The organism is Candidatus Dependentiae bacterium, assembly GCA_018266175.1.
Lineage (GTDB): Bacteria > Babelota > Babeliae > Babelales > RVW-14 > JAFEAY01.
This window is the reverse complement of record JAFEAY010000027.1, coordinates 1-44,344: the sequence shown is the minus strand read 5'-3', so window position 1 is coordinate 44,344 and position 44,344 is coordinate 1. Positions and strand designations below refer to the sequence as shown.

Annotated in this window: 52 protein-coding genes and 1 tRNA gene; 4 read left to right on the top strand and 49 right to left on the bottom strand. The window is 43.6% G+C overall.

Going from position 1 to position 44,344, the window contains the following annotated elements:
• Positions 1-724: hypothetical protein (locus tag JST56_07285; GenBank protein ID MBS1988761.1), on the bottom strand; the 724-nt coding region annotated here is incomplete at its 3' end.
• Between the two features lie 114 nt (positions 725-838).
• On the opposite strand from JST56_07285, the gene JST56_07280 reads away from it, so the two are divergent.
• The gene (locus tag JST56_07280) at positions 839-1,111 is read left to right on the top strand and encodes a hypothetical protein (protein MBS1988760.1); all 273 of its coding nucleotides are present in this window, start codon (positions 839-841) and stop codon (positions 1,109-1,111) included.
• A gap of 200 nt (positions 1,112-1,311) precedes the next feature.
• Here the strand turns inward: JST56_07280 and JST56_07275 are convergent, their stop codons facing one another.
• The 36 genes from JST56_07275 to JST56_07100 all read right to left on the bottom strand — a co-directional run bounded on the left by JST56_07275 (position 1,312) and on the right by JST56_07100 (position 31,802).
• A complete protein-coding gene (locus JST56_07275) occupies positions 1,312-1,854 on the bottom strand; it encodes a hypothetical protein (protein MBS1988759.1) in 543 nt (180 codons plus the stop codon).
• Positions 1,855-1,944: 90 nt separating this feature from the next.
• Positions 1,945-4,041 carry a hypothetical protein gene (locus JST56_07270; protein ID MBS1988758.1) on the bottom strand — a complete coding sequence of 699 codons (2,097 nt, stop codon included), beginning with the start codon at positions 4,039-4,041 and terminating at the stop codon, positions 1,945-1,947.
• 65 nt (positions 4,042-4,106) lie between these two features.
• On the bottom strand, positions 4,107-6,950 hold the full coding sequence (locus tag JST56_07265; protein ID MBS1988757.1) for a hypothetical protein: 2,844 nt from the start codon (positions 6,948-6,950) through the stop codon (positions 4,107-4,109).
• Positions 6,937-7,704, bottom strand: a complete 768-nt coding sequence (locus tag JST56_07260) for a hypothetical protein (GenBank protein ID MBS1988756.1) — start codon at positions 7,702-7,704, stop codon at positions 6,937-6,939. Before JST56_07260 ends, JST56_07265 begins: the two co-directional genes overlap by 14 nt.
• A 45-nt stretch (positions 7,705-7,749) precedes the next feature.
• The gene (locus tag JST56_07255) at positions 7,750-8,244 is read right to left on the bottom strand and encodes a hypothetical protein (GenBank protein MBS1988755.1); all 495 of its coding nucleotides are present in this window, start codon (positions 8,242-8,244) and stop codon (positions 7,750-7,752) included.
• A 26-nt stretch (positions 8,245-8,270) separates the two neighbouring features.
• Positions 8,271-8,537 carry a hypothetical protein gene (locus JST56_07250; GenBank protein MBS1988754.1) on the bottom strand — a complete coding sequence of 89 codons (267 nt, stop codon included), beginning with the start codon at positions 8,535-8,537 and terminating at the stop codon, positions 8,271-8,273.
• A gap of 24 nt (positions 8,538-8,561) precedes the next feature.
• Complete coding sequence (locus tag JST56_07245; protein MBS1988753.1) at positions 8,562-9,524, bottom strand: hypothetical protein; 963 nt, start codon at positions 9,522-9,524, stop codon at positions 8,562-8,564.
• 32 nt (positions 9,525-9,556) lie between these two features.
• Positions 9,557-10,102, bottom strand: coding sequence for a hypothetical protein (locus JST56_07240; protein MBS1988752.1), 546 nt, complete (start codon positions 10,100-10,102; stop codon positions 9,557-9,559).
• A 14-nt stretch (positions 10,103-10,116) separates the two neighbouring features.
• Positions 10,117-10,590 (bottom strand): hypothetical protein, encoded by a 474-nt coding sequence (locus tag JST56_07235; protein MBS1988751.1) that lies wholly within the window; start codon positions 10,588-10,590, stop codon positions 10,117-10,119.
• Positions 10,591-10,670: 80 nt separating this feature from the next.
• Positions 10,671-10,958, bottom strand: a complete 288-nt coding sequence (locus tag JST56_07230; protein ID MBS1988750.1) for a hypothetical protein — start codon at positions 10,956-10,958, stop codon at positions 10,671-10,673.
• Between the two features lie 210 nt (positions 10,959-11,168).
• The gene (locus JST56_07225) at positions 11,169-11,378 is read right to left on the bottom strand and encodes a hypothetical protein (GenBank protein ID MBS1988749.1); all 210 of its coding nucleotides are present in this window, start codon (positions 11,376-11,378) and stop codon (positions 11,169-11,171) included.
• Between the two features lie 2 nt (positions 11,379-11,380).
• Entirely contained in the window at positions 11,381-12,823 is a 1,443-nt protein-coding gene (locus JST56_07220) for a phage major capsid protein (GenBank protein MBS1988748.1), read from the bottom strand.
• 7 nt (positions 12,824-12,830) lie between these two features.
• Entirely contained in the window at positions 12,831-13,664 is an 834-nt protein-coding gene (locus JST56_07215; GenBank protein MBS1988747.1) for a hypothetical protein, read from the bottom strand.
• A gap of 83 nt (positions 13,665-13,747) precedes the next feature.
• The gene (locus tag JST56_07210; GenBank protein ID MBS1988746.1) at positions 13,748-15,154 is read right to left on the bottom strand and encodes a phage portal protein; all 1,407 of its coding nucleotides are present in this window, start codon (positions 15,152-15,154) and stop codon (positions 13,748-13,750) included.
• 70 nt (positions 15,155-15,224) lie between these two features.
• Positions 15,225-16,586, bottom strand: coding sequence for a phage terminase large subunit (terL, locus tag JST56_07205; GenBank protein MBS1988745.1), 1,362 nt, complete (start codon positions 16,584-16,586; stop codon positions 15,225-15,227).
• Positions 16,555-17,046: a terminase small subunit gene (locus JST56_07200; GenBank protein MBS1988744.1), complete on the bottom strand. Its 492-nt coding sequence runs from the start codon at positions 17,044-17,046 to the stop codon at positions 16,555-16,557. Before JST56_07200 ends, terL begins: the two co-directional genes overlap by 32 nt.
• A 1-nt stretch (position 17,047) precedes the next feature.
• Positions 17,048-17,419, bottom strand: a complete 372-nt coding sequence (locus JST56_07195) for a hypothetical protein (protein ID MBS1988743.1) — start codon at positions 17,417-17,419, stop codon at positions 17,048-17,050.
• A 14-nt stretch (positions 17,420-17,433) separates the two neighbouring features.
• Positions 17,434-17,817, bottom strand: coding sequence for a hypothetical protein (locus JST56_07190; GenBank protein ID MBS1988742.1), 384 nt, complete (start codon positions 17,815-17,817; stop codon positions 17,434-17,436).
• A gap of 17 nt (positions 17,818-17,834) precedes the next feature.
• Complete coding sequence (locus JST56_07185) at positions 17,835-19,235, bottom strand: DEAD/DEAH box helicase (protein ID MBS1988741.1); 1,401 nt, start codon at positions 19,233-19,235, stop codon at positions 17,835-17,837.
• Positions 19,235-19,513, bottom strand: coding sequence for a VRR-NUC domain-containing protein (locus tag JST56_07180; GenBank protein ID MBS1988740.1), 279 nt, complete (start codon positions 19,511-19,513; stop codon positions 19,235-19,237). The genes JST56_07185 and JST56_07180 overlap by 1 nt, the downstream gene beginning before the upstream one ends.
• 282 nt (positions 19,514-19,795) lie before the next feature.
• Positions 19,796-22,222, bottom strand: a complete 2,427-nt coding sequence (locus JST56_07175; protein ID MBS1988739.1) for a hypothetical protein — start codon at positions 22,220-22,222, stop codon at positions 19,796-19,798.
• Between the two features lie 26 nt (positions 22,223-22,248).
• Positions 22,249-22,917 carry a phosphoadenosine phosphosulfate reductase family protein gene (locus JST56_07170; protein ID MBS1988738.1) on the bottom strand — a complete coding sequence of 223 codons (669 nt, stop codon included), beginning with the start codon at positions 22,915-22,917 and terminating at the stop codon, positions 22,249-22,251.
• A 137-nt stretch (positions 22,918-23,054) separates the two neighbouring features.
• Positions 23,055-25,007 carry a DNA polymerase gene (locus JST56_07165; GenBank protein ID MBS1988737.1) on the bottom strand — a complete coding sequence of 651 codons (1,953 nt, stop codon included), beginning with the start codon at positions 25,005-25,007 and terminating at the stop codon, positions 23,055-23,057.
• A complete protein-coding gene (locus tag JST56_07160; GenBank protein MBS1988736.1) occupies positions 25,008-25,193 on the bottom strand; it encodes a DUF3820 family protein in 186 nt (61 codons plus the stop codon).
• Positions 25,190-25,663 carry a hypothetical protein gene (locus JST56_07155; GenBank protein ID MBS1988735.1) on the bottom strand — a complete coding sequence of 158 codons (474 nt, stop codon included), beginning with the start codon at positions 25,661-25,663 and terminating at the stop codon, positions 25,190-25,192. The genes JST56_07160 and JST56_07155 overlap by 4 nt, the downstream gene beginning before the upstream one ends.
• A 15-nt stretch (positions 25,664-25,678) precedes the next feature.
• A tRNA-OTHER gene (locus tag JST56_07150) sits at positions 25,679-25,745 on the bottom strand.
• A 52-nt stretch (positions 25,746-25,797) separates the two neighbouring features.
• Entirely contained in the window at positions 25,798-26,355 is a 558-nt protein-coding gene (locus JST56_07145) for a DUF2815 family protein (GenBank protein MBS1988734.1), read from the bottom strand.
• Positions 26,356-26,382: 27 nt separating this feature from the next.
• Positions 26,383-27,546, bottom strand: coding sequence for a DUF2800 domain-containing protein (locus JST56_07140; protein ID MBS1988733.1), 1,164 nt, complete (start codon positions 27,544-27,546; stop codon positions 26,383-26,385).
• A gap of 1 nt (position 27,547) precedes the next feature.
• Positions 27,548-27,931 (bottom strand): hypothetical protein, encoded by a 384-nt coding sequence (locus JST56_07135; GenBank protein MBS1988732.1) that lies wholly within the window; start codon positions 27,929-27,931, stop codon positions 27,548-27,550.
• Between the two features lie 27 nt (positions 27,932-27,958).
• The gene (locus tag JST56_07130; GenBank protein MBS1988731.1) at positions 27,959-28,918 is read right to left on the bottom strand and encodes a group II intron reverse transcriptase domain-containing protein; all 960 of its coding nucleotides are present in this window, start codon (positions 28,916-28,918) and stop codon (positions 27,959-27,961) included.
• Between the two features lie 226 nt (positions 28,919-29,144).
• The gene (locus JST56_07125) at positions 29,145-29,603 is read right to left on the bottom strand and encodes a hypothetical protein (protein MBS1988730.1); all 459 of its coding nucleotides are present in this window, start codon (positions 29,601-29,603) and stop codon (positions 29,145-29,147) included.
• Positions 29,604-29,614: 11 nt separating this feature from the next.
• Positions 29,615-30,094: a hypothetical protein gene (locus tag JST56_07120; protein ID MBS1988729.1), complete on the bottom strand. Its 480-nt coding sequence runs from the start codon at positions 30,092-30,094 to the stop codon at positions 29,615-29,617.
• A gap of 25 nt (positions 30,095-30,119) precedes the next feature.
• Complete coding sequence (locus JST56_07115) at positions 30,120-30,506, bottom strand: hypothetical protein (GenBank protein MBS1988728.1); 387 nt, start codon at positions 30,504-30,506, stop codon at positions 30,120-30,122.
• Positions 30,507-30,629: 123 nt separating this feature from the next.
• A complete protein-coding gene (locus JST56_07110; protein MBS1988727.1) occupies positions 30,630-30,932 on the bottom strand; it encodes a hypothetical protein in 303 nt (100 codons plus the stop codon).
• A 13-nt stretch (positions 30,933-30,945) separates the two neighbouring features.
• Positions 30,946-31,203: a hypothetical protein gene (locus JST56_07105; protein ID MBS1988726.1), complete on the bottom strand. Its 258-nt coding sequence runs from the start codon at positions 31,201-31,203 to the stop codon at positions 30,946-30,948.
• 338 nt (positions 31,204-31,541) lie between these two features.
• Entirely contained in the window at positions 31,542-31,802 is a 261-nt protein-coding gene (locus JST56_07100; GenBank protein ID MBS1988725.1) for a hypothetical protein, read from the bottom strand.
• 170 nt (positions 31,803-31,972) lie between these two features.
• On the opposite strand from JST56_07100, the gene JST56_07095 reads away from it, so the two are divergent.
• Positions 31,973-32,368, top strand: a complete 396-nt coding sequence (locus tag JST56_07095) for a helix-turn-helix transcriptional regulator (protein ID MBS1988724.1) — start codon at positions 31,973-31,975, stop codon at positions 32,366-32,368.
• A gap of 237 nt (positions 32,369-32,605) precedes the next feature.
• On the opposite strand, the gene JST56_07090 is transcribed toward JST56_07095, so the two are convergent.
• The gene (locus JST56_07090) at positions 32,606-33,157 is read right to left on the bottom strand and encodes a hypothetical protein (protein MBS1988723.1); all 552 of its coding nucleotides are present in this window, start codon (positions 33,155-33,157) and stop codon (positions 32,606-32,608) included.
• Between the two features lie 430 nt (positions 33,158-33,587).
• Between JST56_07090 and JST56_07085 the strand changes: the two genes are divergently transcribed.
• Positions 33,588-33,836: a hypothetical protein gene (locus JST56_07085; GenBank protein MBS1988722.1), complete on the top strand. Its 249-nt coding sequence runs from the start codon at positions 33,588-33,590 to the stop codon at positions 33,834-33,836.
• Positions 33,837-33,908: 72 nt separating this feature from the next.
• Entirely contained in the window at positions 33,909-35,234 is a 1,326-nt protein-coding gene (locus JST56_07080; GenBank protein MBS1988721.1) for a phage integrase SAM-like domain-containing protein, read from the top strand.
• A 52-nt stretch (positions 35,235-35,286) separates the two neighbouring features.
• Here JST56_07080 and JST56_07075 read toward each other — a convergent pair whose 3' ends face one another.
• The 11 genes from JST56_07075 to JST56_07025 all read right to left on the bottom strand — a co-directional run bounded on the left by JST56_07075 (position 35,287) and on the right by JST56_07025 (position 44,331).
• Positions 35,287-35,898 (bottom strand): glycoside hydrolase family 19 protein, encoded by a 612-nt coding sequence (locus tag JST56_07075; GenBank protein ID MBS1988720.1) that lies wholly within the window; start codon positions 35,896-35,898, stop codon positions 35,287-35,289.
• A gap of 8 nt (positions 35,899-35,906) precedes the next feature.
• Positions 35,907-36,524, bottom strand: a complete 618-nt coding sequence (locus JST56_07070; protein ID MBS1988719.1) for a hypothetical protein — start codon at positions 36,522-36,524, stop codon at positions 35,907-35,909.
• A gap of 1 nt (position 36,525) precedes the next feature.
• Positions 36,526-36,879, bottom strand: a complete 354-nt coding sequence (locus JST56_07065; protein MBS1988718.1) for a hypothetical protein — start codon at positions 36,877-36,879, stop codon at positions 36,526-36,528.
• 6 nt (positions 36,880-36,885) lie between these two features.
• A complete protein-coding gene (locus JST56_07060; GenBank protein MBS1988717.1) occupies positions 36,886-37,143 on the bottom strand; it encodes a hypothetical protein in 258 nt (85 codons plus the stop codon).
• Positions 37,143-37,877 carry a hypothetical protein gene (locus JST56_07055; protein MBS1988716.1) on the bottom strand — a complete coding sequence of 245 codons (735 nt, stop codon included), beginning with the start codon at positions 37,875-37,877 and terminating at the stop codon, positions 37,143-37,145. Before JST56_07055 ends, JST56_07060 begins: the two co-directional genes overlap by 1 nt.
• Positions 37,878-37,883: 6 nt before the next feature.
• Positions 37,884-38,657, bottom strand: coding sequence for a site-specific DNA-methyltransferase (locus JST56_07050; GenBank protein MBS1988715.1), 774 nt, complete (start codon positions 38,655-38,657; stop codon positions 37,884-37,886).
• A gap of 2 nt (positions 38,658-38,659) precedes the next feature.
• Positions 38,660-40,702, bottom strand: a complete 2,043-nt coding sequence (locus tag JST56_07045; GenBank protein ID MBS1988714.1) for a hypothetical protein — start codon at positions 40,700-40,702, stop codon at positions 38,660-38,662.
• A 203-nt stretch (positions 40,703-40,905) separates the two neighbouring features.
• Positions 40,906-42,345, bottom strand: coding sequence for a hypothetical protein (locus JST56_07040; GenBank protein MBS1988713.1), 1,440 nt, complete (start codon positions 42,343-42,345; stop codon positions 40,906-40,908).
• A complete protein-coding gene (locus JST56_07035) occupies positions 42,342-42,620 on the bottom strand; it encodes a hypothetical protein (GenBank protein MBS1988712.1) in 279 nt (92 codons plus the stop codon). Before JST56_07035 ends, JST56_07040 begins: the two co-directional genes overlap by 4 nt.
• 59 nt (positions 42,621-42,679) lie before the next feature.
• Positions 42,680-43,018 carry a hypothetical protein gene (locus JST56_07030; GenBank protein MBS1988711.1) on the bottom strand — a complete coding sequence of 113 codons (339 nt, stop codon included), beginning with the start codon at positions 43,016-43,018 and terminating at the stop codon, positions 42,680-42,682.
• Positions 43,019-43,068: 50 nt separating this feature from the next.
• Entirely contained in the window at positions 43,069-44,331 is a 1,263-nt protein-coding gene (locus JST56_07025; GenBank protein ID MBS1988710.1) for a hypothetical protein, read from the bottom strand.
• Positions 44,332-44,344: the final 13 nt, after the last annotated feature.

Below are 44,344 nucleotides of genomic sequence, written 5' to 3'. Positions count from 1 at the left end.
CACCGTAATTACCGCCGATATTAAGCTTGAATACCCTGTAGGGATTACCGTATAGCCTGCGGACATTATCATCCTGGTCAGAGAATACAACATCATCGCTGGCAGGCTCCATAGTCATCCAGTTGCTATCAAAACGCAGGAAAAAGGACATGCCGAAACGCTCCCACATGATATTGAAAGCGTCATAAGAATTGCGGTAACGGATACGGACCGTTTTGGGATGGCTGGCACGCAGCCACATTACCTCACTGATATAGTCCTCATCGGCTACATCCTCCTCATTATCGGGATCCTGGTAGTGTACGTGTACGAAAAAGCAGTAATAGCCCTCAGGATGCGTGCCTGAAATGAACTTATGCAGGTACCCGTGCACATCCAGATCGTAGGTCTGGCCGTTATCTGCCGTATAGGGGAATTGATAAGAAGTGATCGGCGGGGCAAAATCTATATGGCTAAGAGTTGCAACCGTAGTAAGCTTGCCGGTATAGGGATCTACAGAACATAGGGTAACGGTTACTACGCCGTTGCTATAGAACCAAAAGTTCTGAGGATCTGTGAATTGCACCTTTTGACAATAGTACTGTTGCAGGTTGAAACGCTGCTGCTGTTGTATGAACGGAGCTTTATCGAACTGGTGATAATGAAAAGCAGTTGGCAGGGCCTTGTTGTAAGGCGCCATCCTGATATTGTTTATCGGGGGGAAATACGTGATCTTATCAGCCATCGGTTCAAAATTACCGTTGGGCTGACAGGGGATAAAAATGCTATAGACGCAATAAAGTGCAGGGGCCTAAAAGACCCCTGTGTGTTATATTTGCTTTGCCAAACAAAATATAATATGATAAAGTTCGTTGTTACCCGCAAGCTGGGCAAGGAAGGAGGTATTATTAACCAGGTTGATTCCTACATAGAAGGGCATATGCAAAAACATATTGACCTGTTGACTAAAAACGTTCAATCAACACAATGCGATTCGCACCCGGCTTTTGAAAATGAAGTAATTGTTGACATAACGCCGAAAATGAAATACATTATTCAGAAAGTGTGCTGTAAGGAGTTTGAAACAACCGTTTTGACACCTCTGATAGATCATTTAAACAAAGATCGCTGAACGCCTTATCATCATCGGCAGATATTTTACTCCCATCCGGCATAATAAACTCGAAATCCCGCAGTTTATTTATGCTGTCCTGGAAATTTGTTAGTGCTTCCCTGAACTCTGCCATGTTTACCGGCAAAATAATGTTACCGCCCATTAAACAAAATTACCGTTGGGCTGACAGGGGATAAAAATGCTATAGACGCACATCCTTATATCCTAAATCCCACTCCAACGAGAGCGTTATAATAGAAGTAATGAACGTTCAAACCTTTTACAGGCTGGGCATTAATATCTGTATAATTCAATCCGTCATGATTAAACACAGCCAAATTGTAGGATAGATCTGCCAAAACAGCGATATTTTTACTGAAGTATTTATCTATACCAACATGAATGCCGGCAGTAATACCTCCTTTAAAAGAATAGGAAACCGAAGTTAATACCTTGTTTTCAAACTGCAGCTTACCTTCTTTTATGTTCCCGTTAATATAACCGGCTGACAATCCTACCCTGACAATAGAAAAATGCCTGTATGCAATAGCCTGGAAGCTAGTAGCCGGATTACCGTAAGTATAACGGACGTTATTATATCTGATATTTATGGGTTGGATAGTTGAATTGAAGCCAATCTCCCATTTTTTGAAGCCGTACAACACATTTACAGCGCCAGCAAAATTAACGGGTGTAGAAGTTGATTTAGAATAAAAATGCCCATCATGTTTGGGGTTGCTATTCATACCGATACCAGCCATCAGATCAACGTTAAGCTTAGCGGTACAGGGAAGAGAAAACAAGCAGACGGCAACGAGGGGAAAAAGTTTCATATAATAATTTGGTGCAAGTTATATATTTTTCAATGTTGATAGATCGGTATCCGGTGTTAACAACAGTTTGAACTGGTAAATATCGTTCTGAGCCGGCTTTATACCGGCTGAAACAATGAAGCCTTTGTAGTACACGCCCTTATATTTCACCTTCACCACAGAGTAAGGGTTTGCCATTATGGCTGTAATGAGCGTAGTAGGGGGCTGGCAATCAAACTCAATATACCACGGCTTGAACAGCGGTAGGGATGGCCTATTAGGAAATGAGGCTACCGGTATATTGGCATCTTCATCTACAATAGGGCCAAAGAAAGCCGTTTTTACTTCATAATTTTTATCTGTGGTCTGGAAAGTGATCGTACCATCGACGGTATTAGGTAGCAAGCTATAGATGTAAGCAAGGTTGCGGATCATACAGCTCTTGGGAGACAGGCCAAAGTTATAAGCGGTATCTGCCGATATCAGGCCTTGTTTTATACCTTGCCTGCGAAGCAAATTGTATTTACCGTTGGTTTTAAAGGGGTCTATCTCCAGTGCAAAGATGTTGTTATCAAATTTACTATCCGTAGTAGGCTTCAGGTACCTGTTATAACGCATATATTCCACTCCATACATGTCGGCCCTGATAGAATTGACAAGTTTTAGCTCATTTGTAGGCCGACGAACGGGTAATTTATATTGCTGGCTGGTGTTGAACTCGTCCTTACCATTCAACAGATCATAAGTCTGTGGTTCCCATCCAATGGTTACAGTACTAACCAGCAGGTCAGCTGCCGCGTAGAGCTTGAAATTAGTAACGTCTTCAACAGTTACTGCGATATTGTCCTTGTTGAAGATGGTCTTTAACTTCTCTACTCGTAACATATTACCATCGGCCTGCACCCCACAACTCCAAGTATTCAACACAAAATCCCGTAACATGGCGTAAGATACCTTCATGACAGGATTGTCCAGGCCTCGGAGCGCATCCCCTGAGGTTAAAACTGTATGCCATGGGATATTGTTGATGTTTATATTGTAATCTTGCTGTGTAGCCCCTGCAGCAGTAAGAATATTGCTTTGCAGGGTATATTTGCCATTCGAGGCTTTCTCGATAACCTTCTTTAATACATGAAAGAAGCGAAGGCAATTCGTGTCGTTTGCCGGTACCCTGTCGAAATACTCAAAGGTGATAGAGCTATTGGCATCATAATTCCAGTTCACAACATTAATGGAAGGCACACCACTACCACCGAGATCATATACATTCGCTACTAGGTAAAACAGATCTCCTACACCAGGAGTAAAATTGAAGGATCCGGATACATGAAAATGCGTTCCAAAATATGTTACATTGTTCGTCTCATTGATAAACTCGTGAACAGTAGAGTTAACACCAGCTGCTGTCCGTTTTGCTAAATATACTTTAACACCTGTAGTGGAGAAGTCGGCCGTTCCAGCACTGCCATCAGATATCTGTAATCCAAAATCAAAATCGACTGTAACCTGCCGATCAGTTGAAGCCTGGTATATATGCTTACCTTGCCCAAATACTTGAGTAGTTGGGTTTGAGTATTTAAACCACCCCTGTGAACGCACATCCAACTGATTAAGCGACTCTACGATTATTAGTGTTGTATCTAATACATGGCCGAGACAAGGATTATTACTGGGATCTGTACCATTGGTTACACCCCAGGTAGCTTTATTTTGCAGTTCTGTTCCATCCATATTAACAACAATGGCGTCATTATCGGTAAGGGGGATCTCATATATTGTAGATTCTATCGACTTCAGGAACTCTGCAATACCATTGTCCATGAGGTTAACGGTAACGGTCCATTTACCCTCACGGGAATCCATATACTTTGTAAAATCAACTTCTGCTTCAGCAAATAATTGAAATCCCTGAGTATAGCTTTTACGTTTCAGGATCACCAGCTTGGCATAAGCCTCATATCCTTTGTCAATGACTAGACAACGCAATATTTGCCCCATACTTAAGCCGAACTCAGCAGGTAATGTGTACACCCGGACAAGACCAAACTCAGTAATCTTTCTTTCGATCTTAATTTCGGTAGTATTCCATGATACCGGAGATTCATGCGCATATATAGGATCATCCTGTACAAGCACGCGGTCTCCCTGAGTATAATAGTATTTCCCATTCTCGTCAACCAGTGCATATTTGAAGTTGTCCATTACAGTTTACTGTTTATGTAGTTAGACCATTGCCCGCCGACGATATGTAGTGATGGTACTGGCTTTCTTTCGATAGCCTTCGCTACATTTTTAAGGCCTGACATCATCTGATCGGTATGCTTCTGAAAGGAAATCTGAAGATCATCCGACTTATTTCTTGTCTTAAGGAGCGGGATCAGCATCGCGTCTGTATATCTATCCAGATGCTTCACGGTATCACCCTTCTCCAGATCTACAATCATCGGCCTATCTGCTATGAAGGATCCATTCTTTGTAGTCACAACCTCTGGTTTACCACCCTCACCAACCAAAGCCGGGCCGTCTGCGGGGTGACCACCAACAGGAGTTTCATTGGCATACGCCGGCAGCGGAGTTGCCACCACTTTCGCAAGCTGCAGCGCACCAATTGCACCATGTGCTATGGCGAGAGCCTCTCCATATATCGGGATCTTTAACGCAGAAACGACCGCTTCAGCTGTTTTCGCAATGATACTGGCTATAGATGCGGCTTTCTCAAATTGTGCCTCTCGTCGTTGTAATTCCCGCTTACGCGCTTCAATAGCCTCCTGTTGTTGAGCATAGTCAAGGTTTATCTGAGCGATCTTGCGGGTTTTCTCATCCTGACTGATCACTTCAGTATTGACCAGGTCGATCTTCTTTTGTTTTTCAGCGTCCAGAGACGCCAACAGATCATCCTGCGCCTGTATCTGTTGGTCATAAATCGATTTAGCGATCGCCGCTCCAGTATCAATGGCCTGATCTCCAGCTTTCTTCCATAATTCCTTTTCCTCTTCCAGATATTTCTTCTTTTTTTCCGCAACTTCTTTGTCAATTTCTTCCTGCTTTTTGGCGAAGTCTATTTGTATTTGCAGGCGGTTGCTTAATTCTTCCGTTTCATTCTCTGTTACGGTCTTAGCGCCTTCAACAACACCGGTATTATGGTCGTCCATGGTCGCTCCAACTTTCTTAAACGCCTCGTCATAAACTTTCACGAGCTTCTCTAACTCAGCTTTTTGCTGTGCTACATAGTCATCTTTCTCAATATCCGGCTTTGTGTCATTTTTAAATGCAGCCCGAAGGTCTCTCAGCTTCTGGAGATAATCCTGGTAGTCCTTTTGCCTTTTTTCCAACAGTTTTTTTGCATCATCTGCAGCCTTTTTCTCTTCATCCTTTTCCTCTTTTATATCCTGGTAATGTAGCATCACCTGAGCGTGCTGCGCATCAGAAAGAGACTTCGATGCTTGTTTTTGTATCTCTACAGCATCATTATAGGCTTTGGCCTGTTCTTCAGATGGTTTTTCCCCATCCTTGGATAATTTTTTCTTTATCGCCTCGTAATTTTCAAGGTTGGCATTTGCCTTATCAAGACTTTCCTTTTGTAACTCCACAACTGCTTTTGCATCTTCCTCTTTTTGTTTACGGATAGCCGACGACGTAGCACCTTCAGCTTCCATCTGAGCAATAATTTCATCACTCTGCTGTTTATAACCTTCAATGAGATCATCCTGGTATTGTTTTTGAAGTTTAAGTTGTTCATTTAACGCTTGTAGTTTTTCTGTCTCCTTATCTGTCTCTTCCCCCCACTTAGCCATTGCGGCGGCTGTAGAAGATATCAAAACAAGGATAGCGCCAAGCCCGGTACTTATTAATATGCCTCGTAAAGCAGTCATGGAGGCTGTTGTGGCCTGTGTAGCGTAATTCCACAGCCATTGAGCCGCAGCGACCGCTTTTGTCCGTATCTCATTAAGAAATAACATAGTGCTACTTTCTTTCTGAAGAGCATTAGCTATCTGTTGTACGCCTACTACCAACGTCATTACCGCCTGCAGCTTCTGCATGCTTTTTTGAAGATCCTCATTGTTCTGACCAAAAAGTTCTGCCGTTGCTGTGCCAATAGCAAAAGAGCCTGCCAGTAACTGCACAGTACCTACCAGTCCGTCTAACGTATGTGTATCAGATGATAAGTGTTTTACTTCGGCTCTTAAATCCCCCACTCTATCCTTTAACTCCGCTGTTTCTGCAAGTAATAACCTAAATGTCTCAGTATTCTCCAGCCCTGCTGCTTGCATAGCCATGAGCGCGTTTTGATTATTGCGGAGCTCTCCGGTAGCAGAAGCAAAACCTGCCGCCTGGTTCTCGACCAATTGAGTAAGAAGCGCCTCTTCTTTTTGCAATTGAATGATAGTGGTGGTATGCTGTTCGCCTGAATTATTATTTTGATCGATTGCTTGCCTTACACGTTGCAACTCCTGCTCTAAAATGGTAAGAGCCCCAGAATAATTACCTATATTGATCTTTTGCTGCTGGTATTTATCTACGTTCTCTTTTATGAAGGCATTATAGCGGTCAATCTCTGCATTAAGTTCATTCTGCCGGGCTTTGCCTTCTGTGGTTGCAAGATTTAAAGCATTACGTTCTGTGGTCATTTGCTTAACCCTGGCGCGTGCTTCGTCGATACTGTTGGACGCTGCTTTTTCCAGTTCTGCTTGTTGCTTTAACTGTGCATTCCGCTCTTGTTGCGATATTTTAAGAGTAGCAAGATTCTTAGCTGCTTCACTTTCTGAAGCATTTAGTTTAGCCTGAGTGATAACGAGCTGGTCTTGCAACTTTTGATACTCTTTAAGCGATACGGTAAGCTCATCCTGCTTTTGCTGATAGGTATCGATTTGCTTAACAGCAGTAGCTAGTGTGGTACCATCTGACGAACCTCCAAAACGGATATTACGGCTCTCTTTTGCAAGCTCTATGACTGTATCTCTGGCTACGCCGAGCAGGGCAACCACCTCTTTGAGGTCTTCCTTGGCCGGTTCCGGGATGAGTTTATCTACATCAAGCGTTGACATTTTCTTGTGGATTTGTGGCTTTCGCCAGTTTATTATATTCTTTACACGCCATACCGAACTCATAAACGGTAAGTTCAGCGGCTGCTTTCCTTGGTGGCATACCCGTGCAGAGCCCTAAATGCTTCTGCAGCGCCATCAGTGACTTATAAAACACTTCTTTTGTGGGCGTCTGCGATTCTTCACCGGTTTGCTGCAGATAGCTTTCTACATCAAGGCTTTCTGAGCCTAATTCGCCACGCACCTTAATAATATCTTCCTGGTATGTCTCCTCAGTAAAGGGATAGTCGTATTCCTCGTCGCGTAAAAGGTCGATAAGCTCTTCATCATAGCCGTTTTTCTCCAGCAGGTATAGTAAGGCTTCAACAGCCAGCCTTTTGAGCTGGAAACGGTGAAATTCCACACCATTGACGATATGAAAATTGGATTTGGCGTCATTCATATTCTCCAGATGCTGGCTTTTAATGACAATCCATGCTTCTGCAAGATCCGCAGGTGAGGGATCGCCGTCAATAACCAACCGCTGCATATTGTTATCGCACACACAATCAATGAATCTATCCAGTGTCAGCTGCTCAATCGATGTATATACGGTCCACTTCGGTGAGTGCATTAGCCCCGGTGAGGCAATCGCAGTCTGGTTTTCGGAATCCATAGGAGTTGCGGCTGGGGTTCTGGACGATGACAAGCGTTCCTGTGTATCCGTTTGCCTGTGCCCAGGTCTTAGCTTTTTCTTTTGTTTTTTCGATGTCGCCATACTTACGTTTATACTCGGAGTTGTTACAATGGATGCAATCGCTCATTATTTCAGTTTTGCGCCCGTCAACTGGGCTATTTTTAGTACCACAGGCGGTTTTAAGATATCCGCCCATGCTGTTTTTTCGTTTTCAGGTTGCAAGCCGAAGATGCTCTCACCATCACGCTCTACCAGGAACTCCACTTTAGGATCAGAAGCATCAAATATGATCTTACCATCAACCCTTACATCACTGAAAACACTCTCCTGAAACTCTCCCGTAAGCCTGAAATCGGGGTTTCCAAGGCCCGGTAATGGGTTCATTTGATGCTTTACGCGCGCATATTTTGGGTTTTTATACTTCTTCAGCTTCTTACCATTGGCTGTTTCACCTTTTTCGTACAGCTGTTTACGGTTGAGGTCGGCCAGTTCCTTCTCATGGTCAGCAGCGGCCTGCGTGCTTTCTTTGCGCAGGTCAATACCGGCCCAGCTATCATACAATGCCTCGAAATTGCTGATCCAACCCATAATCTTACGTAATAAAGGGGTACACTGCTGCACCCCTTTACAGATCAATAATAAGGGGCTTATTTACCCTCTGTTTGCTTGTCGTCCTGCTTAGTTGCAGGTGTATTTTTTACCTTTTTAGCTGGTACAGCATCTGCCTCATTAGCGGCTTTGATGTCATTGGCTTGTTTCCAAACCTCTTTAAGCATCTTTTCACGCTGTTCTGCGGATACATTCTGATAATGCTGCTTGCCTGCTTTGGCTAAAAATGTGGTCTCGTCCTGGTAATCTTCGAAGAAAGATAAAGGCCAGTGTACGCCTTCGAACCTAAAATGTGTTTGTTGCATATTGCTTTTTTAGAATGTTAACAATTACGGGTTAGTGGCTACAACAGTTGCCGGTGCGATAGCCTCAAAATACTTCAGCCCGTTTGTTGCCAACTGGCTTACAGTATTCAATGTTATCAGCATATCTGCTCCATCCACGTAGTCTGTGTCTGCAAGGCTTGCACTGAGTACTACGCTTTCGCCATCGGCAGATAATGCCGCCGTGAAAGTCACCGTAGCGCCTGTAGCTTTGTTGGTGAATAGAAAGTTAGTAGCTGTAGCAGCCGCAGTTCCCAGACTTTTAACGATATTAAGCGTGCGGCCTCCAGTGTACAGCTTCAGTACATGTTGACCATCCGCAGTGCCGGGAGTAGCTACGATCTCCACATCCTGTACGCCTTTGAGCTTGGTAAGATCAAAATTGCACTTGGTGGCAAAGAAGTTTTCGTTCATCTCAGCGGCATTTTCAAAAGCGATCATGCCTTTGTACTCAGAAACCGCTTTTGATGTGGCAGGCTTATAGTCGTACGCGAAGAGCATAGACAAAGTATAGCCCGTCATATCCTGTGCAATATCAATATCTTCGGTACCCATCAACACATTGTTGCGGTCGTAAGGGAAAAGAAGATAGTTCTGAGGCTGATTGTTAAAGCTGATAAGCGCCTGGTGATAGTATTTACCGCCCTGAATGATCTGGTATTCACCGGCCAGATGCATACGATCTGTTGCTACCATCACACCATTAGGCAATGTTTGTGTCTGTACAGCAGTAGATTTATCAACCCAGTCTTCCAGACGGCCAATATGGTGCCAGCGAAGCGCGGGGTTATTGTGCTGCAGTTGGGCGTTAATAAACGCCTTTAAGGTGTCCTGGTCTACGCGGCTTGCGGCGGGTATTTTTGCGTTGCCTAATGGGGCAAGGAAAAACCCAAGCCAAACGGAAGGATCAAATGGACAATCAGGCTTGCCTGTATTTTTGTTCGACCTGATGCAAGGAACTTCTATCATTGTATTAGAATTGAAAGCGTTAAAAAATAGTTTTAATGAAAATCGCCTGACATGCAGCACGACGTTTGAATAATAGGCAACTCTATATTCGTGATCTCAATACCATCAATATAATCTGAAGATGCCCCGCTTATGTTTAGGAAAGGCCTGCGGCCAATATCATCCCTGATAGAACGCGACAGTTTCAGATCTCGCTCACTCCTTACCGGGAAATAGCCTGATGCTAACAATTGCTCAATAAAGCAATCGTACAACGGCAACAGGACCTTACGGAAGGAACGTTCATAGCGTTCTGAAGACTTCAGATCGTCAGTAGTATGATGCGCTATACCTATCTTAGGCATTGCGCGTCTATAGCTTCCGGGGCCATCACCTTCTTTCTCAACAAATGGCGTTACCAGGAAGATCAACGGATATTTTTCATAACATTTGGATCTATCCTCATCGAATTGCTTCAGAGTTTCTTTTAGTTGAGCTGCCGGGCCATATTGATAATTAATAGTCCTGATATCGCTATCGACCTTTTTCAAGGTTTCCAGCATTTCACAGGAAACAGCCTGAACAACTTGCCCTATCATTTCTACTAACTCCATCAGAGATTATATATGTTGATAGGGTGAAACAAATCGGTGTCTAACCGGCAATCTGTTGTAAACTCGGGGTATACCAAAATGCCGTTAACATCTTTCTTGTTGAGCAGGAAATCATGTAGCGCACAGTTTAGCTGTACCATTTCATTCCAACCGCGGCTTTGCTTACTTGCTCCGGAAACGTTTACAGCGCCATTCTCCTCATCTTCCCTTTCCCCGGTAGGCGTTGTCTTGGATGCATTATCCCTGGTAAACCAGTAGTAAACATAGTTTACAATCGGATTGGCCTCGTCGATCGTTATAAATCCAGTCCATTGTTGTGTAACACCATTTGCATCAACGTAGCTATCCCCCTCTTTCAGCTTTGTCCAGCGATCTTCAACCGGATCAGCAGCTAAACCATCAGTAAAGAGCTTGGAGAATGCATAGCCCAGCACGCCATTCAGATACTTTTGTTCGTACTTAGTGATGAACATATCAACCTTGTTACGAACGGTTTTCTGTCCGAGCTGGGCTATGTGCGTTTCCCCAAAGAAATATGAGTTGTCTACGAACATTAGTCTTTTATACCTAATATTTGATTGCCAAAAACCAATGTTCCGGTAGATATCGCACCGACTCGTACCTGTTTTACTTTTACCCCGGTACAGTGCCATTGCGCAGATTGATCCCCGGAAGCATTAGCGATAGTAACACTATCCTGTGTGGTAGTAACGCCGCCAAAAGCACAGGGGCATTCCAGGTTATTCCAATGCGATCCATCCACGGTGCTTTGCATTATGAAGTAGTACGATCCAAACGATGCAGCACTTACCTTAGTGGCCACTGCCTGAACAGAGAACACGCCATTTGTGCCCACAGTGTATTTATCAGGCAGATAATACCAGTTGGTTTGTGCGTTTGTATTAGTGTCCTTATAAGGAGCTACCGCCGCACCGGCAGTCTCTGTAGCCTTCGATTGAGCGGATGCTGCATAGGCTCCACAGATAAGCAGGCCAGTAGCGAGAACAAGTATTTTTTTCATTTAGTTAAAATTGAATGTTGAACAATAGTTTTACGCTTTGGGCTTACCCTTGCTTGATTTAGGCTTTGCGGCCTTATCTTCAGAGGTTGCCGTGTTTTGGGTAGGCTCACCCGGTTTACCGTCTATGTATTCAGCATATCCGGCATCCACCATACGTTGTGCATGTGTAGGCGTCATCTTTGCCTCTTTACCTTCTGGTATGCCGACAGGGTGAGCCTTAATGAATTTTACGTGTCGCATAATTATTCAGCTTTTTTCAATGCTACCAGCGCAGCAGCCACATCTGAGCATTTCATGAACGCATTTTTGTTCACGTTACGGATCAGCAGGTTCATACGACGGTAAGCCTTCATTGTAACTGTTTCAGTTTCGAAGTTGTCGTTATTTTCATAAGACAATTCGATAGTAATACCACGACGATTGTACAGGGTAGCTTTGGTGCTATCAAACACATAGCAGCTATTTGCAGGCACGATCGGGCTTGTAACCACACGCATGTTATCGATGGTGTACTCTGTGTTACCTACTTTCACCACGAACGGAGGCAGCAGGTACTGGTTGTTCTTATCCTTAACAAGCATATTTTTATACTTGTCAATAGTGTTCCAAAGCACTACGTTAGGCATGTAGCTGTTATCCTGGCCCAAAGCGATGATCTGAGAGGCCATAGCGACAACCAGGTCGAACATATTAGGTTCCTGTACAGATCCAGCCCAAGGATCAATGGTATTACCTAATGTATTGGCAGCATCGAACTCAGAAGCTGCTTCGTCTACAGAGTGCAGGTTAGGATATACACCATCGTCAGTTAACAGGCCTGCGTCTACCTTCAGCGTAACAGAACTGTCGATCAGGTTACGAACTTCACCTTCTACGAAATCGTAATCGTCCATCATATCCTGGCAGATATCCAGAAAATCACGAACCTTTGTGATCTGGATGTTTCGTTCTTTCCATTCCAGCTTTGTGTTATGGTTAGAAGCAGCACAACCGGCAACGTTTTTAGCATCACGCACAACTGATTCCTGATCCATGTATTTGATAAACTCCTTAGAGGTGTTTACTACAGGGAACAGAGGCTCAATAGCTGCCTGCCTTACCGGGATCTGGCCGATACCTGGTGCATAATCGCCGATGGTATGTGTTTGGATATCTGCCGCAGTTTGCGCAGCTTTTACTTCGATCTCCAGCTTACCGGATTTGTTACCACCTTCCAGGAAAGCTTTGATCTTCGCTTCGTTCTCTTTCAGAGCCTTAGCGATAGCGCCTGTTTTATCCACGCCTTCAACACGGTTTTTCAACTGATCGAACAGTGCAGCATGTTTCTTTACAGATTCCTGAAGCTCTTCAATAGTTTTGTTGCCCTTTTCAGCAGCTTCTTTAGCTTCCTTGGCATCTGCTTCCAGTTGCTCCTTGGCTTCTTTGATGGCTTCCAATTCACCATTTAGCTCTTTAGCCTGCTCATCCTGCAGCTCAATGAATTGCTGGGTACCTTCGTCGAGATCATCCCACTTTTTAGCCTTTTTCAGTTTAGCTGCTACGCTAACCAGGGCAAGGGACGTACCCATTAGTTTAACGCCTGCCGCTTTAGCGTTTGCAGACGACACGGCAATAGTAGCTAATATGCTGGAAACGATAAGAGCACGTTTTAAGCCGCGATTGATTTTCAGTTTAATCCTTTTCATTACTGAATTAGTTTTTAATTGTTTGCATTATTGATTTAAGATCGAATGATGTGCCTTTCTTTCGCGGCTCCTCCTCAGTGCTTTTCAGCGGCTGATTCTTAGTGCTCTCAGATACATCAAGCGTCGGTGTTAACTCGTTTGCGCCGAACAGAACGGCAGAATTTTCATAGAGCTTTATCTCGGTAACGGCCCAGAAATAGCCCTTAGCTTCAATCAGATCCTGGTTGATAACTTTACCGGAATACTTCTTCCATGCGTCATGCTCAACCCCATAATCAGGATCGTTAATACACAGCTCTATCTTCACATACATCAGGGCAATAGAGTGCTGTTTTACATGGCCTTTTTTGTACATCAGGAATACCTTTTCATTGTAGGCTTCCTGCACGTCGCTTTCCATGATGAGGCATTGTGTAGATCCGGCTTCTTTAAGGCCCAAGTCTTTTAACAGTACCTCCTCGGCATAAAGGGCTTGCACATCACCAACAATAGCCTCAATACTGTGATTATGGTCAAAGATGTGAGGGATCATACCTTTGCGCTCCTTCATGGATTTGTTCCAGCAGTCAGGAAACAATACATCCATAGCGCTATCACACCAAAGAGCGGCATTACATACCACTTTCACACGCAGCGAACCGATATCATCAGGCAGATCATTGGCAGTAGCAGCCTTTATTGTCTTATCTTCCTTTACGGTAAATAGCGCAGGCGCATAGCTAACAGGCTCACAACATTTTAAAATGCCTTTCTTCTGAGCGATAAGGAGTGCCTTATGCTCAATAAGGAAGTCAAACAGCTGTTTGCCCTTCAGATTATCTGGTATGATGATCCTTTTCATCTTTGGTTACGATTTTGTTGCCCTTTATAGCCGCCTGCTTTTCTGCAATAGATGCCTGAAGGGCTTCTTTGTCTACAGCGGGCTTAGTTATTTTGGTTTTGGTCTTGTGCATTGTTACCGTCATTTGCGTTACCACTACTATTTCCACCACCCTTCACGCTGATTATGGCTTTTACCATAGCCTGTTCTTCGGGTGTCATTTCAAATATTCGTTTCGTGTAAAGCGGTATGTTAGTAGCCTCTAATCCAGATGCCACTATCCAATCATCCAGTGTTATGATACCATGCTGAAAGCGAACACGGTTTGTTTCATTGTTACGCCAATCCACATCAGATTTCTCTTTCTTGTTCTCCTGTAGATCTTCTACGTGGTCGAAAGAAGGATACAGATAGTAACCTTCATCGTTAAGCTTCAGGATGGTGGAGAACAACACAGCCAACTGCATCGCTTCAGGTATCGCCACATTAGTAAACAGGCCGCGCTTTGCTTGCTTCTGGTTCTCATACGTAGCGCCTTCAGATCTCGGCTTTAGTTCACGAGGTACACGCAACGCTGCATATATTGCATCTGAGGAAGCATCTGTTTCGGTAAATGGTTCCAGCTCTTGGATACTCAGGCCAGTTCTTATAAAATCTACGGGTAGCGATGTGATAGCGATCGGGCTTTTACCGTGCTTTAGCCCGTAGGTGTTATGATAATCTTTAAGCAGCTCTTCTTTCTCGGTCTTGGTTAACGCCATCAATCCTGATGCGTCTCCTTTCTTACTGACTAAAAAGCCTAACGAGCCACGTTTCACATAGATGACATTCCTTGCCTCATATACCGCCATGAGGTTACTCATAGGGTAGTGACAGGCGATCAAAGGACTCACACCTTCAAGGAAATCAGCCGCAATACCGTTTTCGTACACCGCAGGGTTAATGTCTACAAAAGCATCATGCAGGATATTTTCTGGAGCTATCTTCAGCCTATCACGTCCTGCCTGAAAGTCATAATACTCCACCAGATCAGACGCGCCGGTAGCTTGCAGGTAATTAGGCCGGTTGGGCTTAATGCGTGTGGTAGTGTATTGTGGTGGTAGTAGCCATAAGTTTACCACATTAGCCATTTTGACAGTTAGCGTCTCCGGTACATAAGCGTAGATATAGCGATTGCCCGTTACGTATTTGTACACGATAGCATTATACACCAACTTCTTCCAGTCCTGTTTCCAGTTTGGCTTGTTGTATAGCTGGTTCCAGACCTTGTTGTCATATACGACCTCATCATCTTTGATACGGCGCAACTGCCATTCGGCAGCACATACCGCTCCGGCTATGGTGTCGATAGGGGCAAAGACTTCAGGTATACTTTCAAAGAGCTTTATCATGTTCGCTGCGGCATAGCCACCGGACAGGCAGGATATGTACTTACCCAGATCCTGTTTCCAGGCATTCTGGCTTTCCAGTTGTTTGTAACCCCACGAAATGTTAAAAGGTCCTATGCGCATTCGATATCAGGTATTCACCCGATACAAAAGTGAAATCTTAAAAAAGGGCTGGCAAATTGCTATAGACGCACTACCAGAGATGGGAAAATGTAGACTTGAAAAAAGCCCCTAATTGCGCCAGAACATCCGGTCCGTCATCATGCGGGTTCTTTCCCTCTTTGCGATAATTGGTAACGTTATTGATAAAAGCTGTATACTGCTTATTGCCTCTGTATTCAGGATTAAAGTATACGTTGTGCTTTACCCAGGAGCTCATCGCTAATATGCGGGTTTCTTTAGCAGTATAAGGCTTGATGATCCTTACTTCACATTCCGGCATCCGCTCGTTTATATCCTTCCTGATATCCTTGCCGGCAATAACCCAGCCACTGTTACCCTCGACTTCAACAAAATCAGCTTTGTTGCCGGTAGCCATATCAACAGTTGCAGGGATATTCACGTCGGTACCATCATTGTTGAAAATCACTTCTGTGATGTAAACCTTATTGCCTATGAGCAGACATTTCAAAGCGGCGTAGAAGTCGCCGCCCTTATCAGCAGGATCGACAGGTATGTACAGATATTCGGCTTTGGCTGTAGCAATAGCGGAAGGCTCATAGAATTTTAACTCGTTCAAAGGGAACAGCAGTCCTTCCGAAGCTGCCCCCCAATCACCTTTAGCAATCGCATCTAAAAGCTTTGTATCTCCACCGGAAGCGAGAACCAACTGTTTATAATACTCTTCCTGGTTGATGAAATAGTTATCAGAGTAATTAGCAAAAATCTTCTGTATATCAATGCCATCAAGGATATCGATCTTTGCCTTTTCACCAACATACAGCTCGGGGAAAAAGTACTTTAATACCCAATGGTTAGGCATCACCGGCGCTGTGTTGAAGGAGCCAATGAATTGCGTTATTGCTTTTGTTGTCCTGAGCCTTGGGAAGAGTAACTGAAAATCTCCTTGTTTCTCACCGTCGCCATCCTCAAACTGATCAAACTCTTCACACCAAATATGCGTCGGGTCTTTGATAGATTTTAACTTATCAGGCTTATCAGAGCCAAACGGGATAAATTTATTACCGTTGACGCACTGGATAATCATGGTCGATGTTGGTGCAGGGCTATAGCTGAAATACTGCTGCAATCCGTGATCTTCTATGCGTTCATACAGCGTTTCGAAGCAGGAGCCCCTTACAGTATCAAAGATCTTTCTGCCGTAGTAGCATTTAAAGTACTTATCGTTAAGGGCTTGATTGATAAGGTTATCAGCGATGTCCACCGATTTACCGGAACCATATCCACCATAAAGGAGCTTGATACGTGCACGGCTGTTCCAGAAAGGAAAGAAGATATCATTTACAGGAACGGCCCCGCATTGCTTGAGCAGGGCCTTATCTTCTTCGGTGAATTTTATCCACTCACTTGCCTTTACCGGGTGCAGTTCTTGCATTACTCCTCGCTATCTCTAAAAGTTTTGCGAATTGTTCTTCGTTCACCCCGCCTGTATTCACGTTGCCGCTATGCTGCACTTTCTCTGTAAACATACCCAGGTGTTTGCCTATTAGCTCTAAGGCCCTGTTAGCACCTGTACTGTCAAACTGCCATTCTCCTGTTTCCTTCATGCACTTTGCTTCAGGATCCCATACCATTACGGGCTCACCCTGCTGACAGCGGGTAGCGACATTGATCAGTGAGCTTACTACGTATTCAGAATCTATGAGAATATTCTTGCTGCGTTCATCCATCAATTCCTTGATACGCGTACGTATGACAGGTTTCGACAATATCTCAGAGGCAATACGGTTCGCAGTCTTTTCGCTATATCCCGCCCTTATCGCTGCCTGTGTGCCATTCAGGTCTTTCAGATATTCCTTACAAAAAATCTCTTGTTTGTCTTTTAAAGCCCCCATGCTATACCTCCGTTTTAGGTTCTTCAGAAACTGTCCAGGTTTTGATCGGCGTATTGGACACCGACACTTTACCCCAGGCTCCGCAACTATTGCAAAGACGTTTCACATCCGCGTCTGCTTCGTTCTGGGTATCTTCCTGCTTGCTATAATACCCGTTGCCCCCGCATTTCGCATCTACGATCGTGCGTGCGTCGAATATGATCGGGTTATCAGGATCTGTTACATCGTTAACCCCTGAGTTAATCAGTGCTTCAAGGTCCGCTTTGATAGACGCCGCTGTTGTAGCTTCTGTACTACCTACAGGGTAAGCATCGATTATCTCCTGCAAATGCAGCGGACGAATGAAAATCTTATTTGGATTAGTAAATCCCATACAACAAAAGTAGATTAGCTATTTACCCCGGAAAAGTTGTTATAGACGCACATTACGTTTTTCAGAAAAAGTTGTTCGGTATCCAGTACTGTTGTACAGAAATCCATATCTACATCCATCCGATTAGCCGTGATCTTGTAATATTTTCTAACGCTCTTATGATCTTTATGCCCCACGGCCAAACCAATATCCCCTACTTTCAGTAATTCAAAACGGATGGGGTATTTGACCGACAGGTAACACACGATCTGCTTTGCGATCGCTATTTTTGTGGGGCATCGACGGCTTATCCCCCATCGCTTGCTTTGCCATTTGGCGTTTCCTATATCCTCAGGGGTTACATTTTGCATAGTGGCTACAGTCTCAATAATCGTTCTCAGTAATTTGTTCTTATCCATGTTGTTGTGTTTTGGTTTTATGCTGCTACCGCGTTCCGGTACTTCTGTATTCTCGCTTTTACTGCCTGCATTAAGGCTTCCTGGCCTCCTGATTTTAAGTCTTGTGATTTGATAACATCCTGGTCCATCGTGTTCATCGCTATAAGCCGATAGTTTCGAACTGTAAAAACTTGTCCCTGCCTGTCTAGTCGGGTTACAAACTGCTGATATAGCTCTAGGCTCCATATTTGGCTATACCAGATCAGTACGTGGCCACCATATTGCAGGTTTAATCCGTGTCCAACACTCGCGGGATGCGCCAGCAGGATACGGATCTTGCCCTCATTCCACCGACGTTTGGTCTCATCCCCTTTAAAGGTTTCGGCACCGTATTTAGCTAGCCGCTTTTTTAGCCTTTCTAATTCGTGCTCATACCAGTAGGCGATCAGTATCGTTTCATTCGGATTGTCTTCAATCAATTCTTCCAGTGCGTCCAGCTTTTCATCATGCACAATATGATATCCGTCATCTTTATAGATCGCGCCGCCGGCAAACTGTAGTAGCTTGTTAGTTAGAGCCCCTGCATTTACTGCTGATATGTGCTCCAGGTCGCCTAAAGCCAATATTTGCGTACGTTCAAAATCGTTATACAACTTCTGCGTTACCGGACTCAGATGCACAGGAACATCGATGTCCATTCGTTCCGGTAAGTTTAACCAGTCCTTGGCCTTCATGCTGATGCAGATATCCCCTATTTTCTCATAGATCTCTTTCACGTAAATATCTTCACCTAACAACTTGTCTTCTTTCTTTATCACGTAGTCATACACCACATGGCCGTTTCGTCTGTTTGGCTTAAAATACTTATCCCTATAGCTGCCGATAGTTTTACCCAATCTTTCACCCATATCCAACAGATACATGGGCGCCCAGAGATCTAACAAACTGTTGGGGGCGGGTGTGCCCGTCAGGCCGACGATACGTTTCACTTTAGGCCTTACCTGCCTCATGGCTTTAAACCTCGCAGACTTAGGTGACTTAAAGCTAGACAGCTCGTCCAGTACTACCATATCAAACGGCCACGCTCCGCCATAATAAGCTACCAGCCATACCAGGTTTTCCCGGTTGATCACATAGATGTCTGCCTGTTGCTGTAATGCGTGCTTGCGTTCCTTTTCACTACCAAGCACTAAAGACAATTTCAGATGCTTCAGATGGTCCCATTTCTCGATCTCTTCTTTCCATGTGCTTTCGGCTACTCGTTTAGGCGCTACAACTAAAACCTTATCCACTTCCAGCCGGTTGTATTTCAATTCATCTATGCCAGTGAGTGTTGATACAGTTTTACCTAAACCCATTTCAAGAAACAAACCTGCTGCGGGGTTATCTATCAGATGCTTTGTTGCAAAATCCTGGTATTGGTGCGGTGTGTATCGCATTACAGACAGTTTAAAAATTCGGTTAATTGGTCATTGGTGCTTATAACAGAAACAGAAAATCCCAACTTCCGCAATTCTGCTATCACCAGTTTCTGCCGCTCAGAAGGTGTTCTGCCTTCGGTCTTCAGTTCTACAAACCTTGCCTTACCTCCGGGCATCAGTACAATCCTGTCAGGCACACCTGTATAAGCCGGGCTTACGAACTTCAAAGCCAAACCGCCTTTTTCCTTTACGCGGTCTCTCAGCTTTTTCTCTAGATATTTTTCCTGGTTGTTCATTGTTATTTTTTATAGGCTGTAAACGCGAAACACGATAAACACGAATTTCTTACATACGCGTATACGTGCGTTTAGGCGGTTACGTACACACATTTTACTCTCTAATTCATACTTATTTACTAAATAGCGATTTTCGTGTTTATCGTGTTTACACATGAGTTAAATTATTGATTGTCAATTATTATACTGTAAACACAATTACTTTTCGTGTTTATTTTTCGTGTTTATCGTGTTTACATTTATGGAAAATCGTGTTTACACTTTTAAGACTTCGTGTTTACACTATTTTGGCACTTTTTCGTCCTGATTCTCTACGCGGTAATAGGCTCTTTGAGGTCCATAAAACTTAAATCTCCTGTTGCTTTTTGCTCTCGCCCACCCCTCCATATTCTGCATGATCTCATGGATGTATTTGGTGTTATTAACAGTCATATCCTTGCTATCCCCGCGCAATAATTCACACCATATTTCTGCAACACATACCTGTCCACGCATCCTTATACCTTCTGCCTGCAGATCGTCACCAGCCATAAAAGCACGACGTTCATATAGCGTCATATCCTCCCAGTTATCAGGCACCAGCATATCCAAATAACGTTGTATGGCGCCTACGCGCTCATCTTTCTCGCTATGATCCTGCTGAATGCTAAACGCTTCTGCTTCCAGCTTCTCATCAAGAAATAAAGGCTCACCTGCTTTATATAGTGCTACCGCCTCAGCCCATAGCTGGCTAACCTCTTTGGGGGTTAAATCGGTAAATACATTTTTTACAGGCTCCTGTACCAAAGTGTCTACGGGCCAGAAACGACGGTTACCGGTAGGATCCCGCAGAAAGTCACGGTTATTGGTAGTAGCGAAGAACACGCATTGCCGGGGGAAATTCTCTATACGTCTGCCATAGGCTACACGATAACGGTCTTCCTGCTTGCTGATAAAATGCTTCACTGTCTCCAGGTCCGCTTTACGCAACCCGGCCAACTCACCTATCTCTACCAGCCATACACCCTGAATCTGTTCAAAAGCTTCTTTACCTTGTATGCTGCCAAAGGAGTCTGAATACCAATCCTTACCCAGCTTCTTAATAATGGAGCTCTTACCAATGCCCTGTTTACCTACCAGTGTTAGCACATAATCATACTTGATGCCCGGCTTGTAGATACGGGCAACTGCTGCGACAAGGGCTTTACGGGTCACTGCTTTTACATAATCCGAACTATCAGCCCCGAGGTAATCTATCAGCAAAGTATCGAGCCTATGCAGGCCGTCCCATTGCAGGCCATCCAGGTAATCACGCACAGGGTGGAAGCTATTACGCATCATCACCATGTCAATAGCATCTTTCACCTTCTGGATACCTGAAACGCTGTAGGCTGTCTCTATGTAGTGACGGATACCGGCGTCATCCTTATCGGTCATGTACTTTGTTACCGGTGTGATCTTACGCCATGGCAGGTTCTTAAGAAATACCTCCCGTTGTTCAAATGTGTTCAATGCCAGTTTACCCTTTAGCACCCCATCATTTTCAAGGATCAGCACAATGTTATTTATCGTGCTGCGGAAATTACCTTTCTTGTCAACATCCAATTTTGCTAGCCACTCATCAGATACCGGTTCTTCTGTTTCATCCTCAACAGTTATAAAATCTTGGTGAGCTTCTGCAAGGCGCTCCGCGCCTAATAGTTTACGCACTTCAGGGTCTTTAGCGGCAAACTCCACCATAGCCGTGTAAGATGGCAGTTTATTACCCGGCGTACCTTCGCGGGCGTCTTCATCTTTCAGGCCGTATTTGTGCAGGCGTACCAGGTCAAAGGAATTACACAGCTTACCGCTTACAGGGTCTGTGCCATGATGCGAGTAAGCATATTTGTGTTCATAAATAACTAACCCCGCGGAGGTGCTGCCATGCTTGTATGTATAACGGCCCTCCACTGCACAGGGTGTATATTCATCAGCAAGGAAGGTCTCAATTGCTTCTTCTATGGAGTATGTACGGCAGAAAGCACCGATAACACCTGATTTCTCCAACGGGTCGCCCTGTTTCTTAATAGCGTTCTGGATGATCGTGTTGTATTTCTCACTCACAGGCCACTCGCTGCTATCCCTCCAGTTATGGTAGGTCTTCAGCAAGGCATCGGCAGATATCCAGGGGCCATCCTGGTATTCAAAGAAATACTCACCGTCCTTTGAGGTAGACGGCCAGTACATCAGGCGAGAAGGCTCGAAGGTAGTATGGTCGAAATACTCGATACCAAGATCGCCGGCAATGCGCCTGCTGATAGCTACATATTCATCAGGCTGTACAGCCCTGTCCAATGGCAGGATCAAACGTAAACGAGGGTTTACAGATGTATGTTTATGCGTAGAATAGACCACCGCTGCGCAATCATATAGCAACATAAAATCATCCCAGATACCCGGACGTGCGAAGTCTATATCCAGCGTTACCAGCTGGCGGTGTAACACATTGCCCTGCTTACGCCTGCCACTGCTCAGGTAACCACCCACAAAGCCGCCGATATCTTTGATCTCGTCCTGGCGCTGCTTCTTTGATGCAACATACTCAGCATGTGTCTCCGCGGTATAATGGGTAGTACTCAGCTTATCTATAAGCTCAGACCAGAGGGTTTCTTTGTTCTTCCAATGCAGCTCTTTGCGGCTGCGCCCGGTGGCAATATCGATCGAACCGTCGTGCGTTAATTCAATAGGCATAAGTCTCTTCTCTTATTAGGGATATGTTATAAAATCTCAGCTAAAAACCCCTCTTGTTTTAATGAAAAATTGATCTGTTGTTCTAAGTCAGATATTATACTAATGGCTTCAGGATCATTTTGTTTTACAGCTAATAGGTCATTCGTACTCATATAAATACAGACTCTACAACTAAATCTTTTTAAATAGGAGTATACTGGATGTAAGGGAATATTTTTTGTTTCTAGATATCCGAATATATCTTGATCAGACCAAGTATGTATCGGTAAATAATCCCAAACCGTTCTTTTACTATTGGTCATATTACTCCTATATAATTTTCTTTTTTTAGCCCGTGCAGGACTTTCAGATGCACGCAATCCCATGCAATTAATCACTAAAGGCCCGCAGTTGTTCCGTATCCATGTCTGTATGGGGCCTCGCTTCAAATCACTAGTACACTGCCTATGCTTCATACCAGGAAATTTTCCACGGTTTTGCACCATACTTAAAAATGTTTTATTGGGATTGCGAACAACCACTAATTCAAGACCAAAGCTCTCTACAATTGCTCTGCACCAATCTTCAGCACCTTTATGCTCCCATCCAGTATCAGCGAAAATCACATGTTTTTTAATTTGAGGGTATTTATCGCATAAATACGCAAGCATTGCGCAACTATCTTTCCCCCCTGAAAAATTAATTACTAACTCCATATATTAGTTATTACTTATACTCCCTAATACCTGCTCTATTTCGACCAACGTTTCTAAATAGTCTTTGATAGTCGTATTATCGGTCTCTGCAATGAGGTCATTAATCAATCGCTCTTTCTCGTCTATTGTCATCATCTTTAATCTTTTTTATAATACACGGTTTCATAACTATCAGCTGTTAACGGTAGATCCTTTGCCCAGGGCATTGGCTGGCTCATGATATGATTTACTTCTTCCGTGCTACCTTTACCATAAGGCATTTCCAGCACTACCTCATCATGCACATGCATCACCAGTTTATAGCCTGCGGCATCCAGCCGCAGCATTGCTTCGGCAAGACAATCGCGGGCAACAGCCTGCACGATGTTCTCTACCAGCTTACCGCCGTAAGTTTCCTGTAAGCCCCATTGCTTTGTCGTCTGGTTCATACCCATGAATACAAGCACAGGGCCATATTTACCGGGCACTAAGCGAGGTGACATATAAGCCAACCTGCGTTTACTTGGTAGCTCTATAAACAGGATATCCTTTTCGACAAAGAACCTGATACCGTGCTTTATCAATTGAGGTTCGCCACTGTCTACAGCTTCGATAGCCGCATTGCCCACAGCATCCCAGTAAGACACAATATTCCTATTGGCGTTGCGCCACATCTTTACCAGCTTTGGTAATTCCTCTTCTACCAACCCCATCTTTAAGGCTCCCATCTTAATAAGTGCATTGGGGCCACCCTGGTAACCTAATGCCAGCTCTGCCACTTTACCTTTCTGCCTTAGCGGTGAACCTTTCTTAATACTTTCTATCGGTACTTTGAACATCTGGGCGGCAGACGCTTCATAGATCTTACCGTGTGTGCGGAATACCCCTAACCGCCACACTTCACCCGCAAGCCATGCAATGACACGGGCTTCAATGGCGCTGAAGTCAGACACGATGAACCTGCTACCCTCCGGAGCTATAAACGCCGTGCGTATGAGCTGTGATAGCGTATCCGGCACATTGCCGAAGATCATCTCTACTATCTCTGCATCACCCATCAGCACCAATGATCTTGCAACGTCCAGGCTTTTAATAAAATCGTCCTCCATCCTTGGCAGGTTGTGCACTTGTATGCCACGTCCTGCAAAGCGGCCTGTACGGCCTGCGCCATAGAACTGTATCAACCCCCTAACCCGGTTATCCAGGCATATGTAATCCAGCATCGCTTCATACTTCTTAACAGAGGTCTTTGCAAGTTCCTGCCTGATCTGCAGAACCCTCTTTACATCGTCAGATCCGACTTGTTCTAATAATAAAGGCACCACTTCTTTGGTAAGGCTGGCCACGTTGCCACCTGTCTCATCACCTATCCATTGCTTTAACTGCGCAGCGCTATTCGGGTTATCCAGCCCGGTAAGCCTGATAGCTTCTTCCGTCAGCTTTGTACGCTGTACGGTGTCTATCTCAATAGCTTTGCCTATAAATACAGGATCCAGCAAAACACCTTCGTCATTAATGCGCTGGTCAAGCTCCCAAAGCTTTTTTTCCTGTGGCGGTATAGTGAAAAACGATATCTTATTACGTATGCTGCGCTCCACGACAACGTCCTGCACACAGTAGTTCCTGAAATCCTGCCACTTAGCAGGCTCATGATGTGGCAGGTTACGGTATCTCATGCCGTTGGCCTTGGTAGGCTTGCAAGGCAGTGAGAAGAATCGTATCAAAGCTTTACCGTTACCTTTCTCCTGCTCCAGCCTTAGCGCCTTGGCAACATGCTCCAAAGACATAGGCAAACCAAGCATAGCCGATTTAACCATAGTGCATTCCCACTGCTCTGCTAAAAGCGTAATGCCGAAGAAAGCAGCGATACAGGTACGTTCGAAGTTGGCGTTATGCGCTGTTTTCTTCACGTTCGGGTCTGTCAAAGCTGCTAACACATCAGCCGGCAATTGCTCACCGCTTGCAAGGTCTACCAGCTGTACAGGCTCATTGTCGAACGCATAGGCGAATAACAGTATTTCAAAATCAGGCGCTTCGACATACTTGTACACCCCGCAATTGCTCAGGTCTGTGCTGCTATAAGTTTCAATATCTATGGACAGGTTACGCATTTATCTATTTTCTCCTGCTTCCTTTTTAAGGATATCCAGGTTATAAACAATGTATTCTCTTACGCCCTGATGGGTACAGCCTTCATTCAAAAGCCAAAGCAGGTATTTAGCCGGTACTTCTATCATCGGCTTACCGATATGTCTGCCAAAAGGCATTGGCGTGTTATCCGTGATTTGCTGGCTCATAAAAGATCAATTCCTTTTAATGTGTTTTGCAATATTTCTATCAGCTTTACCGGTGGTACTTTCTGCATCAGCTCAGTTACTAGCTCCATTGTGTGCGCATCCAGCAGGTTATCGGTTTCAAATTTCAGTTCGCCTACCATGGTAGATATGTCGCTGATGCCTGCTGTATAAGCGTCGAGCCTCTCCACATCTGCACTTAAGCTTTCCAGGTCTTTTTCCAGTTCGCCATTTTTCAATTCTGCATCATCCTTCGCGTCCCAAGCGGCTTTATAGAAATCATCCATCTCATTAATCAGGCGTTTAATAGCCTCTTCGTATGTCTCGTCAAAGTCTTCATCGGTGATATCAGTCAGGGCTTTACCACTTGCCACTTTGTTGATGAAGTGCGTCAGATCAAAAGACGCATTATGATATTCACGGGGCTTTGGTTTTTCAGGCACCGTGTTTTTTTTTCTTGTACTTGTTGCCATAAAATATATTATTTGCGAACGGAGCAGGGGTCGAACCTGCGTAATCCGGGAACCCGGTGCCTAGCCACTCAGCCATCCGTCCATAAGTGCGGCGCGAAAGCCGCTACTTCTTTGTTTTAACCATTTATGCCCTCTTACCCTAAAAGATCATCGTCCTGGAAATCATCGGCAAAGTCATCTTCTGCACGCGTGATATTGCCCAGAGGTTCGCCGTCTGCAAGCTTCTGCAGGTGGTTCAGGCCTGCAGCAATGCCTTTATTACCATTAGTGTTATACGCGTAAAAGTTTACACTCGCACGGCCATAACAGCCGCTGTACATTTCATCTTTATCGATGATCGGCTGACGGTCTTTATCAACCAGCCCCGGTTTGTTCTTGCTGTTGGCGTTGATGAAATAGGCGTCTTTATAAGCAGGATCATCCGGGCGCTCTTCATCGCCATCACGCAACGGAGTTTTTAGATTTGCAGGAATCTTATTGCCAAATGTGGCCTTACCTGCTTCTGTTGCTGACTTGATAGCAGCTTTTACTTTTTCGATCGTCTCTGTATCAGACTTCGGTATGATAAGAGAAACGGAATATTTAGCGTCTGAACTGCCATCAATAGCTTTAGGTTCAAAGACATGCAGGTAACTGAATCTTACTTTACCTGTGATCACCTTAGTAGGTGCGGGAGTTGTTTGCGTACTCATTCTATTTTGTTTAAAAGTTTACAATTGTTATTCAGAGAAATCATTTGCTGCACTTTCTGCGCTGTTATACTCAGGCCGTTTATCAGACAGCGGTGCAAGCGTAGGTTTACCGGGCGGTTTAGCTACCAGGTTGTTCAGCAGATCGGAGAATATAGTTTTACCCAATACTCGCTCCATCTCAGTAATTCCGAGCGGCTCGGTCTTGCTGATATTCTCAGCCGGATAACCGGAACCGGTTAGGGTTGATAATACCAACTTAGGATCTGTGTATTTGCGGTTGCTTCTGCCTTCTACGAGTTTATAGCCCGGCCATTTCTTACCATTGTTGACGGCCTCATTCAACGCATGTTCCTGTACATCTTTCAGCCATTGGGAAAAAGTGTCTGCACGGTCAAGGATATGCGCAACTTCACCATCTTCCAGTAATGCAGGCTGTTTAAAATCATACTCAGCTAATTGCAGGTTAAAATCTGCATTCGCCTTACATACCGCCCTGGCTTTGCAAAACCTGCAATGGCTACCCGGTGCGTATTCACCTTCACCATCATAAGCCAGCTTTGCTTTGGGCTTCAGTTCCCGTTCAGACCAGTCCAGCAGTTCTGTAACATCTATCTGCCATTCGGAGATATTATCAATACGAGGCTGGAAGATGGTCATCTTCACATGCTCTACGTTGTAGAGCAGGCTATACAGATGGTAAGCGCCTAATGCGTATAGCATCATCTGCCTGTTCTCCACCGCGGTAACGGGCACACCCTTACCGTATTTCAGGTCGATGATGTTCATGACTTTATCTGCAATGATGATAGCATCACCTGTTCCAAAACCTTCAGGTACATATTCTGTCAGGTCTAATTTCTGCTCCAGGAATAACAGCGCATCTGAAGTATGGCTTTTAGCGAGGTTGAACTGTTCCAGCACATAGGCCGCATAATTCTCGCAATGATCTTGCATAGCAGCGTCGTAGTAGCTGCTTTCCTTTAGTTTACCGTGCAGCTTATTAAATGCTGCCTTGGTAACACTGCCTGTTTGATGTCTTAATAGCAATTCAGCAAGACTGTGCGCGTGTGTACCTTCTGCAGCGGCTTCACCGCTTTTGTCCGGGAACTGTTCTTCCAGCCTGGCTGACGGTGTACACGCCAGCCAGCGGGAAGCCCCAGAAGGAGATAATATTGCATGAGAGCCGGGCATATTACAGGGCGTTTGCTTTGTCAAGGAAATAGGCGAATTGCGCGGGCTTTAGTTGGGTCAGCATAGTTGCTCCACATTCGGCGAGTAATGCGGCAACGGCATCTCGTTTACCCGCCTGTATCTGTTTGGTAGCAGCCTGGCGCACTTGTTCAATCGTTACTTCATCTGCGCTTTTATCTGCCTTTGGTTCCTTCTCTGCTACGTTAGAAGTGTCAGCTGTCGCAGTTTTAGCTTCTGGCTGTTCTTTGGCAGGCTTTTCAGCTTTTGGCTTTGTTCCTGTGTTGGTTGTTTGCTGAACGGTAACTAAAGTATTACCGCCCAGGGTTTGCAGAACGGAAGCCATCTCTTGTGGTGTTTCCGCTGTTACGGTCAATGTTAGTGTCATTGTATTTTTATTTAATTGGTTTAAGATTTATGCAGCTTGTTCATTCAAAGTTTTCAGCAGATGAATAGAGTTGCAGTGTTTCGCCCAACCCATCAGGGAGGCAATAGATTGTTTGTTATCGTTGTAAAGAATAGCCTTGGCCAAATTGCGTTTGATAGACTTTCTTAATAATGTATGGGTGTGAAAAAACCGATACCCTAAAAAGTCTATGCCTCTGCTATCAACCGGAAATATTTGATAATTGTCTTTTACTGTAAGCTTCAAATGATCCCGGAGATAAGCCCGCACTTCTGCAAGTAAAGCGTGCAGGTAAGGTTTCTCGGCTGCGAGTAACACTACATCATCGCAGTAGCGGAAATAATATTTAACTCTCTTATCCTCTTTAAGCCAATGGTCAAAATAACTGAGGTAGAAATTTGCCAGGTATTGACTCATATAGTTGCCAATTGGTAATCCTTTGGCGCTATCAACGATCTCATCGAGTATGATTAATAAGTCAGCATCTTTGAATTTCCTGCGCAGCAATGCTTTGAGAATATCGTGATCAACATTTTCATAGAACTTCCTGATATCCAATTTCAGGCAATAGGTTGTGTTCTCTTTATCCTTTAAGGCTTTTTGCAGTTTCTTAACTGCAAGGTGTAGCCCTCTACCCTTGATGCAACTATATGTATCTGCGGTATATACAGAAACAAATATGGGCTCTAAAATCCTGATGATCGCATGGTGTACTATACGGTCCGGGTAATAAGGCAATCTGTACACGGTTCTTTCTTTAGGTTCCTGTATTGTGAATACATCGTAAGAGCTTGTGCGATAAGTTTTGTTCTTTAAGGTCTCATGCAAATCGACCAGGTTTTGCTCTCTGTTCTTATTGTGCTTTATAACTCCGCGCTGTTTTGCCTTACCTTTCTGGGCCTCGGTATCTGCTAACCGAAGGTTATCCAGGCTGATAATCTGTTGAAATAAATTGTTCTTACGTTTCATATCCTTTGCTTCAGAGAGGTCGCTTTCTCCCGGCAGAAGCCGGGATACTAACGCCCTGTTGTTGAATGTTATCTTTTGCCTTGTTGGCATGGTCTGCATCAGTATTTCTAAAGCATTTGCGGGAACCGACGTTGGTATTGGTGTAGTTGTAGTCGACGTTGTTGAACGAAAAGCCACAGAGCCAGAAAGCCAACTTCGGAACATCTGATGCACCACCGTGTAATGATTATATAGTGTATAATTGTTTGTAGAGATCGAAGCCTATTTTCGCTGCGTGTTCTGCCAATTCCCTGCTACGGAAGCAAAGGCGGGAACCGACGCAGGTAAGGGTGTAGTAGGAGCCGACGCGGAAGAACGAAAAGCCACCACACATTTTGAAATAAGGATAGTACTTATATTCATTAGAGTTATCCCAATCAGGTGTCCATCCCTCGTTAAGTGCCTTCGCGATCACTTTCAGCTTTTCATACGCCACTGTATCGTCTGCAAGACCGGTATCTTCAAAAGCATCCGGATCTAACCCTAAAACTGTGCATGCATCTTCAAAAGACTGTACGCGGTCTGTGATCTTCATGCTGAAAACATCTTTACCATACAGGTTTTCTAGCAAAGTCCTGTCATTTTCAGAACCTTTTTTATAAGCGTTCAACGCTTTATCTACTGTGAGTTCTAATACTTTTCCCACGGTTATTGATTTTAGTTAATTAAGAAATCGTTGTATTCAGAAAGGAAGGTCTTACCAAAGAATTCAGCCAGTGCACTGGTACGGAAGCAAAGGCGGGAACCGACGCTGGTAAGGGTGTAGAGGCAGCCGACGTGGGCGAACGAAAAGCCCTTTTTCTTATTATCCCAAACGAAATATGGGTAATACTTGTACTGGTTATCGTTACTCCAATCAGGTTTCCAGCCCTGGTTCATTATTTGCGCCGCCAAACGCAGCTTACGAAAGGCGTTCTCGGCTATCTGATCGGCAGTTGCGGTTTTTGGTAGTGCATAGCTTCGGGCATTGACACCGGCAAGTCTGTATATGTCTGCGATTGACTTAACTGTCTGCATCAGGTCAGGCTGAAACATATCTTTACCATGCAGCTTTTCCAGCAGTTTCTTTTCAGCGGCGGTGCCACTCTTATGCGCTTTCAGCAGAGCGTCTTTATCTATTTCAACAGTTGTTGACATTGGTTATCTATTTAATGATGAAGATTTAAGCCCTGGCACGGTGCAGACCGAAATAGCCCGTATTACCACCGTGTTTGAACGCGTTGAGATATTCTCTGAATTCTTTTGTTTGCCGGATATCAATAGCACCAACCGTTTGCAGAAGGCTAGACATGTCACAATCCTTTATCATGTAATTGATAGAACAAGTGAACATCGTCTTCCATTCAGCTCCGCGGTCTTCTTCCTGTTCGAAAAGAACCTGGTATACTATGAAGCCATCTTTTGAGAACTTCAGCTTTTTAGTGCCGCATTTACTATTATAATGCAGTGTATCTTCAAAAGCGATGTGTTCTGAATAGCCGCAGGCTATTATTAGTTCAGCGACTGTATCGCTTATTGGTTTTGAAAAATTTTCTATCTTTGAGTTCATAACAGTTATTGATTGTTTATAGCCCCTGCCCTACACAGGGGCTATATTTTTATGCAGGAATGGTGAAATAATCTTTATACAGATCCTTGAATTGTTCTACAGCGTATTTTGCAGCTTCTTCGCTCAGGAAGCAAAGGCGGGAACCGACGAAGGTAAGGGTGCAGTTGAAGACGACGCGGCGAACGAAAAGCCACCCTCGGCGTTTTCATCGTTCATATAGAACCAAGGCATCCATTTACGTTCATCTGTGTTTTTCCAATTAGGCATCCAGCCGTTATTGATAGCTGCGATGATGATTGGCAGTTTATATGCTGCTTTCAGATGAGCTTGCATTGCATCAGGTGCTTCTGAGAAATCAGGCAGTGCGTTGCTGATGTTGAGAGCCGCACAGGCTTCTTCGAATGATTTTATCTGGTTGAATTCCATAACGGATTATTGATTATTGATTAATGGTGAAGTATGATTTGTACAGATCGATGAATTGGGTTGCTGCGTATTCAGCTATCTCTTCATTACGGAAGCAAAGGCGGGAACCGACGCCGGTACCGGTGAAGTGGGAGTCGACGAGGAAGAACGAAAAGCCGTCTTTGCAGTAGAACCATGGGTAGTATTTGTATTCACCAGAGTTATTCCAGTCAGGTGTCCACCCACCATTCAAGGCCCTGGTAATTACCGTGAGCTTATAATGGTCAGTCATTGCCTGCCTTTCGGCTGCAGATAGCATACTGAAATCCGGCAGATCGGTGGTCATGTTAAGCGCCTTACAGGCATCTTCAAACGATTTGATTTGGTTGTAATTCATAACAGTTTATTGATGTTGTTCTTCTTTTTGAAATGATGCTTGCCACTTTGTTACATTGATGGCAAAAGTGTTTGTACCAGGTTTCCGCATCACACATTCAGGGAATGTGTTCCTGAAATGCCTCCATTGCTCTTTGGTCATCTCACCATAGTAATGCTGCTCGAAGTATTGGCGGCTTACTACTTTCTCTGCCTGCACCTTTAGCATATGGTATATCTGATCTATACGGCTCATTAGGCGGCGGTTTGTTCCAGTATTAAGGCGTTAAAGAATTTCTCCCAGGAGTTATAAAAGAAAGGCCCCTTAGCACCATTATTCGATATGCGAACTATAGTGCTTTCACTGATCGTAACGCCCATTTCCTTTAACCTGGATTTTGTACCTCTCAGACCACCATATTGAGCAATTGCCATATTTGCGAGTTTCACACCGGAAGCTGTTAGCTCCTGCACCTCTGCACCTTTTGTCCTTTTTACGTAGTTGATGGCTTGCATGTTATGGTATTGTTATTTGCTTACTGTTCTATTTATTTAGTATCTTTCGCTGTTACCTTGCATCGTTTTTGCGATGTTGATGTAAAGATAATCCAACATTTGTTTGTTTTCCAAACATTTTTTGGTAAAGTTTGGAATATTTTATTACGCTATATAAAAATATATTGATAATGAACGTTTTAGGAGAATATATACATTCGCTTAAGCGGCGTAAAAAGATAACGAGTCAGACCGATTTTGCTGAAAAAGTTGGTTATAACAGATCGTATATCAGCGACTTAGTAAATAATTCAAAAGAATTACCCGACAAACTGCTGGACAAAATCCAACAAGTGTTTGGCGAAAATCCAACCGAAGTTGTTAGTGACGCAAATAATAAAAATGATAATATCAAACAGCCAAAAAAGACAGGCTTCTTTGCTGATCTTCAACAATTTATAGATGATTATTCCGGGAAAACACTTGCCGAACTTGATGAGGAGGAGCTGAGAATACAATTAGAGATAAAAGAGAAAGCTAAATATCTAAAGGAATTGAGAGAGCGTAAAAAGAAAAATGGCAACTGAGAAAAACAACAGTAACCATTGCGTTGAATATTATTAGTTTTAATACCCCCAACCCTCTATATATGGACGCTCAAACATACGCAAACGAGTTCTATCTAACAGTTTACGGATTCCTATCCGTAGCAATCCTATTTATGATCCCTTTGGTAAGGCTCAAAGCTATCAGAGTAAAGATCAGGCGCAAATCAACCAGCATCGATACTGGTAAAGAAATATTGGAAATACTAGACCAGCTGATTATGGACGCTGAATCAGAACTTGAGGGATAAGTTTACGTGTAAGCATCAGGGCCCAACATACCAGACCGGTTATTGCGGCTTCGTGTATGCCAAATACATAGGGATTGCCCCCTATATACTCAAATAGCTCAACGGCCATAAATGCCATATAAAGCACTGGCATGAAATAAATGGGTACAAGTTTCCGGGAAATATAGATAGCCATCAGAAGATTGGCGATAGAACCACCCACTTCAAAATAAGACCTGAAATCATGGAATGCATAATACTTAATAAGCTTGTCGTTGCCGTAAACAGTAAGCTCTGAAACAATTTTAACGAGTGTCACTATAAGTAGCAGAATATTATCAGGCTCTATCTTTTCTTTGAATTTAAATATTGCATATAAAGCCGTTATCGCAGCCATGCTGAAAATAATATAATCATCGGTCTCCAGATGATATTGCCTAAATAAAGCTTTATCTATCATTAGCCCGGCAAATACAATGGCGGCAGAGATATTAAAAAAACGAACTGTTTTATACTTATCCTGGACCAGGAGCAGACTCATGCACATCAACCCGAAATCCCAGTTATAGTCGAATAGCTCAAAATCAATTTTGCTCGTGATAAAATTAACCACGAGCAAAAAGATCAGAATGATATTTACTGTTTTTGGTCTCATTACTTGTTAGGAGGACGAGGATTACCCCATATATCCAATTCACACTGTGTAGAAAGTTGAGACGTGCCATTTACTGTAGCCGACAAAGGAATCGGGGTACCGGTTGGCAGATCCGCACACAGAGCGATACTATTCCCGTCCTGACTTGTGCCACCACGGAACAAAGAGGGATAATTATTTGCAAGGTTAATCGCTGTGTCATTGTACGTTGTTGTACCAATAGTTACTACAACATTATCATTTACAGATTTTACGTACCAGCAGTTCCAGTTACTCATATGTTCGTAAGTTTACTGCTAATATAGCATCAAAACCCATGAAAACAATAATAGACCAAGTCATTAACATTAACGGTGTAGATCATCACGTAGTAGTAAATATGCCTCACGGCGGTGCCGGTGGTTCTTATCATGTAATGATCGATAACTTCTATGTGGGCGCTATCGTAAAATACCTGGGCAAGGGCTGGACATGGATGGTTGAAGGTGAACAGGCAGCGTTCCTTACTTCGGACGATATCGAGGCTATTTTGGATGCTGTGAGAGCAGAAGAAGACCGTATTTAACCGTAAATGTTTCCGAAATACAGGATTTCAGATGTAAAAATAATTCCTGACGAGGCTACCACAGTTTAAAACATGAAATCCGCTACTGATGCGGGTTTTGTGCTTATAGCAGCTACTGCAAAGGAATATAGGATAATTCAAAAGTGTGCTTTAGTGTGGTTAAGTGTGATAATTTACATAAATTGTTTCCGAAAATTATGCCCAGTGGTCAAACTCCCTACCGTTAAATTATCCTTTCAAAAGCAGCGAACCGAAGATAGCTTTGGTTATCTATATATCATAATCCTATTATCCGGACAGCGTAAATACCTCAAAAGATCACTCGGTTATAAAATAGAAGAGAAGCATTGGGATAAAACCAGAAACTGCGTTAAACCCTCCTGTATAGGTTTTGACTTTATCAATACAGATATCAATGCGCAGGTTAACGATATTATAAAACACTTCCAGGTACTAAAACTCAATAAACAGGATATCACCCGCCAGGTGATTGAGACTGCTTTGAACGGCAATGGTAAATCTGATTTTGTAGATTTCTTCCAGCAGTTCATTATTTACATATCGCAGGCCCGAAAGAGCAAAACAGATAACAACAAACGATACAGCGATAACAATGTAAAAAAATGGCAGGGGATATTAAATAGACTAAAACGCTACCAGGATAAAGAATGTTCCGGGATGCCTATTCACTTTGCCGGTATTGATGTTATGTGGATGGAGCGGTACGAAGCATGGAACGCTAAAGAACTGGACAAAGATACCTCCCTACCCGTACTCATGAGCCGGACAAGGCAGATCCTTAAGAAAGCTTCTGAGAAAGGCTTGTTTAACATGGCCCAAATAGCAGGGTACCGGTCACCGGTATATAAGAACCCTGATCGTGGCTACCTTACAATTGCAGAGATAGATACTATATGGGATGAAATCCCAAAGTTTGAAAGCCGAGTGCATGAAGTAGTTGCGTGCTTTTTCCTGATAGAATGTCTTTCCGGGCTACGGTTTAGTGACTGGATGCGCTTCACGCTGGAAAAGCTGATCGATACCAACCGGATAAAGGTAAGCGCCAAAAAGAACGGTGAGCCGGTATATTTCCCATACCATAAAAGCCCACGACTCAAGAGAGTCATCGAGTATATCGAAGAAAAAAACCTGATCTGTAACTACGCCGAACCTACCGTTAACGAGGCATTGAAAGAGATAGCCGCAATCTGTAAGATCAAAAAGAAGATAACCACCCACATAGGCAGGCATACATTCGCTACGCTTATGCTGGATCTGGGGTATAGTGAGGCCACAATAGCTGAATGGATGGCTGTATCTGAAAAGACGGTTAAGATATACGCAAAGCGTATCAGGACAGCGGCCAATAGGGAATATGAAGAAAAGGGAGGATTATAAAAAAGCCCGGTAGAAACCGGACCTTCTATCTTTCCTGTATGAAAACAACACTTTATCCTGTCGAGAGAGTAGATAAAGCTCTTTTATAATATGCTTCGCGGTCTGCAATACCATTTTGCCCACCGTTCACCAGGTATGTGATGTATTGTAACGGACTGTAATTCTTTGTTTTGCTTCTCCAGGTATCAGGCAAATCAGCGAATTTGTTTAACCCTTTCATAGACCAGAACCAGCATGAAGCAGCTACGGCATATTCGGGAATCTCTAACAACTCAGGGCTCTTTAATAGTCGCGCATCGCCAAACAACGCCATGCTGCAGGCCATATAATTGTTGCGACCGGTACATTGTATCAGCCCTCTACCCTTGTATAAAGGGCCATCACCCGGATGAATATTGCCAAGATCAGCACGGCCTTCGTATTGCTTACCTGTAGATAACTCTTTTACAAACCTGAAGCCGCCACTTTCATGCGCTGTCTGGGCTATAAAATGTCTTATTCTTTGCGGCGTGTCAATGCCGAATAAAGGCATGTACTTATTCAGGTAAGGGATAAATACGTCTGCGTTCTTTGGCAGGTTTGGCGCTATGGCTTTTAGCTGCTCAAAGGTTATGAGCGGAGCGAGTTTATTACCCTGCTCATTCCTGGTATTATCGCTGTTCATGATCGTATTCATTTTACCCAGTCAATAAATTTGCCTCCGAAACGAGCCCATAAGAATCTAACAAGCAGATAGATACCGACAATGGCCCAAGTCCATAAAGCAGCTTGCATCCATTTATTCTTTTCTTTCAGAAAGCCAATGGAATCTTCCTGAGATTTGTTGTACTTCGCTTCCAACTCCTTATACTCGGCTTTGGCTACTTCTAAATTCGCTGTAAGCTCCTTGCCTACAAAAAGCAACTTTTCTAAAGTATCAATGCGCAGGCTATCGCATGGTGGGCATGGTGTCTTTACATATTTGGTATTTACTGACTTGTCAGATTTTGCCAAATTCACCATGCTATCGCAATTGATAGTTACATACTCGGTTTCTTTTTTAGTGATGGTCTGCCCCTGCTTATAGACTACACTTTCATGTATGCTATCTTTTGTGGGGAATCTCGCTGCGCACTCCTTCGCTATTGTAATGGGTGAAATACGAGCCCCTTTATCTATGAGCCTTTCAGCCCGTTTGGAGGTGTTGCAGCTACTGAATATCAAATACATCAGCAGATATAAAAGAAACACCATGCTGGCGTAGGCAGTAGCTAAAAATGTGGGAGATTTAACCCCTTTATTATTATTCATACTATTCATCTTTTTTGTTTAACCCTAACACCTTCATAAAAGGTTTTACTATGATCTCATATAAACTGGTGGCTACACAATAGCTTATCAGGTATTTTGTATAATCTTCTCTGTGCAACTCGCCGCCCATCCACATAACTATGATGTACAGTGTAATGAATAAGCTGCCTATTATAAGCGTCTTACCTGCACTCGCTATACTGATTACTTTTTTACCTATAGGGATAATAGATGTACCGGGTGTATATCTTTTGACAAAAAAGCCGCTACAAAGCACTAACAATACAGAAACCCAATCAATGTGTTTTGTTAGCAAAGGGATAATACCATCGTTAATAAATGTTACTGTGTTCATAAATTATTATTTAATAGTTTGTATTGGTGGATTTGTTTTGTACTTCAGTATCTCAATATCATTCTCCGCTTTGGTTACTCGTTTTTCCAGGAAATCGACATGCTGGTTTGTCAGCTTGTAATCACTCTTATTATCTCTTATCTCGCTGATGATGTTGTTATAAAGACCAACACCCACCATAATGCAGCTACCTGCAGATATAACAATAGTCCATACCAGCTTAAGCGTTACGCCTCTTATCTCTTTTTTTTCTAAGTCAGTCATTATGGTACTCCGTATATTGATGTTAAATAAGATGCTACAGATGATTCATTGTGTGCACCACGGTATATTATCAATCGCTCTAAAACAAAGGATGAAGAGTTAGTACCCAAATACCCTATAGTAAGATTGGTTGCTGTAGAAGTCGTGCCCAGGCTGCCAGTAGTAACAGCACTATTCACTGTAGCATAAGAGTTTGGTGATGCGCCATTAACCTTTACTTTTAGCATATAGTGAGTACCGTTAGTCAATGATGTAGTATTAGTAATAGAGCCTGTACTGGTAAATACTTTCCAATTATTTACTCCAGAAGATCGAGTCACGAAAGCGTATAGATTTGTTCCGCTACCGTTATCGTCCCCAATCTGAAACGCGCCGTCACCATTTGTTGTAATGGTATTTGCTACTACTGCATATATGGTGTATTCGGTAGTTAGCGCCCCGGTAATGACCATTTTATCAGCTCTGCTACCGGTAAAGGTGATTTTACTGGTGCCATCCCACAAAGGTTGAGCCCCACCTGTTGCCTGCACCGCCGCTGAACCTGCACCAGCGCTTTGGTTTGCCCATGAACTTACCCTATTTGCAGATTGCGTTACACCTAATGCTGCATTATAGTCACCCCACAGGTTTGTAGTTGGCAACCCGCCACCACCACCTGCAGCTTTCTGCCCCATGTAGTACTGCCCTGTTGCCAACAGAGGTAAAAACAGTAATATGGTTAATAGTCTTTTCATTTTAAATTATGATATACCTGCAGTCTTTTCTATTAAATGCTTTTGTACTCTGTCAATTGCCATATGATAATAGTTAGCATCATTTTCAAACCCTATATAATTACGTCCTGTATTGATACAAGCTATTGCTGTTGTACCGCTACCCATGCAATTATCAAGTATTACCATTCCTTCGTTGGTATATGTTTTAATAAGCCACTCAAAGAGAAGCACAGGCTTTTGGGTAGGATGTTTTGTTGCTTTGCTATTATCTCCAAATAACGCTCCATTCCAATTACTTATTTTAATAACGCTGTGAGGATATCTCGTCCCGTCATAAATATATTCTCCTATATTACTATCCCCATAACCTACATAACGGGATCCTGTTTGCTTCCTCACCCTCGACTTTTCAGTTACATTGTATTTTTGAGGGTTATAAATAGGTTGTTTTTTATAAAAAATCAGAATATTTTCATGCCCTTTCAATGGTCTCCTGTTGGCGTCATAGAACCCAAGCTTTTGGGTCTTCTCCCATATAATTTCATACCTAAAAAGTTTTCTATTACTGTTTATTAAGTCAGTTGTAAAAGGCTGTGAGCCTGTTAAAACAATAGCCCCATTATCCTTTATTATTCGCTCGTATTGCGCCCAAAGTTTATCGAATGGTATCACGGAATCCCATGTACATTGTGTTGTGCCATAGGGAAGATCGCACAATATCATATCAATACTCTTATCAGGTATTAGCTTCATACCCTCTAAGCAGTCTTCATTATATATTTTATTGAGTTCAACCATATTTAAAATCCATCTACTACGCCTACCAGATCCCATTTAGTATCTGCGCTATTATATTCAAATTGTACGTGCATGGTCTTGCTTATCGTGGTGGTGGTAGGGAGTGATACCGTAGTACCCGCCCTGTATATTGCATTCCACGTTAACGCTCTTGCTGTACCGTTATCTTTTATGCGTATGGTTAGTAAGTTGTGGTTAGCAGGCGTACCGCTTGGCGCTGCGAATGTGGGGGCTGTTGCCAAAGCAGTTACATCGTAATAGTTCTGCCTGGCATCACCAGTTGGTGTGATGGTAGATGCAGATGTGGTATTGCCCTCTACATACTCAACAATAGTACCCGTAACCGTTGGTAAAGAGTGAGTACCCGTGTTAGTAAAGGAGCTAACAACAGGCGATGAACTGAATGTTTGCACACCTGTAAAAGTCTGCCCTGCATCAGTACGGGCTATAGTGGCATTAGCATTAGGGAATGTAAATGTTTTTGCGCTTGTGGCTGGCCCCGATACTGTGAAAAACCCATTACCTGTACCACCATAGGTAGATGATATAATACCTGTAACATCAGCCGAACCATTAAAACTATTACCATAAATGTTCCGTGCTGTCTGTAAAGTAGTAGCCGTACCTGCGTTGCCCGTTACACTCGTTTGGTCACCTGTATTAGTGCCTGAAGTATTACCGATAACTACTAATTGCGCATCGGTTACATAGTTTTTATTGGTAGATGCTGCTATATCTGCTGTTGTAGCATCCGCACCAGCCGTTACAAGCCCTTTGCTATCGTAGGTTATTTTTGTCTTTGTTGCCCCTGTAATCGTACCGTTAGCAGGCGTAAAATAGGTATCTGCATGACCATTCAGGTTAATAGCATTACCCGAGGTAGAAGCGTATTTAGCAGTATCGGCATAGTTTGCGCTGTCAATCCTGTGTTTAGTGGCAAATCTTGTATCCCATAAACTGTTATAGTCAGTAATCCCATATCCTGCTATTGTTGTGGGTGTACTGGTTATATCAGTCCATGCGTGGGTATGTGTGATGGGAGCATATACAGAAGATAAAGCAGATATGGCGTTTGCAACATAAGTACTACAGGCCTGAACCGTAGGGAACAAAGTATTATTGATGGTGCTAAATGACGTAGCCTTATTCGCTGTGTTTTCAGGGGTAAATCCTAATGCAGCTTGCTTATTATTAAATGTTGTCCAGTCAGTAGGGGATAAAGCACCCCTGTTTGTTCCTGAAGCAGTAGGGATATTAAAGGTGTGTGTAGTGCTTGATGAGCTGATATTAAAATCAGATCCGCTTGTCCCGGTAGCAAATATTTGTGTCGAGCCTGTCAGACTATTAAGCGATGTAATACCACCTCCTGCCCCTGCTGTATGCAGGTAACGAAATGTTTTAACCCCGTTCTTCCATTCAAATAAACTGTCATTGCGAACTGTTACGCTATCTATAAGATTAGGGGCATCTATATTCCCATTCGCATCTGCAGACGCTAATGTACTACCAACACTATTGAGCAGCTGCCATAGGTTTGCCGTTTGACTTGCTGCACCTCTTATAGTAACCCCCGTTTCTGTAGGCAATCCTATACCTATATCAAGCCTTCCTGAAATTAGATTTCCTGGTCGACCTATACCAAGACCACCGTTATAATTATAAGAAGCACCTATGGGTATAAAGGCCCATGTATTGGTAGCTGAACTATACTGCTGCCTATCTTTTAAAGAAGTATCATTACCGCCGGCTCCATTATTTGAAGTGCCATATATCTGCCATCGCACATTTGCCCCGGCATGTTTACCGGTATCTTTCCAGTCTTCAGCAGCTTGTATAAAGAGGTAATTGCTGTTTAGAAATGCACTACCGGTATTGCCCTGCGTTTGCCAGGCCCCGATCAAATCGCCGCTTACGGTTGCCGCGTTAGGGTTATTAATAGTTCCCCTCGATTGCCTTTGAAGCAATACGGCATTTCTGCTATTACCGTTACCATAAGATGTTTGCGTAAGAATGTTCGTAACATTACCTTCCTGGTCTATCTGCAAACCCCCGGAGCCTGATTTGCTACGTATAATTAATTTGCCTGTGGCAGGATCAAATATTCTAACTGTATCGCCACTGGTATTGATATCATATATCTTTTTGCCTGAAGTCTTAAAGTAATTCACTACATCACCCCAAAACCACGGTTGTGCATCTACCTGGATGCTCCATAAAACCAATAGTATAGCTAAAATCCTTTTCATGCTTAGTATGTTACCATCATGGCAAAAAGCCAGATATTAGAATTTGAAGTGATGAAGTTGTTTACATTGAAATTCCAGCTCATAGAAAACCGTCTGTCCATGCCGGTTTTAATCATAAACAAATCGGTACTTGTAAAAGCTGTGTTAGGTACTTTATTCCCCGCTGCGTCCAGTACGGTAAATGTTGGATTATAATGATCGTTTAACCGGCTTACGGTGTAACCGTGATTACCCATGTATTGTACAGACCATCTGGCATAGTTTTGACCTGAATAGTTTGATGTATAAGAAAGTCCGTTGCCGTAATTTGGATTCATCGGCGTAGGGTTCGTTATTTTAAAGCTATAGGTTGGTGATACACTCGTATCAAAGATTATGTCTGATATGGCATATTCGGGCGTGAATGTTCCACCAGTCCAGGTAAAATATCCGTCCCACGCGCCACGGGGTGCAGAGCCATAAATTTGTATGTTATCGAGATTCCCCTTACAACCTACTGTTACACCGGCGGCGCCCATGTCATCATCAGGGGTGGCGATGCACACTAACACCCTTTTACAGGTAGTATCAAAATTAACCTGTAGGTAAGTACCGTTCACTGTAATGCTTGCTGCATGTAAGGTATCATGGTCATCGCTCCATCCGAGAAACCGCCATGTGATATTGTTAGAACCGTCAATAGAAGGGCGTAGGATGCAAGTATATATTTTAGCATTTCTACCAGCCCCGAGCTTTTCTAAGGCTTTATTGTAATTATTTAAAAGCTGTGCAGTGTCTGAATAGGGTAATTTCAATGCATCATTAGTAGCCGCTAACAGGCTATCCTGCTTTCTTTTATACTCTGTAGCTATTCTAACCCCTGTATCAGCATATTTGGCATATTGATTTTTCTCTGATTCATATAAAGGATCTATTTCCGTATAGGATGATAGCCAGGGCACAGATATCGTATTCCCGTTGCTAATGGCTATGTGCTGGCTGTCAGGTAGTGAAAGTGTTTGCAGTTCATTGGTTACACTGCCATCAACCTCTGTAGTTAAATAACCCTTCGCCAGTATCCTGTTTTCAAGTGCTGTAATGCTATCCCGCAACCTGGTAACAGTAGTATATACATTGCTATCTGCACCGCTGATGGATGCACGTATGGCCGCGAGGCTGTCCTTTAGACGGGTAATGGTAACGAACGTGTTACTATCTATCACCGCTACACTGCCTACGCATTTATCACGAAGTACAAAGCTGCCATCAGGAGACACACCCAACACTTTGCAGGTATCAGTACTCGCGTATCGCAATAGCTTAATGATGCTATCCACCTGCAGACTACCAAGTACGCGGTTTATGTCCTTCGGGTTGGTAGATCCTAAAGGTTTTACCGTACCTACCTGAGCAGTTGCGGAGACATGAAGCAGTACTGCAATAAAAAATATTATTCGTCTCATACGTCTAAATACATAAAGTCTATATCGCCGGCGATCTCTCCATCGTCAGCGAGTGTATAATTGCTAAAATCAAGTGTGCCGGCTACCGGATCGTGATCAATACCCAGCTTTGCCCACTTGGTTGGCGCACCATCCAGGAATATGATCGGTGCGATCTGGTGCTTTAGCTGATCATTGGTAACAACAGATACTTTTACAGGTACCTCAACAGTATCAGCCCACTTCCATGCTGCCGGCTTACCACCGCGATACACAGTAACGCTGTAACGGTCCACACTTTTAACGATGATCCGGTTAGCAGTCGCACCTGGTGTTATATTGTCGCAGTTACACATTAGCAGATGATGAATTTTGCAGCCAATACAGTTTTTACCAGTGCACCGTCCGTAAGGATCATTTTATAATCATAATCCTGCGATGCAGACAACTTAGCCCAGAAGGGAGTAGTGAAGGTGAACGTAACGGTTTCATCTACCATATCCACAGTACCGGCAAGGCTTGTCACCTCTACACCGTTATACTTATAGATATGGAGCTTTAAAACAGCGGTATTGGTAAGGATCGTATCTCCATTAGCATCTACCAGGTCCATAATAAGAGGCAAGGTATCGCCGAAGCCTACCCTTATAGGGTTAGTGGCGGCACCATACAGATCTATTTCTTCGCAGGACATGAACCAAAATTACCCGCGCGCTATACCTTAGTGAAATTGCTATAGACGCACTACCATGTAAGGGAATAAAACAGCGCGGTCAAGGCATTTCTTGCAGTGGTAGACGCTGCCGTTGGAGCTGCTGCCGGGCTTTGACCCACCATATTGATTTGCCCCCAGCCACCATTGTAAGCATAGTTGGTGCTACCGTAAAACTCATTAAAGAAAGCATCTTCGGCAGCATTGTTAAGGCTGTTATAATTCAAATAGACATACCGAAGCAGTTTGAACGGCTTGTAGCTACCCGATACTAAAGCTGAGGCCCAGCCTGCGGTAATGCCGGTAATATTGCTGCTGTTTATGGCCAATTCCCGCAACTCGTCTTTGGCGGGGGCCAGAAAACTAAGATCAAGCGATACAGCGCCGAAGTTCTGGAAGAAACAGCCGAATTTGCGAAGCTTTGAAGATACCTTTGTTGCGGGGTCTATAGCGGTAACCTTATTAGATTGCTGCGGGAATTGCAGCACGGTCATAGAATTACCGAAGGTGTATAGCCGCCAAACCTTATTACCTGTGGTGTTATAAATATAGAGCTGCGTAACAGTAAGCGGATTGCCCAAACTATTGTTACCCGGCTCCGTAACGATGCCCGGAGGCAGATGATCTGAATCAGGTACCAGGATATGAAAGCCTGTGCCGCCCTGTGTGTACTGAAACGGGGCTGTTGTGTCAGTAATATTTACCGTTGCCTCCAGATAAGTTGTGCTTACCGAAGCTTTGGTAACCACTATAAAGGATTCATCCTCACCGTTTGTATAGGTAAAGTTATCATCCACCCATGAGAATAGCCCCTGAAGATCGTGCTGCGGTACCACAACGTTATTAAAATAGGTGAGGTACCCCGTATCATAAGAAGCATCTATGTACTCGAACACACCGCCGAATATCTCGTTACCATTCTTATCGCGCATGCGCCATTCGGTATTTACGTAAGGATAGGTACCCGGGCGGGTAAACAATGTTACCGGGGCCGTATTGAAGAAAGCGCCTGCAGCATCGTTATAATACTCCCTCAGCTCTATCTCAGAGAAAAGCAGCGGGAAAGTGTTGTACCTGGTGACATCGAATTTAGCGCCGTCGTTCTTGACATAACGCTTTTCATTGATAAGAAACGTATCTGTACAGAAAGCGCGGTTGATCTTATCCAGCATCCATTCAGGCACACCGTAATTACCGCCGATATTAAGCTTGAATACCCTGTAGGGATTACCGTATAGCCTGCGGACATTATCATCCTGGTCAGAGAATACAACATCATCGCTGGCAGGCTCCATAGTCATCCAGTTG

Excerpts from the sequence above, each read along its gene's own strand:
- JST56_07280 (MBS1988760.1), top strand. The coding sequence starts at position 839 with ATGATAAAGTTCGTTGTTACCCGCAAGCTGGGCAAGGAAGGAGGTATT.
- JST56_07275 (MBS1988759.1), bottom strand. The coding sequence starts at position 1,854 with ATGGCTGGTATCGGTATGAATAGCAACCCCAAACATGATGGGCATTTT.
- JST56_07265 (MBS1988757.1), bottom strand. The coding sequence starts at position 6,950 with ATGTCAACGCTTGATGTAGATAAACTCATCCCGGAACCGGCCAAGGAA.
- JST56_07260 (MBS1988756.1), bottom strand. The coding sequence starts at position 7,704 with ATGGCGACATCGAAAAAACAAAAGAAAAAGCTAAGACCTGGGCACAGG.
- JST56_07250 (MBS1988754.1), bottom strand. The coding sequence starts at position 8,537 with ATGCAACAAACACATTTTAGGTTCGAAGGCGTACACTGGCCTTTATCT.
- JST56_07245 (MBS1988753.1), bottom strand. The coding sequence starts at position 9,524 with ATGATAGAAGTTCCTTGCATCAGGTCGAACAAAAATACAGGCAAGCCT.
- JST56_07240 (MBS1988752.1), bottom strand. The coding sequence starts at position 10,102 with ATGATAGGGCAAGTTGTTCAGGCTGTTTCCTGTGAAATGCTGGAAACC.
- JST56_07235 (MBS1988751.1), bottom strand. The coding sequence starts at position 10,590 with ATGTTCATCACTAAGTACGAACAAAAGTATCTGAATGGCGTGCTGGGC.
- JST56_07225 (MBS1988749.1), bottom strand. The coding sequence starts at position 11,378 with ATGCGACACGTAAAATTCATTAAGGCTCACCCTGTCGGCATACCAGAA.
- JST56_07220 (MBS1988748.1), bottom strand. The coding sequence starts at position 12,823 with ATGAAAAGGATTAAACTGAAAATCAATCGCGGCTTAAAACGTGCTCTT.
- JST56_07215 (MBS1988747.1), bottom strand. The coding sequence starts at position 13,664 with ATGAAAAGGATCATCATACCAGATAATCTGAAGGGCAAACAGCTGTTT.
- JST56_07210 (MBS1988746.1), bottom strand. The coding sequence starts at position 15,154 with ATGCGCATAGGACCTTTTAACATTTCGTGGGGTTACAAACAACTGGAA.
- terL (MBS1988745.1), bottom strand. The coding sequence starts at position 16,586 with ATGCAAGAACTGCACCCGGTAAAGGCAAGTGAGTGGATAAAATTCACC.
- JST56_07200 (MBS1988744.1), bottom strand. The coding sequence starts at position 17,046 with ATGGGGGCTTTAAAAGACAAACAAGAGATTTTTTGTAAGGAATATCTG.
- JST56_07195 (MBS1988743.1), bottom strand. The coding sequence starts at position 17,419 with ATGGGATTTACTAATCCAAATAAGATTTTCATTCGTCCGCTGCATTTG.
- JST56_07190 (MBS1988742.1), bottom strand. The coding sequence starts at position 17,817 with ATGGATAAGAACAAATTACTGAGAACGATTATTGAGACTGTAGCCACT.
- JST56_07185 (MBS1988741.1), bottom strand. The coding sequence starts at position 19,235 with ATGCGATACACACCGCACCAATACCAGGATTTTGCAACAAAGCATCTG.
- JST56_07180 (MBS1988740.1), bottom strand. The coding sequence starts at position 19,513 with ATGAACAACCAGGAAAAATATCTAGAGAAAAAGCTGAGAGACCGCGTA.
- JST56_07175 (MBS1988739.1), bottom strand. The coding sequence starts at position 22,222 with ATGCCTATTGAATTAACGCACGACGGTTCGATCGATATTGCCACCGGG.
- JST56_07170 (MBS1988738.1), bottom strand. The coding sequence starts at position 22,917 with ATGGAGTTAGTAATTAATTTTTCAGGGGGGAAAGATAGTTGCGCAATG.
- JST56_07165 (MBS1988737.1), bottom strand. The coding sequence starts at position 25,007 with ATGCGTAACCTGTCCATAGATATTGAAACTTATAGCAGCACAGACCTG.
- JST56_07160 (MBS1988736.1), bottom strand. The coding sequence starts at position 25,193 with ATGAGCCAGCAAATCACGGATAACACGCCAATGCCTTTTGGCAGACAT.
- JST56_07155 (MBS1988735.1), bottom strand. The coding sequence starts at position 25,663 with ATGGCAACAAGTACAAGAAAAAAAAACACGGTGCCTGAAAAACCAAAG.
- JST56_07145 (MBS1988734.1), bottom strand. The coding sequence starts at position 26,355 with ATGAGTACGCAAACAACTCCCGCACCTACTAAGGTGATCACAGGTAAA.
- JST56_07140 (MBS1988733.1), bottom strand. The coding sequence starts at position 27,546 with ATGCCCGGCTCTCATGCAATATTATCTCCTTCTGGGGCTTCCCGCTGG.
- JST56_07135 (MBS1988732.1), bottom strand. The coding sequence starts at position 27,931 with ATGACACTAACATTGACCGTAACAGCGGAAACACCACAAGAGATGGCT.
- JST56_07130 (MBS1988731.1), bottom strand. The coding sequence starts at position 28,918 with ATGAAACGTAAGAACAATTTATTTCAACAGATTATCAGCCTGGATAAC.
- JST56_07120 (MBS1988729.1), bottom strand. The coding sequence starts at position 30,094 with ATGTCAACAACTGTTGAAATAGATAAAGACGCTCTGCTGAAAGCGCAT.
- JST56_07115 (MBS1988728.1), bottom strand. The coding sequence starts at position 30,506 with ATGAACTCAAAGATAGAAAATTTTTCAAAACCAATAAGCGATACAGTC.
- JST56_07110 (MBS1988727.1), bottom strand. The coding sequence starts at position 30,932 with ATGGAATTCAACCAGATAAAATCATTCGAAGAAGCCTGTGCGGCTCTC.
- JST56_07105 (MBS1988726.1), bottom strand. The coding sequence starts at position 31,203 with ATGACTGACCATTATAAGCTCACGGTAATTACCAGGGCCTTGAATGGT.
- JST56_07100 (MBS1988725.1), bottom strand. The coding sequence starts at position 31,802 with ATGCAAGCCATCAACTACGTAAAAAGGACAAAAGGTGCAGAGGTGCAG.
- JST56_07095 (MBS1988724.1), top strand. The coding sequence starts at position 31,973 with ATGAACGTTTTAGGAGAATATATACATTCGCTTAAGCGGCGTAAAAAG.
- JST56_07090 (MBS1988723.1), bottom strand. The coding sequence starts at position 33,157 with ATGAGTCTGCTCCTGGTCCAGGATAAGTATAAAACAGTTCGTTTTTTT.
- JST56_07085 (MBS1988722.1), top strand. The coding sequence starts at position 33,588 with ATGAAAACAATAATAGACCAAGTCATTAACATTAACGGTGTAGATCAT.
- JST56_07080 (MBS1988721.1), top strand. The coding sequence starts at position 33,909 with ATGAAATCCGCTACTGATGCGGGTTTTGTGCTTATAGCAGCTACTGCA.
- JST56_07075 (MBS1988720.1), bottom strand. The coding sequence starts at position 35,898 with ATGAACAGCGATAATACCAGGAATGAGCAGGGTAATAAACTCGCTCCG.
- JST56_07070 (MBS1988719.1), bottom strand. The coding sequence starts at position 36,524 with ATGAATAATAATAAAGGGGTTAAATCTCCCACATTTTTAGCTACTGCC.
- JST56_07065 (MBS1988718.1), bottom strand. The coding sequence starts at position 36,879 with ATGAACACAGTAACATTTATTAACGATGGTATTATCCCTTTGCTAACA.
- JST56_07060 (MBS1988717.1), bottom strand. The coding sequence starts at position 37,143 with ATGACTGACTTAGAAAAAAAAGAGATAAGAGGCGTAACGCTTAAGCTG.
- JST56_07055 (MBS1988716.1), bottom strand. The coding sequence starts at position 37,877 with ATGAAAAGACTATTAACCATATTACTGTTTTTACCTCTGTTGGCAACA.
- JST56_07050 (MBS1988715.1), bottom strand. The coding sequence starts at position 38,657 with ATGGTTGAACTCAATAAAATATATAATGAAGACTGCTTAGAGGGTATG.
- JST56_07040 (MBS1988713.1), bottom strand. The coding sequence starts at position 42,345 with ATGAGACGAATAATATTTTTTATTGCAGTACTGCTTCATGTCTCCGCA.
- JST56_07030 (MBS1988711.1), bottom strand. The coding sequence starts at position 43,018 with ATGTCCTGCGAAGAAATAGATCTGTATGGTGCCGCCACTAACCCTATA.
- JST56_07025 (MBS1988710.1), bottom strand. The coding sequence starts at position 44,331 with ATGGAGCCTGCCAGCGATGATGTTGTATTCTCTGACCAGGATGATAAT.